Here is a 57,671-nt window from a genome sequence, read left to right on the forward strand (position 1 = left end):
GGCGTTACGATCCCCGCACGGGCGCTGATCGTTTTCGATCCCAACAACTACGTTCAGAATGTGCTGACCGCCGCGCGGGAGCTCCAGCAGATCAACAACCAGATCACCTCGTTGCAGAACGAGGCGCGGATGCTGATCAATCAGGCAAAGAATCTGGCAAACCTGCCGTATTCGTCGCTGCAGCAACTGCAATCGTCGATCCAGCGGACCCAGCAATTGCTGGCCCAGGCCCAACGCATCGCCTACGACGTGCAGCAGATTGATCGCGCGTTCTCGACTAGCTACGCGCCAGCTACCGGTAGCCAGTCGAGCCAGTTGCTGATCTTCAACGCCCAAACGCGTTGGCAGAATTCCTTTGCCGCGACGCAAGACGCGCTTCGCATCCAGGCCGGCATCGTTGGCAATCTCGACACCAATCGCATCCAGACGTCCGCGCTCGTAACGTCTAGCCAAGGCGCAAGCGGCGCTCTGCAGGCGACGCAAGCTGGCAATCAGATTCTCGCGCTGAACGCGCAGCAACTCGCCGACCTCACCGCTGTTGTGGCAGCGCAGGGCAGGGCGCAGAGCCTCGAAGCGGCTCAGCGCGCCTCGGCCCAGGATCAGGGACGAGAGCAACTCAGGCGATTCCTGACGCCAGGACAGGGCTATCAATCCTCCAATGTGCAGATGTTCCACTGATGACCGACGTAAAGGCATTCAAGGCGTTGTCGCTGCTTACGACAATCGGCCTAGTGGCCGTCGCCGCCTGCACGATTCAACTGCGTGGCGGAGACGATTCTTCGCCGGCACCGAAGGCGGAGCAAACGAACGATGCAACCAACTCCGACCTCGCACGCTGCCGCGGCGTTACACCGGAGGAAGCAGGGGATTATCAGCATTGCCATAAGATTTGGGCCGAAAACCGGCGTCGCTTCTTTGGCAAGAAAGATGGTGCCGCAGCTCTCGGCCACGATGACTCAGCCAGCCCGATACCCGCCCCAAAGGGCCAAAACCGGATCCCGCAGGGATATCCGAACCTGCCTATGCCCGAGGCGAGCAAGCCATGACGGGTACGGGGATCATTGACCAGTTTCTGGAGACCTTCACTCGTTATATCGATAACGGCTTCGGGCTGCTGGGTAGCGAGGTCGGATATCTGGCGACGACCCTTGCCGCGATCGACATCACGCTTGCTGCGTTGTTCTGGAGTTGGGGAACTGACGAGGACGTGATAGCGCGCCTCGTCAAGAAGACGCTTTTCGTGGGGGTCTTTGCCTACCTCATCGGCAACTGGAACAGCCTGGCGCGCATCGTCTTCGAGAGCTTTGCCGGTCTTGGACTGAAAGCGTCAGGCACAAGCCTCTCTGCGGCAGATTTCCTGCGACCGGGAAAGATCGCCCAAGTTGGACTCGATGCCGGCCGACCGCTACTCGATTCGATCTCGAACCTGATGGGCTACATCAGCTTCTTCGAAAACTTCGTGCAGATCGTTGTTCTCCTGTTTTCATGGGTCGTGGTGCTACTCGCCTTCTTCATTTTGGCGATCCAACTCTTTGTCACCCTGATCGAGTTCAAGCTCACAACGCTGACCGGCTTCGTGCTCATTCCCTTTGGGTTGTTTGGCAAGACAGCCTTTGCGGCGGAGCGGGTGTTGGGCAACGTTATATCGTCAGGGATCAAAGTTCTGGTCCTTGCCGTCATCGTTGGCATCGGCTCGACCCTGTTCTCGCAATTCACCACCGGCTTCGGCGGCGCACAGCCGACCATTGAAGACGCAATGACGCTGGTGCTCGCGGCTCTCTCCTTACTAGGTCTCGGTATATTCGGGCCGGGTATTGCCAACGGCCTGGTGTCCGGTGGACCGCAACTCGGCGCCGGCGCCGCAATTGGAACTGGCCTTGCTGCTGGCGGCATTGTTGCGGCGGGCGCGGGTCTTGCCGCCGGCGGAGGTGGCCTCGCTGGCGGCGCGATTGTGGGCGCCGCGCGTAGTGGCGGCGCTGTCATCAGCGGAGTATCAGCCGCTTACAGGAGCGGCGGCCTTGCCGGCGTCGCGGAGGCCGGCGCTTCAGCTGCTATGAGCCCGTTGCGTCGTGCAGCGGCAGCGCTCGGCGGAGGTGGGGAAGCCGGCGCGCAGTCCGCGAGCACTTCGGCGGAAGGGCAGCCCGATTGGGCGCGGCGCATGAAGCGTGCCGAGACTATTCGGCACGGCGCGTCAGCAGCCGGCCACGCGGTTCGCTCCGGCGATCACGGTGGTAGCGGCTCGTCAGTCAATTTGTCCGAAGGGGAGCGCTGACACGTAGCCACTGCGCTTTCGCCATCCGCTGCGCGGGCGACGACTCAAACGCGGACACCGCACGACTCGAAACTTATCACTTGATCTCAGGGGCAACTATCGATGTTCAAACGACCTTCCGTACACTACGGGCGCATGCCCGAGCCGATCACGCCTTATCAGAAGGCAGCGCAGGTTTGGGACGAACGCATTGGATCGGCGCGCGTGCAAGCCAAGAACTGGCGCCTGATGGCGTTCGGCTGCTTGATGTTATCAGCCAGTCTCGCAGGTAGCCTTGCTTGGCAATCGAGCCAAGGCTCGATCACGCCCTGGGTGGTCGAAGTCGACCACCTTGGCCAGGCACAAAGAGTTGCGCCGGCCAACATCGACTATCAACCCACTGATGCGCAGATCGCCTACCATATGGCGCGCTTTATCGAGGATGTCAGAGGTCTGCCGGCCGACGGCATCGTTCTGCGCCAAAATTGGCTCCGGGCCTATGATTTTACGACCGATCGCGGCGCCGCCGCGCTCAACGACTACGCGCGCAGCAATGACCCATTTGCCAAGCTGGGTAAGGCGCAAATCTCTGTCGAAGTCTCGAGTGTCATTCGTGCGTCGTCGGAAAGCTTTCGGGTCGCGTGGACCCAGCACGTCTACGACAACGGCTCGTTGAGTTCGACCGAACGCTGGACTGCAATTCTCTCGATCGTGATCGAGACGCCCCGCGATGCCGAACGCCTGCGCAAAAACCCCCTTGGCGTCTATGTCCGCGCCATCAACTGGTCAAAGGAGTTGGGTCAGTGACCAAGACGCCGCATGACGTTCATTCGAACCGCCCCATCCCGCACAATTCGGCACTGCTGGAATTCGTGGCCGCGAAGCGAACAATTCTGTTGGCTCTCCTGGTCGGTTCCTCGGCGCTCGGTGGGTGCGCGACCTACATTCCGCCGGAGATCAGCTATGACGCGGAAGTGCCTCCGTTGCCAGCGGCTCCCGCGCCTTTCGACGACAGATTGCGACCGCTTCACATTCCACCGCTCTGGAAGCCGGTTCTCGGCGGCAAGTCGGGAGGGAAAGAAGACGCAGAACCGGTGAGCCGGGTTGAGACGGCAAATAGCGCAGCCCGCGTCGAACCGCGCAAGCGGGGGTATTTCAACGCGGCGCAAATCTACGCCTACAGTCCCGGGGCACTCTATCAGATTTATGCTGCACCGGGGCAGATCACAGATATCGCGCTCGAGGAGGGAGAACAGTTGACGGGATCGGGGCCGATCGCGGCCGGAGATACTGTACGCTGGGTCGTGGGCGATACCGAGAGCGGGAGCGGCGACACACGGCGCGTCCATATCCTGGTCAAGCCGACCCGAACTTCGATCGAGACCAACCTGGTGGTCAATACTGACCGACGCACCTACCTGATCGAGCTCCGCTCCCGCGAACGGCCATACATGCCGTCTGTTGCCTGGTACTATCCGGAAACTGCGCGGGATCGATCGCGTTCGGTCGCCCTGAAGCCCGTTCTTCCGGACCCGGCGCAGCGCATCTCCCGCTATGCCATCGAAGGGGACAGTCCTCCCTGGCGGCCGCTGGTCGCCTATGACGATGGCCGCAAGGTCTATATCGAATTCCCGCAAGGCATTGTGCAGGGCGAGATGCCCCCGCTCTTCGTCATCGGTCCAGACGGCAAGACCGAACTCGTCAACTACCGCACCTACGGCAACCTATTGATCGTCGATAGGCTGTTTGCTGCCGCCGAACTGCGGCTTGGCGGCGAGCACCAGCAGAGGGTCCGTATTGTGAGGACCGACGGGAGGCCGTCATCATGAACACTCGGAATGTAAACGATCACGAGCAAGCAGTTCCGCCGGAGACACAAGGGGAGCAGTCCGAAAGCTTCCGCTTGAGAGCAGAGCATCCACGCGTGACGCGGTTGTCGCGGAAGGTCTTGGCCGGCGCAAGCGCGGTTGCCCTGCTTGTCATCGGTGGAGCGGTGCTGTGGTCGCTGCAGCACAATCGCTCCCGTAATCAGGCGGCCAATGAGCTTTACAGTACCGACCACCACAATGTTGCCGACGGTATTACGACGCTGCCGAAGGACTATGCTGGCCTTCCGCGCCAGCCCATCCCGCAACTCGGTCCGCCGCTCCCCGGGGACCTCGGTCGACCGATCCTTGCCGCTCAAGGCCAGTTGCCGACGAGCGGCGCTGATCCGGACCAGCAACGCCGGGATCAAGAGACCGAGGCAGCCCGCATCAGCCATTTGTTCGCTGCGACCAATGGACGAGAAGTCCGTCCGCCCGCCGCGGCGGTTGGAAGTGACCGCGTCGTGCCAGCGAGCGCAACGAGCACCGGCGATGACGGATCTGCGCAGAACGGCCAGGACCGCAAGCTTGCCTTCGTGAACGCCTCTGCGGACCGTCGTACGGTCAGCCCTGACCGCATCACCAAGCCAGCTTCACCGTATATCGTGCAGGCTGGGACGGTCATTCCGGGAGCTCTGATCACAGGGATTAGATCGGATCTCCCAGGCCAAATTACCGCGCAGGTGACCGAAAACGTCTTTGATACGCCGACCGGCCGCTTTCTGCTTGTGCCTCAGGGAGCGCGTCTGATCGGCGTCTACGATAGCCAGGTCACTTTCGGTCAGTCCCGCGTCCTACTCGTCTGGACCCGCCTGATCATGCCGAATGGACGTTCCATCGTTCTCGAGCGGCAACCCGGCGCTGACGCTGCCGGATACGCAGGCCTCGAAGATCAGGTTGATAATCACTGGGGTGAGCTGTTCAAGGCTGCGGCACTATCGACGTTTTTGGCGGTCGGGACCGAACTGGGGGCGGGTTCGGACACCAACAGCAACGACAGCGCAATTATCCAGGCATTGCGACACGGCGCCTCGGATTCACTGAACCAGACCGGGCAGCAGGTAGTTCGGCGCAGCCTCAACATCCAGCCCACTCTCACCGTGCGACCTGGCTTTCCGGTTCGCGTCATCGTCAATCGAGATCTCATACTTGTGCCATACGGAGTGTAACGGCATGCCCAAGCTTAAAATAGCAGCACTGCCGGACGACAAGCCGGTCAAGGTCGCCGCAGAACTTCCGGCATCAGTGCATCGGGATCTCGTCGCCTATGCAGAGGCCTTGGCAAGCGAAAGTGGGCAGCGCATCGATCCGGCGAAATTGATCGCACCGATGCTAGCTCGCTTTATGGCCACAGACCGCGGATTTGCAAAGGCGAGACGAGCCGGTCACCCCTCGAGAGCCGGCGGAAGCGAGGGATAGCGCTCTGCCAACAGATTGAGGAAACGGTTTAGAGCCGGATTTTCATTGTCGTCGCGCCAATGCGCAAAGAAGTCTACCCGGCTAGGTCCTGTCCCGTCGTGCAATTCCCGGTACACAAGCCCAGCGAAACTTGCGCCGATATCCGATTCCATCACCAGACTGAGCCCCATGCCCATACTCGTCAGATTTTTGATAATGCCGCGGCTTACGTCGTGGCGCTCTACTGCGGGCCGGTCGTCAGGTGAGGCGAGCTTCGAAATCAGGAGATCCTCGAGTTCGCGTCCAGGATCAATCTTGCTTAGAAGTATCTTTTCGTTGCGCAAATCGGCCCAATAGATGATCTCGCGTGCCGCTAGGTGGTGATCCTGAGGCAACGAGATCAAGATGCGCTCGCTCCACAGCAGTAGTGATTTGACGTCCAGACAAGCCAGACGTCCAGGGCTAACGACGACGTCGACGGTCCCGTTACGCAGCGCGGTCATCAGATGAAAGCGAGAGCGCTCCATCGTTGCCAATTCGATCTGCGGGAGCAGCTTCTTAAATTCACCTATCGTCGCTCGCAAATTGCCGGTGGACACGGACGTGTAGAAGCCAATAACAAGATGGCCAGTATCGCCGCGACCACCGGACCTCCCGGTTTCGACGAGTATGTCGACCTGTTCCAGGATCAGCCGCGCAATTCGCAAAACCGCTTGGCCAGCGATAGTGGGCTTGATTCCTCCGCTGGAGCGCTCGAATAGTGAAGTCCCAACCAGATATTCAAGCTGACCGATGGATCGGCTCAGGACAGTGTGCTTGATCGAAAGGACATCAGCAGCTCGTCGAAAGCTCCCGTAGTCGCTGGCAACCACAGCGAATCGAAGCTGTTGCAGGTCAATCGCGCTCGCTGTGCCACGTCGATTGTTTCTAATCTCAATTCCCGTCATGTTCATCGCCAGTGGGCATACCGCAAGACACGGTGTCCCGCTTAGGGCGAAGACACGCATATTGCTTCTTGGCATGGATCGTTCTAGGCGGCTGCGGAGATTACTGGTGTCCAAAGGACCGGCGCCGAGAGGCCGCCGGCCTTACGAAGGCTGGCTAGAGTATCGCGAGAAATATCGAGGTAACCGGCCACGGCCAAAGTATTGCCAATCGTGGAAGGATTGCAAATACGTCGCAGGGGCCAGCCAGATCGTCGGAGGATTCTCTCCATTCTGACATCCGTAACGGTAAGAATATCCGTGAGCTGCCGTGAAAGCCCGAACTCGACCATTCCAGCAAATAGCTCGTAGGTCGCGAGGGCTATGCCGCAAGCCCCTTTCGGAGCATCGTTAGGGACGTCAGTTGCGAATCGACTACTTTCCCAAACGAGAGGAGTCGATGGCGCGGGTCGGCCTTCAAGGAGCGCTGGAAAGGTGTCGCGAAGCATGGTCGGGCCAAGAGTTGGAAGCAGGCGAACGGAACCATGCACTTGGCCGCTTTCATCTACCTGGATTAGATAGTCAGGATGCAGCGCGTCGAATTCGTCGATCTCCATGTCGCTGCTGGTTTCAACTTCCCATGCCATGCGCAGTTTGAAGACACGATGCCGCAACCGATGCATCTCAACGAGGGTGTCGGAAAGCTCTCCGTACGAAGGTGGTGTGATCAACTGGATCATAATCCCTCCAGTAGTGTTGAATAGCCTTCGTTGAAGCGCGATTATCGCCTCAAATCATCACCTGTAGTTGTAGGGGGGAGGCACCCTAATTTTGCTTTTTTCTATTTGCAGCCGCCAAGTGTGTTACCGCCTGCGCGATTGTGCGAACGCCGAGCTTTTCCTTCGCATTCTCTAAGTAATACGCAACTGTGTTGCGCGAGATACCGAGAATGCAGCCGGTTTCCCAAGAGCTCTTTCCTCGAGCCGCCCACTCCAAACATTCTACTTCGCGGCGCGATAGCCGAATTCCGTCAAGACCACGTTCGTTTCCGAGCTTGCGACGAACGTGAGCATGAAAATACATCGCCATGAGTTGAAGGACACGCGTGTGCGAATCAATGCATTTCTCGAATTGTGGCCGGCTCTCGTCAGTAGCGAAAGTCAATGCGGAGATTGGTCCATGCCCATCGTGGATCGGCACCGTGAAGCCGAACCGGATTCCGCATTGCGCGGCTTCATCGAATAGACGCCGCTGCTCTTTTGAACTGGTTTGTGATCGAAAATCGATTCCCCATCGAAAAGGCTCCGGGCTCTGAAGGGCTTCTCGAATGACGGGATCAATGACTTGGTATTTCTTATCTAGATAATGGGTCGTCCATCGCGTTGGATATGTTGAGATAAGTCGGGGCTTCCTGTCTTCTTCGCTCTGGAGAGCGAGATAAGCGAAACACGATAGGTCCAAAGCCGATGCTGTTTCCGCCAGAGCGTTGGAGAAGCCTTCGGCATCTTCGGCGCTGACTATTGCATCAATGAATTGTTGGAAGACCCGATGCATATGGCTTTCCCTTAGACCGGTATGCGCAGAAGCCTTGTAGGCGACTCACCGTAGCGTCGTCGCGGTGCTGCGCTTGAGGATACCTGGCCCGCCGGACCTAAGGGAAAGCCTGCTAACATCAAGCACCACACGCCTCCGTAGCTAGCGCCGAAGGAAATTAGGCAAAACCTGGCCTGTGCGGGACGCGCCTCACAGTGCGATCTCTCATGTGCAGCCATAGCTAATGCGTGGGATTCTGCGGCCGCGAGGACCGTCTGATCGATAGGGTTTGCGCCGGCAGGACAGGTGTAGATCAGAGGTCGCCGCGGCCGAGCAGCGCGTGCAGCGCGGCCTGCCGCATAGTGGAGAAGATCGACTCCTCGTCGAGGCCCTTCCTAAGCGTCGCAGCGGTGTTGAGCATGGAGAACACGGCCTGGGTCAGCAGTCGTGCCTCGGGTTCGGACAGGTCGGGCCGCAGCGGGATTATCACGGAAATCCATTCTTCGGCGTACAACGCCATCTCGCGCCGGATCCGTCTGTGGTCGTGTTCAGGAAGAGCGTGCTCGTTCTTGGTGAAGATCAGCGTGCTTGGTGGTCCTTTAAGGATCAACCGGATGTGCGACTCGACCATCGCTATCATGGCGGCCTTTGGGTCCTTCGTCGTCTCCGCGATCCGTTTCGCAACCTCGTGCACGATCTGCGTCGGTTCCTCCAGAACCGCGATCAGGACTGCCTGCTTGTTCTGGAAGTGGCGATACAATCCAGGACCAGTGATGCCGGCGCGCGCAGCGATCATTTCAACTGTGACCGCGTCGTATGAGTGCTGCAGGAAGAGCTCAGCAGCGACCGCGATCAACTGCTCGCGCCGCCCGCTGCTGTATGCCCGCTTGATCGGTAATGGCTGAATATTCATTGAGGCGCACCGTACCACGTGGCGGCCGCGAAGCACCGTGTCATCCCGCGCGCCAGCATCGTCTGTCCCGGGCTCAATGAATGGATCATGTGAACATCTCATTTCATCCTCATGTAAATATGTATTCACTTTTCTGGGCCGTCGCCAGATCGCTAGGCGAGGGGCTGAATATTTTCCATCGCGCGCTTATCAGGAATTATGCGGGTTTTGAAGCAAATACCGCAAAGAACGGTTCTAGATGGTCGACGCCGAAAGGTTGTTGACAGGACGCAATTGCTGATCATAAAGTTAGTGTAGATTAACATTGAAGGTGCGGAGGAGGCACAACGCATGCGGTTCATCTTCTTCAGCGAGGGAGAGACCCAGCCGGGACACACCCACGCGCACCGCTATCGCGAGCTCATCGACGAAGTGATTCTGGCAGAGAAAGTCGGATTCGACGCGTTCGGGTGCTCCGAACAGCATTTCGCGATCGGCACGGCCTCGACCTCCGCTCCCGAGGTGATCTACCCGTACATGATGGCGCTAACCAGTCGGATCCAGTTCATCCACCTGATCACGCCGCTTCCCAAGAAGATCAATCACGCGCTGCGCGTTGCGGAGCGGCTGGCGACCGAGGATATCCTATCGAACGGCCGCGTCGGGCTTGCCGTCGGCCGCGGCAACACCACCCTCGCGCTGCGCGCCTTCGAGGTCGACCCCGAGGAGACCAAGGCGCAGCAGATAGAGGGCATTGAGGTCATCCGCCGGGCCCTATCGAACGACATCTTCTCTTTCGTCGGCGAGCATTACAAGATTCCGCCGCGCAGCCTGACGCCCAAGCACGTGACGCTGCCCTATCCGCCAATCATGATGGCGACTTCGAGCCCGCAATCGATCACCGCCGCCGCGCACATGGGCATCGGCGCCATGATGGGCGGCGGCTATAGCGGATTCGCCTCCGTGCAGAGGTCGGCCGAGCTCTATGACAAGGAGCTGGCGAGCGCCGAGCACGTATACCCCGTGCAGGCGCAGAAGGTGGCGGTGATATCCGGCGGAATGCATTGCGCCGATACAAACGAGGAGGCGGAGCGGTGGGCGGCCACGCTGGCCCATAGCGTCTCCTTGTCCATCGACGCTTATGAGCGGCTGTCGAAGCTGTCCGCCGACTACGGATCGCTCGGCAAGATCAAGAACATCGACTTCAAAAACGAGCGCTATCTGTTCGACGAGTCGGGCAGCTTCATCGTCGGCGACGTCGAGACCTGCACCAAGCAGGTCCAGCGGTTCGTCGACATGGGCATCGACGCGCTCGCGCTGCGCATCGATGGCATGCCGCACAAGGAGCTGATGAAGTCGATCGAGCTGTTCGGCAAGTACGTCATCCCGAGGTTCAAAAACCACCGGTCGGTCGTGCGCACGTCCGACGCGATCCTTGCAGACATCCGCGCCGCCCGCCCCGCCCATTATGCCGAGCGCGAGGCCTTCGAGAACGCCAAGGCGGCCGCCGGGACCGTCGATGGCGCAGTCCGTAATCCTGCTGCTTCGGCCTGACGCCCATTTGAAGAACTGGAGACTGAAGATGAAAGACAAAAAATATGAAGGCTTGCTCGTAGAGATACGTCCGAGCGGTGTGGCCGTCATAACCATGAACCGGCCTGAAATCCTCAACGCCATCAATTGGCCTATGCATACCGCGTTGGAGGAGGTGTTCGTAGACCTCGATAGGGCCCCCGCGGTGAAGGCCATAGTGCTCACTGGCGCTGGTCGAGGCTTCTGCTCAGGGGGTGATCAGAACGCGCTTGATACCGGTGGGCATCCGATATCGCCCACGCGCTCGGGTCGACATCTCATCAGGAACATCCTCGAAGTCGAGTCCCCCGTCATCGCTGCCGTGAACGGCGTGGCGGTCGGGTTGGGCGCCACGCTCGCCCTGTTTTGCGACGTTATCTTTGCCCAGCCAAGCGCGCGCTTCGCCGATACGCATGTTACGGCCGGTGTCGTCGCCGGAGATGGGGGCGCTGTAATTTGGCCGCTTCTCCTGGGTCCGGCACGGGCCAAACACTTCTTGATGACCGGTGACTTCATTTCGGCGGAAGACGCGGCGGCTGCGGGGATGATCAACAAGGTCGTGCCGGAAGGTACTGTTCTTGATCATGCGATCGGATACGCCGAACTGCTCGCGAGTGGACCCCGCAACGCAATCGTCTGGACAAAATATAGCGTCAACAAGCTGATCAAGGAGCAGGTGCATCTCAATCTAGATACCGCGATGGCGCTCGAGGCGCTGACCTTCAAGAGTCCTGATCGCAAAGAAGCCGTCGCGGCCTTTCGAGAGAAACGCAAGCGCTTCGCGGAAGCCAAAAAGCCGACGTGAGCCTGGCGCGATGAAGCGGTGCCAGACTTCGATGCATAACGATAGCCCGCTACATCGAGGCTTGGCAGGCGTTCCGCGAGAAGCAGTCGCCGCGCCCTCCCTCGACTCAGAGCGAGGGCGGCTTCGCCACCCACCGCAGCAATCAGACACGAGAGACATCCGATGACGGCTTTATCCGCGCGGCACGAAAGCGATGCGGCTGCCGGGCTGTGGACGGCCGGCTACGACGGCGTCGTGGTCGCGACGCTCGACAGGCCTCCGGCCAACGCTCTGAACCGTGCGTTGTTGCTCGCCATGACGGCGCTGTTCCGGGATCGTGGCCAGGGCGACCCGGCGCCGATAGTGATCACCGGTGCCGGGGCGCGGTTCTTCTGCGCCGGCGGTGACATCAAGGAAGCCGACGGAGCCGCCGCTGACCCGGTCGAAGACCGAATGCGGGGTTTCCATAACCTCCTTGTCGCGATGGAACGATACCCGGCTCCGGTCATCGCCGCTGTCAACGGCGACTGCGTCGGCGGCGGCGTGGAGTACGCGCTATTCGCGGATGTGGTGCTCGCGGCGCCTCACGCCCGGTTCGGATTCCCCGAGATCAGACACGGCCTTCTGCCCGCGGACAAGGGAATCCAGCGCCTCGTCCGCCTGATCGGAACACGGCCCGCACGTGACTTGCTGCTGAACGGTGAACTCGTCGGCGCCGAGCAGGCGGCACGGTGGGGCCTTGTCGACGCGATTATCGAGCCCGATCGACTGGTGGAGGAGGCGCTCGGCCGGGCCCGGGAGGCCGGCCGTCGAGCTCCTGTGCTCTATGCGGCGCTTAAGCAGGCCGTGAACGATTACGACGACGCTGTTGATCAACGCCGGGCCGAACTGACGCTCGCCAAGGCTGCCTCCTGGTTCAACGACCCTGTGGCGCGAGGCCTCCGCGAAGGCTGGAGACAGGCGCGGGCGTCGTCGCAGCCTTCAGACGAGGGGGCACGAGCCCCAAACTCCACCCCGCACTCAGGCCGGTAGGTCTGTACAAATCGGAGCGATGACCATGGCCACAAATCCCGTCCCCCCAGCCACTGCCCGTGCACGGCAGGTGCCGGTACTGAGCGGCGTCACCGACATCGGCGTCGCCAACTTCCAAGCCGTCGAGCGAACCTTCGCCCAGATGGTACACGAACGAGCCGAGGTTGAGCCCGATGACGTCGCGTTTTGCCAGTGGGACGGCATGCGCGCGATTCCGACCACGTGGGCGCAGTACGCATCGACTGTACGCGAGGTTGCGCTCGGGCTGGCAGCCGTCGGTGTCGCGCCCGGCGACAGAGTCGCCATCATGGCGCCGGGCCGGGGCGAGTGGGTGATTGCGGCGCTTGGCATCCTCTCGGCCGGAGCGATTCCTGTCGGTGTCTACCCCATGAGTTCCGCTGCTGAAGTGAGGCAACTGGTCGGACACAGCGAAGCCGTTGCCATGGTTGTTGGCGACGACAATGACGTGGCAAAGGTCGCTTCAGTTGCCACGGGGCTTCCAGCACTACGAGCCGTGATCAGCTTCGATGGCTCCCCATCAGGACTTCCAGGAACGGTTGTCGGCAAGACATGGGCCGCACTGCGCGAGACCGGTCGAGCCCACGATGCGGCCAACCCGGCGCTTTTCGACGAGCGCCTCGTCGGGGGGCACATCGACCAGCCAGCAGCTTTGTTCTACACGTCCGGATCCACCGGAGCTCCCAAAGGTGTCATCCATACCCACCGCACCTTGCAGTACTCTGTCCTTGGATCCGCCGTACTCAACCCGGACGTGACCACAACCCGCCGAGACTCGCTCAGCTTCCTGGGCCTCTCCCATGTTTCTCCGGCCATGTCCGGCGTCTACGTGCCGATCATGACCCGGGCGGTGGTGACCTTCTGCCGCCTGGACCAGCTTTCGGAGGCCCTCCGCGGAGTACGTCCGACTGGGATCGTCTGGCCGCCGCGGCTGCATGAGAAGCTGCTCAGCGTAGCGCTGGCCGGGATCAAGGGGGCGCCGGCATCTTTCCAGAAATCTTACGAGGACGCGATGGCGGTGGCCCGCGAGGTCGCCGCCGCGCGCCGACGCGGCGAATGCGTGCCTGCCAAGTTGCAAACGCGCTACGACCAAATCCAGGAACAGGTATTCCTGCCTCTACGCGCAAAGTTAGGCGTGGACCGGGTCAACATCGCTTGGACCGCGTCGGGAGCGATGACCCCCGAGGTGCATGCCTTGTGGCAGCTGTGGGGCGTGGACTTGCGCGAGATGTACGGCACGACCGAGACCTGCGGCTGGGTCCTCGCGCAGTGGGATCGCGCCTTTCCGTCCCCTGGGACCGTGGGCAAGGCCATGCCCGACCCGCGATTTGGGATCAAGGTCAGTAGCGAGGGCGAACTGCTGGTGAAGGGGCCTCTGCTGTTCCGCGGCTACTGGAACGACGCGGAGGCGACCGCGGACGTGATGGAGGGGGAGTGGTACCGCACCGGCGACCTCGTTGAAATCGACGCATCCGGCGAGGTCAAGCTCATCGGACGAGCCAAGGACATCATCGTCACCAGCGGCGGCAAGACCATCAATCCGCAGCCTACTGAAGTGCGCCTCAAGGCCAGTTCTCTCATCGAGGAGGCCGTGGTCGTCGGCGACGGCCGCAAATACCTCACCGTCATCATCTGGCCGACTGAGAACGGCAGCAAGCTCGACAGGGACGGGCTGCACGAGGGCTTGCGAAAGCAGATTGAGGATCTCAACGCTGAGCTTGCGCGTCCCCTTCAGCTCAAGGACTTCCGTATCGCGCCACGTGCGCTCTCGCCAGGAGCGGGAGAGCTTACTGCCAAGGGCACAATCCGTCGGGCTGCGGTGCTCACCTCGTTCAGCGCACTCGTGGACGAGATGTACGACTCAGCGGAGCACAACGAGTTCGCTGACCAAGCGCGGCTCCAAGGTTGAAGGAGCGAGAAGTGATGCGTTCCGAGCAACCGCGTGAGCTGCGGATCGAACACCTGACCAGCTCTGAGATCGCCGAGGCGATCGCGGCCGGCGCCCGCACAGCGATCCTTCCGCTGGGCGCGATAGAGCAGCATGGACCTCACCTTCCGCTGTCAATGGACAGCGATCATGCCGACGCGCTGGCGCTCCGCATCGCCCGCAAGCTTGGTGCTGCACTGGTGCTGCCAACGGTCAGGGTTGGGTACTCGCCCCACCACCTCGGCTTCTGCGGCTCGCTGTCGGTGCGTCCCTCTACGCTAGAAGCGATCTGCCTGGACTACTGCAGCAGCCTGGCTGCGCACGGGTTCGCCCGCGTGGTCCTCTTCTCCGGGCACATCGGCAATTACCCGATCATGCGCGACTTCGAGCCGCGGCTGGCCGCAGCGCTCGCTCCGGCGCTTCAGGTCATCATCTATAGAGACAGTGCCGCGATCCTCGACGCTTGGCGGAAGTCCGCGCAGTCGGTCGCTGGTCTGGGAAGCCGCGTCGGTGGTCACGCAGACGTGGCGGAGACCTCGGTGATGCTCGTTTTGCATCCTGACAGGGTTCGGGCCGACCGGATGGCAGCGGGGTACCTGGGCAAGGTCGACGAGAAATTTCTGAACAGAGCATTCGTCGACGGTATCGACGCAGTCTCGCCTAACGGTGTTCTCGGCGACCCCGCCGGGAGTTCGAAGGCAATCGGCCACGCTGCATTGGACGCCGTCACCGATCTCGTCGTCGCGTACGCCACTATGCACGGAGCGTGATCGTATGCCATCCATGAGTGAACAGATGGACAGCAGGACGCTGCGCGAGGCCTTCGGCGCGTTCCCGACGGGCGTAGTATCCGTGGCGGCTCAGGTCGACGGGAGGCTGGTCGGTCTCGCGGCCTCTTCGTTCACCTCGGTCTCTCTCGAACCTCCACTCGTGTCGTTCTCCGTCGCGAAAGGTTCGACCACGTGGCCCGAGCTACGCCGAGCCGAGCACCTCGGAGTCACCGTGCTCGCTGAGGACCACGGCGCATTGTGCCGCCAGCTCGCCGGTCCGGCCCAGGAGCGGTTCACCGGCGTCGCCTTCGAGATCACCAACAACGGTGCGGTGATGCTTGCCGAGGGGATCGCCCAGTATGACTGCACTGTCCGCGAGGAGTTGGAGGCGGGAGATCACGTCATAGTGCTGCTGAAACTCCATGCCGTCGTCGTTCATAGCCGCAGGCAGCCTCTCATCTTTCACCGCAGCGGGTTCGGAAGGATCGCCTCGCTTGCATAGCGAGAGCACATATGATGAGCCCTTGTCTCGCGCTCGCCCGCGACGCCGTCGCGCAGCTTGAGGGAAGCGCCCGCCGCAATGTGAAGCTCTGCTTGACACCCCGTTCAAACAAACAAGTTGCGAAGGAAATTACGAATGAGGAAGCGAATCTTGCATCTGGCCGCGGCAATGGCGTTAACCCTCGCGCTGTCGATCTCTGCGGCCAATGCTCAGAAGAAATACGACCCAGGCGCCAGCGACACCGAGATCAAGATCGGCCAGACCGTGCCATTCTCGGGACCGGCGTCGGCCTATGCCTCGATCGGAAAGACCGAGGCCGCCTACTTCAGGATGATCAACGACCAGGGCGGCATTAACGGCCGCAAGATCAACCTGATCCAGTATGACGACGCCTATTCGCCGCCGAAGGCGGTGGAGCAGGTGCGCAAGCTCATCGAGAGCGACGAGGTGCTCCTGACCTTCCAGATCGTCGGTACACCTTCGAACGCAGCCGTGCAGAAGTATCTCAATTCCAGGAAAGTGCCGCAGCTGTTCGCAGCCGCCAGCGCCTTGAGGTTCTCCGATCCGAAGAACTTTCCATGGACTATGGGCTATGATCCAAACAACTTCGTCGAGGGGCGCATCTACGGCCAATACATTCTGAAGGAGCATCCGAACGCCAAGATCGGCGTGCTTTATCAGAATGACGATTTTGGCAGGGACTATCTGAACGGCATCAAGGTGGGGCTCGGCGACCGGGCCGCCACGATGATAGTCGCGGAGACGTCCTACGAAGTGTCCGATCCGACCGTCGATTCCCATGTTCTCAGGATCAAGGATGCGGGCGCCGACCTGTTTTTCATCGCCGCCACGCCGAAGCAGGCCGCGCAGGCGATCAAGAAGACCGCCGAGATGGGCTGGCATCCGGTGCGGATCGTCGACATGAAAGCGACCTCCGTCGGAAGCGTCCTGAAACCATCCGGGCCTGAAAACGCCAAGGGTCTCATCAGTACCAACTATGGCAAGGAGCCGCTCGATCCGCAATGGAAAGACGATCCGGGCGTGAAGCGCTACCTTGCTTTCATGGAGAAGTATTATCCGGATGGAGACAAGAGCTCGAACTTCAATACCTATGGCTATGGCGCGGCACAGCTCCTTGTCCACGTGCTGCAGCAGTGCGGCGACGATCTAACGCGCGAGAACGTCATGAAGCAGGCGGCGTCGCTCAAGGATGTGACAGGCGACCTCGCGCTGCCCGGAATCAAGATCAACACCTCGCCAACCGACTACCGTCTCCATAAACGGTTGCAGATGATGCGCTTCAACGGCGAGCGCTGGGATGTGTTCGGCCCGATCCTTGAGGATGCCGGTCCGGCGGGTTAGTTGCTGAACTCTGATCCGATCGACGGCCTGTCGGCCGCAGACGTTGTCTTCCGCTCCTCCCCTGGCCCGGCGGACTATCGCCGGGCCCTTTTTCTTAAGTGGATGGGTGCATACGACAGCTTATCGTACCGTCAAGCCTCTCTTGTCTCTCACCGGCGGATAACCTTCTTCAGTAACTCCGCAAGCATTCGGAACTCTTGCTGGCCTAGCGGGGAATAAATATCTGATGAATTCGGTTCGCAACGGTGCAGTTGTTGATTTCACCGGGTCGAACGCGGGAAAGGGCATCAGCATCGTCGGCGACGGCTGGAACGTCCAATATACTGGGACGTGGTCGGCATCTTCGGGCAGCACGGTGTTTCTGCTTGGCGGCAGTATTCCGCGAACCGCTGACCTTATCCAGATTTCGGGGGCTCGGACGTTCGGAACGATCGGGATGCGTTCCGAGATTTCGTCGTTACGACTACTTCCGGTATCTATGCCGGCGCGGTGGGGCGTCACGCGATATTCTTCGATGGGTCTCTCGGACCATTTCTTTGTCGAGAACGTCATCATCGACAATCTGTTCATCGACAAAATGGCGACCGGCTACTCCATCCACGCGAGTGCCGCCCCCACCCGCACAAACGGCATCTTGTTGGTGTCGACAATAAGTCGTAGCTTCTTGATGAGTGTAAGGCAGGTCAACTCTGCCGATGCTATCACCATCGAGAATAATACCTTTGGGCAGAATGCAATCAACGACAGCCGCAATCAGGGCGTCTGCATTCCGGCGGTGAGTGGAGCAACAACCGATCGCATCATCAACAACTACTTCTTGAACTTCAACGGAATGGTTGTGATCGACGGTGGTCCCGACACGATCATCCAAACAACGTATTCGAGCAATCGGCGGTAGCTAACGCCTACGGCGCGATGGTTGACCTGAATGGTGCGGGCAACCCGTTGACGAGTGTTAATGTCAGCGGCAATCGCTTTTCACAATTGATCGCCGGGTCAATTGCTGCACCGCTGCGCATCAATGCAGCCACCAACACAAACGTTGCCGGGAACTGGTTCTACATCGCGGGGGTCTACCCCTTCATCACTGTGACAGTCAACGCGGTCAGCACCGTCATCGGTGATAACTACTACCAAGACACTGGGGCTACAAAGTAAACGGCGGCATATCTGATGCGGGTATTGCCACCAAATGCGATACGCCGCTGTACGTTTGGCGCGCGGCGACCGTCGTGCCTGGCATCCCCGCGGTCGGTAGGATCTTCTCGTGGTATGACGCCACCGACACGCGTTTCCATGACATCGATTATTCTGGAGTGATCGGAACGACGGTTGTTCCGTCAGTCGCCCCGGCGCACAAATTCGCAACCGGAATTGGGAGCAACGGCGCCGTCACCTACACGCAACCCGCTATTGCCGACCTTGCCGGCGGCGCATGGACGGCTTACACCCCAGTCGTCACGGCGCAGACTGGAGCGCCAACGACCGTATTAGCGACGGGCAGATATCTGCAAATAGGTAAGACTGTTTTCGTTGAGATGGACATTACTCTCACCAAAGTCGGGACAGCGGCAAATTCATTGCTTGCGAGCCTTCCTTTTGCCGCGGCGGCCTTTCGGTACCCTGCGACGGCCTGCGAATACACTGTCGGGAAAGGCGGCGCGGGTATCATTGCCCCTGGCGGCACTACCCTGTCCACAAGAGATGCATCGGGAGCGTCATGGTTTGTAAATGGATACTCGCTTGTCTGCGCGGCCGTCTACGAGGTGCCATAGCGCAGGGGCGGGCGATCACGCGACATTGGGCCGGCAAAGAATCTTTGGCGGCTCGAGTGGCCTCGGGCCGGCCGGCGAGCTCGTCCGCTCGATCAGGTCCTGACAAGCGATAGCGCGGCGTGACCCTTCAGGCCGGTTTCCTCCATATACCCGATTCCTAATATGGTGCTGGGCTCTGTCTTTCGAGGACTTACTGAAGGTCGAGTCCGGTTGTCCAAAAGCCATAAGCGAAGCAACTTGTCAGGTCGCCCTTCTTAGCCAGCCTCGCTGGATCCACCAATTTGGGCCAGTTCACAGCTACGACAGCGCATTCCTCGGCTGGGCTGGCGCTAACGATCTTGTAGCCTTCGCCGTTGGACCAGTAAAGATATTGGGGTTGTCCGGGAAGTCCGGCAGGTCCGGCTGGATCGACCGGCAATGATGAAAGGTAGCGAGGCACAAGACCGTCAATATAATCGGGCGAGCGCTTACCCCAATCGCTGGCGATGCCATCGTAGCCAACGGACTTCGGATAAGCTCCATTGTCTCGCTTGTAAGCTTCTAAAGCATCGCGAATTTGTGTCAGATCGCGTAGCCGTTGTTGGAAGGGTAGATTGCCAAGTCCATAGTCCTCGCGCTGCTTCTCTAGGCGCGCTTCCACCAGCTTAACCATCTGATCCGGATCAATAGCCCGTGTTTCTGTATCGGCGCCTCGGATAGTTTCATCGAGACATTCTGCCATGCCTTGCGAATAGATTGTGGCACCAGTCGCATTCGGATGCCATACGGTGTCATAGCGATAGATGCTGGCGAGAACGGCGGCGAGAGGATCGCAATGGATCGGAGTGCCGTTGGCCTTCAGTGCGGCGCGACGGGCTTCCAGGTCAGCCCAGAATTCAGATGTCAGGAACGAGCCGTGACGATTTTGCAGGATTGCCGGGTTGGTTAGGAAGAAGCGTGCTCCGAGCTTTTCGAAACGGGTTTTCCATGTTGCCAGAATTTCCTTCTCGATCGGACTCACTACGCCGGGGCGCGGATCTTCCGTCGCCATCCAGCTTGTGTGGGTCATAGTAAGTTTCGGGTTTAGGTCTCCATCCTTGTCGAGCGAGAAGAAGGCATAGCGGAAGGGGCCGGTGTATTTTTCTCGCTCCGATTCCATCTCCTCCGTCGATTTCAAATCCCACAACCTGACTGCACCAGCAGGGGCATAAATGTACGCCTCGAGCCCAGACCACCAGCGCTTCAATGTAACGGACGTCCAAAGCACGTAGGCTGAGTACCAGGGCAGCGAAACCGACTTCCTGTAGTGGACGAAGTAGTTGTCGATATCGAAGACGTTCCCGAGGGAACGACGATCAATCCACTCCAAGGGGGCAACGACAATATCGCCAGGCTTCACTTTGGTTGTAATCTGAGAAAACAGAAGATCGGGGTGCAGGCCGACGTGAAGCCCGTAATTGTTCACGTTGTAACCGGTGGACTTAGTGATCTCCTCGGAGGCAATTGAGAACAGGCTATTTGAGCCGGCAATCACAAAGATCGTATGCTTCGACGGGTCGTTGTGTTGAGCATAGATGTAATTCCGCAGTTTATCGACATCAGAGATCCATGGCTCGACGAGGACGCCTTCCGGCTTGAGGCCGCTAGGAAGCGCGAAGGAGTCGATGAAAAACGTCACCGCCAAGCCCGTAGCGATGGCCGCTCCCAAGTGAATTCGCCAACTAGAACTGAAAATAGATAAATGCATTTGTTGTGTCGGGGTTTGCGAACGCCATCGATAGGATGAGGATCAAGAGAGCAAGCACGGGAATCTCGGCACTGCGGAGGATGTGGACCTTGCGAGAACTGAGCCTCAGGGCGATCCTCTGCGAGTTTTGAAGCCGGAAGCATATGAACCCAGCAACGAGCATGGCCGCGATATCGCGAATTTGGTTCGGTTTGACATCGGCGGCAGAGAGAGGGTCGTCACCCAACGGGACAAACAGGTATAGAAGTCTACGAATCTCGGCTCCGATGCCAAGGTCTCCGAAGTTGAAGAGAGCTTGGTAGTGCGCAATGGCGCCGGCCAGCGTCTCCGAACGGAAGAGGACCCAAGTCAGCGCCACGAAGACAAAGAGGACAGGAGTCTTTGCCGCGGCGGGCAGTTTAATATGCGAGTACCTGTGAATGATCAGCGCAGCGCCATGCACGAAGCCCCAGACGATGAACGCCCATCCTGCGCCGTGCCAAAGACCGCCCAACGTCATCGTGAGCATGAGGGCCAGCATTGTCCGGCGCGTGCCATGCCGACTGCCGCCGAGGGGGATGTAAAGGAAGTCGCGAAGCCAGTTGGACAGGGTGATGTGCCAACGGTGCCAAAACTCGGCCACGGATCTCGACTTGTACGGCGAGTTGAAATTGTAAGGCATGCTGACGCCGAACACGCGAGCGGTTCCGACCGCCATGTCGCAGTACCCGGAGAAGTCGAAATAGATCTGGAAGGTAAAGGCCATCATGCCAGCCCAAGCGCCATACATGTCTAAGGCGGACTGGTTGGCAAAGCAGGTGTTGGCAATCGGAGCGAAGAAGTCAGCGATCAGCTTCTTCAGGATGCCGATCATGAATATGAGCAGCCCAAACCGGATAGAGCGAGCATTGAACGTGGGCCAGCGCTCGTAGCTGTCGAAAACGCGACGATAGTTGACGATCGGCCCCGCGATGTAATGCGGGAAAAACAGGATGAACATCGCGTAGTTCTTCAGGCTGAAGAATCCGATGCGCTTATGATAGACGTCCGACAGGAAAGCGATTTGCTGGAACGTGAAGAAGCTCAGACCGAGCGGTAGAGCCCACATCCAGGTTCCAGACAGGCTGAACCCAAGCAAGGTATGCTTGATAAAGATCGAGTACTTGAAATAGCCGAGAATCGCTAGATTCGCGACGATCGCGCCAACGTAAACTCGGCGGTTCTTGTCCAGTTGGAGGTACCGCCCGACTGAGAAGTTAAGGACAATCGAGGCGATGACGAGCGCCAGCGTCAGGTTGCCGTTCGCGTATAGGAAGGCGATCGAGAACGCGATTCCGAGTGGCAAAAGGTCGCGGCGCACGCCGCTGACGCGTAGAGTGGCCGTCAGAAGGATCAAAGGCCCGAATATGAAGGCCAAAAAGTCAGTTTTGAAAAAGAGCACAATGTCCCCGTAGTGGGCATCAGAGCGTCGAATTCGCTCCTTGTACAGGCCAGGGTCTCCGATGTCCCCCCGGCACCGCTACCAAGGATGCAATAGGCGAACCGAGGCGTTCGGTCTAGTAGGCCAATGCCTTCGGCCAGGTTCCTCCGACGAAACCCGGATGAGCAATTGGCTCCACTCGAACGTTGCAATTTCAATGTGATGTCGGTCGGAGAGGGAGCAATCTGACGATAGGTATGCTTGTTGTTTCGTGCTTTTGATCACGACAGGCGGCTCCTTGTCGGCCTACCAGCTGGGCTACCGCGCGGATGTGAGTAGGCACGCCGGCAACGCGTGGGCACGATTCGCCGACGCCGGCCACTGAACCCTCGCTGTCCGCTACATCGGCGTGAAACGGACCCCAATGGGTAGGCCGGGCTATTCTCTGTCTTGGCTCGTGCGGTCCGTGGACGGCAAGCGCGGCAGCGATGCCATTTTCGGCCGGGGATGCACAACGACTTGATCGCTTTCGTCGCTTGCCGCTTCCGGTCGCTTATGTCGACGCCGGGCGAGGAGGCCGAGGAGCACGAGCGCGGCCCCAATACCAATCATGATAGCCGGAAGTACTTGCTCCCAATTCGGGAGCAACGTTCTCAATGGTCAGTACCAGCGTTGACCGCGTGGCCTGGCGCGGCTCGTTGCTGTTGGTCGTTTCCGCACTTGGCTTCGATCAAGTCGAACAGGTCGTCGCCCGCGATATTCATGAAGTTGTGGCCCACTGCCCGGGCAGCGACAGTTATCGATGTGGTTTGGCCGACGTCAAAGGTCGTCGGGGCTCCTACATACCACGTGCCATCCGGTCGCTTTGAGAACGCCGAACAGTCGATCGTGTTGGGCTGCGCGGAAGCCGCAGCGACGAGGCCGAACAATCCGATAAGGATGCAAAGGACATTCTTCAGCATGGGTAGGCTCGAAATGGAGGGTCAAAATAGGCACGTAGGTTTAGGCAAGCGCCCCGGACTTACAAGCTACGGAGTCCCCGTAAAATTGCGGGGAGGCGGCTGCTCGGGTGAAACGTTTACGGAAGTAGTGTAACAGAGCTCTATTAAGATCTTGTGCCAGGGGACGGACCAAGGTGTATTTTATTGCGTTAGTGGTGTTCGGTGGCGTCTGCTTTTTCGCAGGTTGGCGCCTGGGCCACGCCAAAGGATACGATCGGGGACAGCATTCCGCTGCCTGCTTGTTCGCGAACAGGGCCGTCCGAGCGGGTATTGCCGAATAGCTGACAAAGCAGGCGACTGTCACGTTCGACGGTAGTAGGAGGCTCAGCTTGGGAACCTCGACGCGAGCCTGTTATCTACAAACCCCATTTTCCATGACTTGATGATGATGAGCGAAAATTCGGAAGGCTGGACGCGCGAGCAGGACGAGCTCTTCTGGCATTTGGTCATGAAGAGAACGCCGGAAAAGGACATCGCAGCGGCCCTGAACAAAACTTGTGAGGATCTTCGACGACGCGGCTACATGCTGGGTCTGCCGGCTAAATGGTTCAAATCGGCAAAGAGGACGACCGCAAGTCTGCCCGTCGGGTCGGTGCAGGAGGGCAAGGCAGACGGCCTGCCGAGTTTAGTCGCGGAATTGCCCGGGGCCGCTCGTGCGGCTGGTCCGATCCGGTTTTTGCGTGCCAATGATGCAATGACCGCGGGCGCGCACGTGATCGTGGGCCACTCGGCTGGTCCACGGTTAAAGGGGAAACGCGGCGTTATTGTCGGTGTTGGCGCGACCAGGACAAAGGTCCGCGTGCTTTTGGACGGCAACAGGCACCCGATCACATTCCACGTCTCCTTTTTGGAGGTGGAGGAGGCGCCGGGCGACTAGCCGTGAAGTTGCAAGTGACACGTTGGATCGTCTTGCCCGAAGCGCTGGACTGCGCGGAACGCTTGCTATCGTCTCCTTGCCGCCGACGCCGGAGCATCTTTGCCGGGATCGCCTTGGTCGCCTTTGTCGCCCTTATCACCCTTAGGGCCGGGGTCTCCTTTTTCACCCTTCTCCCCCTGCGCACCTTGAGCACCCTTTTCGCCTTGGGGACCTGCAGGACCCGGGGCGCCCGGAGGGCCTTCGAAGCAGCCGGCCAGCGTCAGGACAGCGGCACCAACGATCATCATCAAGGGCAGTCGCATTATGCACTCCAGTTCGCCTCGAATGGCCTATAGGAATAATGCCTCGTCGCATGTCGCGAGATCATAGCAGCCGGAAGCATCGGAGCAGAGGCGCGTTCGATAAAATCAGCGGTCTGCCGTTTACGAACTGAAAAGCGGTTGCCACTTATGTTCGATGCGCTGCGGGCCAGCTCAAGGCTGAGCGCTGCCCTGTCCAAGGACGGAGATATGGTTCAATTCCATAGGCCCGCTCTACTAGGCCGAGCCTACGCGGCGGCGTCCACAGTCGCGATCACAGTCCGCATGTCCGTCGCCAATTCGCGATAGCGGGCGGCCAGCCGCCGATATAGTTCGCGGTTGCTCCTATCCAGCGCTCGGTCAGCGATCGTCTCGCATTCGGCAGCAAAAGTCTCAAACCGTTCCAACTTTGCTTGGAGTGCAGACATGGGCGCGTCCCTGAACTGTTACTGAGGGAGGACACACACGCTACTCCATTGATTGCGTCTGGTGGAACATTATTATCGGGTAGAATGGACTCGTTCGCGGCCAGGGTGTTGAATTCGTCAGGCGGCTGCGAACGATCGCCGTGCTTTTTTGGGTCTTCGCGGCCTTGCTGGTCTTTGCGCCAGCAGGCAGCGGCTTCGTCCGTACGGTCAACCTTCTTCGTTAACCGGCAGACGTCCCGGCGGCTGGTTTCGCCATGGTTCGGCAACGCCGTGCGGCTGTCCGACGGCCTCTGCGGCCCCGAGATCCGGCCGACCATCGTGCGGCCCGAGAAGTTCGATGCGCGGCCGCAGGCCACCACGGGCTTTCAGCTAGAAGCCTGCCGCTGTGGCAGCGGCGCACCCAGAGCTGGATGCGCCGCTGCCCTAACCAATTCGTGGTAATGCGGTTGACCTATTCAATTTGTTTCCGCGAGTGTCATTGTAAGGACAGCTGAGCGTCGTCGGTGATCTTTGTCGACTCCGTCTGCTGGTTTGGCATTGAGTTATCCAACTGCCAGCAAGCGCGATTTAGGCCGCGAGAGGGGTTAGTCAAGCGCAGGAGCAGCAGGCGATGAATATTACCGTTATCTTTGATCCTAGCGTGACCAACGCAGGAGGTCCTCCCTTAGCTTTCCAAAATGACGTTAATGCGGTCGTTGCGTACTTCGAAAGCCAATATACAGACAATATTACTTTCAACCTCCACGTTGGATATGGAGAGCGAGACGGCACGGCACTTGGGGCGAATTCGCTAGGCGAGAGTTTTACTTTCTTTCATAGCTATAGTTACTCCTCGATCGTCAGTGCTCTCAAGAGCCACTCTTCGACAACAGACGACTCCGCGGCTTATGCCACATTGCCCAACACAGATCCTGTGACTGGCGGTCACACCTATTGGGTTGCCAATCCCGAGGCCGAGGCTTTGGGGCTTCTCACTAACACGACGGTCGACGAATACGTTGGCTTTGCTGACGCAAACCATTTCACGTTTGATTATGATCGCAGTAATGGAATTTCGAGCGGTCAATTCGATTTCATCGGCACCGTTGCCCATGAACTCACTGAGGTTATGGGGCGGGAGCTGGGTGTTGAGCAAAACCTTATCAACAATGCTCCGACCGACTATATTTCGGACCTCTTCCATTATCAGGCACCGAACATCCGCGACTTCTCGCGCGGAGGCTATTTTTCTTTTGACAATGGGAATACTAACCTCGGCAACTTTAATAACTCGGACCCAAACGGCGATGCAGGTGATTGGGCCGCGAGCGTCGGAAATGACTCGTTCTTGGATCAGAGCAACTCAGGGGTGTACAACGAGATTTCGCAAAACGATCTCCGGTTAATGGACGTGATTGGGTACCATCGTGTTACCGACGATTACGGTGCGGATACGAATTTTGCTGGCGAAGTCGCTGTAAACGGCTCGACAGCCGCGACTCTCGAGTCTGCCTCAGACAGTGACTGGTTCCGCGTACATCTGACCGCAGGGGTGCACTACACCGCCCGGGTCGCCGGAGTTGATGCTGGTAGCGGGACACTCGCGCACCCGTTCGTCGCAATCTATAACAGCTCGTCTTCACAATTGACATCCAGTCAGGAGAGCAGCTCAACGTTTGATGCTCGTGTTGAGTTTACACCATCCAGCTCGGGCTACTACTACGTCGACGCCTCAAGCTTCTTCGGAGCGTTCACCGGCACCTACAATGTGAGCGTTACCGTGGACGATTACCTAGCAGATGCGTCGACCGCGGGCTCGGTCAGCTCCGCGGGTGGGTTCGTGACAGGTAGTATCGAGACGCCCTATGATCAGGATTGGCTCGGAACAGGTTTGAGTGCCAGTCACGCCTATACGATACGCGAGAGTGGGACTGCGACAGGAACGGGAACACTCTCGGACCCCCTTCTGCACCTCTACGATTCGGCAGGAAATTTACTGGCCACCGACGACGATAGCGGTCCGGGGCTCAATTCTCGCGTTATTTTTGAGCCCACCGCAAGCGCGACCTATTATGTCGACGCTGGTGCATTCAGCTCTAATACTGGTAGCTATGGAATCTTCGTCGAGCCAACTCAGTTCCACGATCAAGGAAGCTGGACACCGGCTGGCAATGATGGAAAGTGGTACGTCGGCGACTTCAACGGCGACGGTAAGGACGATATATTCACTTATGCCGCCGGAACGTCGGGCGCTTTAGTTTCTCTGAACAACAACAACTCTGCGGCGCAAGCATTCGGTGCTCCCACGAACTGGACCCCTGCTGGCAACGGATCGGAGGGGTGGTTCGTCGGCGATTTCAATGGTGACGGCAAGAGCGATATTCTGCGCTACGATCCGGGCGTTTCCGGTGCCGAAGTTCTGCTCTCTAACGGCTCGGCTTTCACGGCTCCTACAAGCTGGACCCCGGCTGGCAATGATGGAAAGTGGTACGTCGGCGACTTCAACGGCGACGGTAAGGACGATATATTCACCTATGCCGCTGGAATGTCGGGCGCTCTGGTCTCCCTTTCAAACGGAACAACATTCAATGCTCCCAGCAGCTGGACCCCTGCTGGCAACGGAACCGAGGGCTGGTTCGTCGGCGATTTCGATGGTGACGGCAAGAGCGATATTCTGCGCTACGAACCGGGTGTAACTGGCGCTCATGTTTTTTTATCAAATGGCACGTCATTTACTGATACTGGAAATTGGACGCCAGCTGGCAATGATGGAAAATGGTACGTCGGCGATTTCAACGGCGACGGTAAGGCAGATCTGATGACGGTTATCACCGGTGTCGGAGATCATGTTTTCCTTTCGACGGGCTCTTCATTTGTTGATGGCGGGGTCTGGGGGGGGGCGAATGCCGGCAGTCAGGGCTTTTACGTCGGCAATTTTGATCAAGAGCCAGGCGGCGATATATTCCGCTATATGCCAGGACTATCCGGGGCGGACATGTTTCACGTTTGAGCGGTCGACGCTCAATTAGACCAACTGCCGGCGAAACTGCCACGGCCCGAACAGGGCGATTGGGCGGAGGGGTTTCACGCTCCCGCATACCGTCGCGCTGGCCTTGGTCTGCTCGGTCACACGCAGTCAGGGGATGCGCGCCTAGCGCAGTGTCGCGACGCCGGCTAGTCAGTCGGCCACGTGCCTATTGCCTCGCTTCGCATCTACCAGCCACGCTGCAGGTTGCGCCGCTATCGTAGCGCCTCTGATGGGGACCACGGCGCAAATTCTGCCGGCCGAAACGGACCCGGCTTTATTTCGAACACCAGAGGCCCGAGGGTATTTCCATCACTCGGGTGCGGCCTTGGGCAATCTCTAATCTCTTCGTGACGGCGCCAGCTTCCGATGACAAATAAGCGGCCAACGTGCCCTATAGAGGCACGACTAGCTCCCATTGCTCGGTGTGTCTGTGCGGCCGGGCGTACGAGCCCCTCTGAAGGCCAATGAGGATTCGTTGCACCGGATCAGCGTGGTTCTCGTGCAAAGGCATGCGTTCGAAGCCGCGTCGCAGACTTCGCGCCCTCGAGTAGTTCGTCGCCTGCGCTACCTCCAACGAGTTGGATTGGGTCCTACAGTCTACGGCCAGCTGGAAAACATGATGTGAGGGCCCCTTCAGCACTTCAGCACGTGGTCGTTTGGAAAGAACGTAATCGCGAGGCTCGTTGTCGATACAGTCGTGAAATCCTCCGGCCGACGACAAATCGGCGGCCCTCGGAGTCCCGACAAGTTCAGGCGAACGCAGCGCGGCTTCCGTCGTCCCGTGACGCTCGCGCAACAGTGGTGGTTGACTGAAGAAGCCAGCCCATCATCTCAAGCCTCCGCTGCGAGCCGCGGTGCGATGCGACTTAACTTCCATTGCGCCGCTTTGGTCGCAATCGTGGCGGCGGATCTACTAATGAGTCCCACGATCGCGGTCCTGACGGACAAAGGTAAGCTCCGATCTCGGGGCTTCGCTTGTGTGGGATAGCTATGTGGGATGAACGCCAGAAGCGATCGAAGCTACTGATTTTATTGGCGCACCCGACACGGTTCGACCGTGTGACCTTTGCCGTCGGAGGGCAACGCTACGCGACAGACGGAAATAACAATTTGAGATGGTTGCAGTCCCCGATTTGAACCTACTCGGCGACCATTTTAACCGGCGACGGATTTCGCACGAACGGCGGTTTTTGGCGGACTGTCAGGCCCAACGTTCCGAACTAGGCTGCTCTCCGGTAAGAAAACAGGGCTTCGGAAATAGTGGGTTTCGCGATGTAGCGGGCCAGTGACTCGAACCCCCGACAACTGAACCGCCGGTGTTACTACGCCATGCGTAGAACATTGCGCAGCGCCATGGCTGCCCGCGAGGGTATGAATTAGGAGACGGTGTCTAACCCGCGTTGGCCTTCAGGCCGGCAGCCTCGATGCCGGCCACGGCGCAGAGCTCGTCATTGTCCGAGGTGTCGCCGCTGACGCCGACGGCCCCGATCAGGGTCGCGCCGTCCATGATCAGGACGCCGCCGGGCACCGGCACCATCCGCCCCTGCGCCAATGTGTTCACGGCGTCGACGAAATAGGCCTGCTCCTGCGCGCGCTGAAACAGCGCCCGCGATCCCATCCCGAGCGCCAGCGCGCCATAGGCCTTGCCATGGGCGATCTCGGCCCGCATCAGGCTGGTGCCGTCCTGTGCCACCGTCACCTTCACCGCGCCGCGGGCGTCGAGGATGGTGACGACCAGCGGCTTGAACTTCTTCTCGACCCCCTTGGCCAGCGCGGCATCCAGAATCTTGCGGGCAGTTTCGAGAGTGAGCTCAGCCATGGGCCTCTTCCTTTGTCGGTAACAATGTGTCGGAATTCGATTTCGCACGTTTCAGGCTCATCGCCAATACGCTGGCGACATGCAGCGGCGTCCGCCCGCTGCCGTCCTTGATCTGGTGCCGGCATGAGGTCCCGTCAGCCACGATCAGCGTGTCCTGATCGGCGCCTCTGACAGCCGGCAGCAGCGACAGTTCAGCCATCTCGATCGAGGCCTGATAGGTGTCGGCACCATAGCCGAACGCGCCGGCCATGCCGCAGCAGCTCGACTCGATGGTCTTGACGTCGAGGCCGGGCACCAGCCGCAGCACCTTCTCCACCGGCTTGAACGCGCCAAAGGACTTTTGGTGACAATGGCCGTGCACGACGGCCTTGCCCGCGACAGCGCCGAGCGGTAACGCCAGTCGTCCGGCTTCCGCTTCGCGCACCAGAAACTCCTCGAACAGCAGCGCGTGCGCGCTGACGGTCTTGGCGGCCTCATCCGAACGCAGCGACAGCAGCTCGTCGCGCAGGGTCAGCAGGCAGCTTGGCTCGAGACCAATGATCGGCACGCCGCGGGCCGCGAACGGGACATAGGTCGCAACCAGCCGGTCAAGCTCGCCGCGAGCCTGCTCAACCAGTCCGGCCGACAGGAACGTTCGCCCGCAGCACGGCGGCCGTCCCCCGTCCGATGGCCTCGGCAGATGTACGCGATAGCCGCCGGCGACAAGCACCTCGATCGCCGCGTCGAGATTCTCCCGCTCATAGCCGCGGTTGAACGTATCGGCGAACAGCACCACTTCGCGGCCATCCGTCGGACCCAGCGCCCTGGCGTCGGGCCGGAACGTGTCGCGGCGAAATTCCGGCAGCGCGCGCTTGGCGCTGATCCCGGCGAGTTTCTCGAACAGCGCGCGCAGCAGCGGGCTGCGGTTGCGCCAGTTCGCGATCGGCGCAAGGCGCGAGGCGAGATCGACATAGCGCGGCAGATAGCCGACCAGCCGGTCGCGCAGCGACAGACCGTGCGTTGCCGCGCGCGCGGCCAGCACCTCGATCTTCATCTTGGCCATGTCGACGCCGGTCGGACATTCATGGCGGCACGCCTTGCAGGAGACGCAGAGTTTTAGCGTCTCCATCATCTCGTCGGAGGCGAGCGCGTCCGCACCCAACTGGCCCGAGATCGCCAGCCGCAGCGTATTGGCGCGGCCGCGGGTAACGTCCTTCTCGTTGCGCATGGCACGATAGGACGGGCACATCACGCCGCCTTCGAGCTTCCGGCAGGCGCCGTTGTTGTTGCACATCTCGACGGCGCCCTGGAAACCGCCGCCGGCGCCGGGATAGGCCGACCAGTCGAGCATCGTCTTCAGTTCGCCGACGCGATAATCTGGCGCGAAGCGAAACAGCGAACGGTCGTCCATGGCAGGCGGATCGACGATCTTGCCCGGGTTGAGCGTGTTGGTCGGATCGAAGCGCTGCTTGACCTCGCGGAAATCGGCCACGATGCGCTGCCCGAACATCGCCTCGTGGAATTCCGAGCGCACCAGTCCGTCGCCGTGCTCGCCGGAATGCGAGCCCTTGTATTCGCGCACCATCGCGAAGGCTTCCTCGGCAATGGCGCGCATTGCCTTGACATCCTTCTCGAGCTTGAGATTGAGCACCGGGCGCACATGCAGGCAGCCTTCGGAGGCATGCGCATACATCGTGCCGCGGGTGCCGTGCCTCGCGAACACGGCATTGAGCCGCTCGGTGTAGTCGGCGAGATGCGGCAGCGGCACCGCGCAATCCTCGACGAAGGAGACCGGCTTGCCCTCCTGCTTCATCGACATCATGACGTTGAGGCCGGCCGCGCGGAAATCGGCGATGCCGGTTTGCAGCGCGGGCTCGACGATCTCGACCACGCCGCCCCATTTGCGCTGCGGCTTGTCCCAGCCGAAGCCGAGGTCGGCCATCAGCTCGCCGAGCTGCTTGAGGCGGGCGAGATTGTCGGCCTGGTCCTCTTCGGCGAACTCGACCACCAGGATGGCGTCCGGATCGTCGCGCACCGCTGCCGAGATGATCGGCTGGAACATCGCGATCTCGCGGCCGAGCGCGATCATGGTGCGGTCGACCAGCTCGACTGCGATCGGCCGCAGCTTGACCAGATGCTGGGCCGCGTCCATCGCCTCGTAGAAGCTGCCGAAATGGCAGACGCCGAGCGCCTTGTTGCGGATGACGGGCCATAGTTTGAGCTCGACCTGCGTCGTAAAGGCGAGGGTGCCCTCCGAGCCGACCAGAAGATGCGCCAGATTGTTCGGCGCGTTGCGCGGCACCAGCGCGTCGAGGTTATAGCCGCCGACGCGGCGCTGGACCTTGGGGAATTTGTCCGCGATCTCGAGCGCCTCGCGCTCGCCGAGATCGAGCATGTCGCGAAACAGCTTCAGTCCGCTGTCGGACGAATTGACCCGCGTCAGGTCGCGCGGCACCTCGCCGAAATGCAGCAGCGTGCCGTCGGCGAGCGCTGCGTCCATCGACAGCGTATTGTCGCGCATGGTGCCGTAGCGCAGCGAGCGGCCGCCGCAGGAATTGTTGCCGGCCATGCCGCCGATCGTGGCGCGCGATGCGGTCGAGACGTCGACCGGAAACCACAGCCCATGCTTCTTCAGTTGCCGGTTGAGATCGTCGAGCACGATGCCGGGCTCGACCACGCAGGTCCGATTCTCGACGTCGAGCGAGAGGATCCGGTTCAGGTGCTTGGACAGGTCGACGACGATGCCGTCATTGACGGTCTGGCCGCATTGCGAGGTGCCGCCGCCGCGCGGGGTGACGATCCGCCCGGCGTCGCGGACGATCGCAAGCGCCCGCAGCGCCTCGTCGACGGTTCGCGGCACCACCACGCCGGCCGGCATGATCTGGTAGAACGAGGCGTCGGTCGCGTAGCGGCCGCGGTTGAAGGCGTCGAAGAAGATGTCGCCGGTCAGTTCGGACCGCAGGCACTGTTCGAGCGAGGAGGCGTTCTTCATCCCAGATCCGATGTGATCCATGACGCGACCGTGGCTGCTCATGGATTATGCATTATCTCGACGTGAGAATTACATTATGAATTCATAATGGGCAAGGATAGCTGCCCTCCAGCCATCCTTGTGCCGCCCCCTTTAGTCGCTCTGGGGCGTCGTCTCCAGGCCGCTGTCCGGTCCCTCTGCGAGGTGATCGATGGCGGCGGCCCGCTTGTTGCGCAGGTGCTGGAACAGGATGTCGCTGAGCTCGCTTGCCGCGCGCCGGCGCAGCGCATCGAGGATCGCCTCGTGCTCGCGCATTGCCTCGGCCCAACGCTGCCGCTTGCGGGCGAAATTGGCCGAATAGCGGACACGGCGGATGCGGCCGGCGAAGTTGGCGTAGGTGGCCTTCAGCGTCTCGTTGCGCGCAGCCGCAACGATGCTTTCGTGGATTTGCTGGTTGGTCTGGAAATAGCCATGCATATCGCGGTGCAGATAATGGCCGTACATCTCGTAGTGCAGCCGCTCGATCGCGACGATTTCCTCGTCGGTGATGATCTCGCACGCCAGCCGTCCGGCCAGGCTCTCGAGTCCGGCCATGACGTCGAACAGCTCCTCGAGGTCGCGTGGGCTGAGCCGGCGCACTCGCGCGCCGCGGTTGGGCAAGAGCTCGATCAGGCCCTCGGCGGCCAGCACCTTGAGCGCCTCGCGCAGCGGCGTCCTGGAAATGCCCAGCATCTCGCAGAGTTGCCGCTCTGGAACGCGGGCGCCGTCGGGAATGTTGCCTTCCACCACATAGTCGCGGAGCCGCAGCAGGATCTCGCCGTGAAGCGAGGCCTCCTGGCGGTCGCTGCCATTGCCGGCGGCGGGCGGGCTGATCGGAACCCCGGCTTCGGGAATCGCGGATTTCATATTCTGAACAATAATTTGCCGGCGCGGTCACGTCGATGCTCTCGATCGAATACCAAAATTGGATTGAAAAGACAAAAAATGAGTGCAAAATAGCTCACCGAGGAGCCGAAATCCGGCGATTGGGAGGTTCTCATGCATCAAGGGCGCCATTTTCTGCAGATTCCCGGGCCGAGCCCGGTCCCGGATCGCATTCTTCGCGCGATGGATATGCCGGTCATCGACCACCGCAGCGCCGAATTCGCCGCGCTCGGCTGTGCCGTGCTCGAGGGCAGCCAGAAGGTGTTTCAGACCAGGGGGCCGGTGGTGATCTTCCCGTCGTCCGGGACCGGCGCCTGGGAGGCCGCGATCGTCAACACGCTGTCGCCGGGCGAGAAGGTCCTGATGGTCGAGACCGGCCACTTCGCTACCCTGTGGAGGCAAATGGCCGGCCGTTTCGGCATCGAGGTGGATTTCATGCCCGGCGACTGGCGCCGCGGCGCCGACCCCGCCCAGATTGAAGCAAGGCTCGCCGCCGACACCGCGCACAGCATCAAGGCGGTGATGGTCGTCCACAACGAGACCTCGACCGGCGCGACCAGCCGGATCGCCGACATCCGTGCCGCGATCGACCGCGCCGCGCATCCGGCGCTCCTGATGGTCGACACCATTTCTTCGCTCGGCTCGGTCGATTACCGGCACGACGAGTGGAAGGTCGACGTCAGCGTCAGCTGCTCGCAGAAGGGCTTCATGCTGCCGCCCGGCCTCGGCTTCAACGCCATCTCGGAGAAGGCGCGCGCCGCGTCGCGCACCAATAAGCTGCCGCGCTCCTATTTCGACTGGGAGGAAATGCTGAAGCCGAACGCCAAGGGCTTCTTCCCCTATACGCCGGCGACGAACCTGCTCTACGGGCTGCGCGAGGCCATCGCGATGCTGTTGGAGGAGGGGCTCGACAACGTGTTCGCCCGCCATCAGCGACTGGCCGCCGCCACGCGCGCCGCCGTCAATCAGTGGGGGCTCGAGGTGCTGTGCCAGGAGCCCTCGGAATTCTCGCCGGTGCTGACCGCGGTGATGATGCCGCCCGGCCATGATGCCGATCAGTTCCGCAAGGTCGTGCTCGACAATTTCAACATGTCGCTCGGTGCCGGCCTGTCGAAGGTCGCGGGCAAGGTGTTTCGCATCGGTCATCTCGGCGAGTGCAACGAACTGACGCTGCTTGGCGCGCTGACCGGCGTCGAGATGGGGCTGTCGGTCGCCGGCGTCCCGCATCGCCCGGGCGGCGTCGAGGCCGCGATGCGGCTTCTCGAGCAGCGCGACCAGCGCAACGCGTCGTCGCATCTGAAGGTGGTCAGCACTTAGAGCGTTTTCGAGCAAAGTGGACGCCGGTTCGCGTAAAGAAAACGCGTCAACAAAAATCTAGAGCTTCGGTTCTGATCTAATCAGAGCCGAAGCTCTAGCAGCCACGGCATCCGCAGCACAACGAACTCACAACAATCGCGGATCGGGGGAGGGGATGATATGAGGCTTCGGTTCAAGGCCACCCATGTCGTTTTGGCCATGCTCTGCGTGATGTACTTCATCACCTATGTGGACCGGGTGAACATCGGCACCGCGGCCGGCGAGATCCAGAAGGAGCTCGGCCTGTCCAACACAGAGGTCGGTCTGGTGTTCTCGGCCTTCGCCTATCCGTACCTGCTGTTCCAGGTGATCGGCGGCTGGGTCGGCGATCGCTTCGGGCCGCGCCAGACCTTGTTCTGGTGCGGCATGATCTGGGCCGCCGCGACCATCATGACCGGCTTTGTCCATGGTCTTGCCGCGCTGTTCGTCGCGCGTTTCGCGCTGGGGTTCGGCGAAGGCGCGACGTTTCCGACCGCGACGCGCGCGATGCAGTACTGGACGCCGGCGAACCGCCGCGGCTTCGCGCAAGGCCTGACGCATTCATTCGCGCGGCTCGGCAATGCCATCACCCCGCCGGTGGTCGCGCTCCTGATCCTCTGGCTGACCTGGCGCGGCGCGTTCGTCGTGCTCGGCGTTGTCAGCCTGATCTGGGGCGTCGCGTGGGTCTGGTACTTCCGCAACGAGCCGAGGGACCATGGCTCGATCACCGCGGCCGAGCTTGCGACATTGCCGCCGCGTCCCCAGGGCGAGCGGCCAAAGGTGCCGTGGGGACCGCTGATGCAGCGGATGTGGCCGGTGACGCTGACCTATTTCTGCTACGGCTGGTGCCTGTGGCTCTATCTCAACTGGCTGCCGCTGTTCTTCAAGAACAACTACAGCCTCGATCTGAAGAACTCGGCGCTCTTCGCATCCGGCGTGTTCTTTGCCGGCGTCGTCGGCGACAGCATCGGCGGCGTCATCTCCGACCGCATCCTCGAGCGCACCGGCAATGTGCGGCTGGCGCGGCTCAGCGTGACGGTCGTGGGCTTCGCCGGCGCGCTGCTGTCGCTGATGCCGATCCTGTTCGTTCACGACATCACGGTGGTGGCGCTCTGCCTGTCGGCCGGCTTCTTCTGTGCCGAGCTCGTGATCGGGCCGATGTGGTCGATCCCGATGGACATCGCGGCGAAATATTCCGGCACCGCCGCGGGGATCATGAACACCGGCTCGGCTTTCGCGGCCATCGTCTCGCCGCTGGTCGCCGGCTTCGTCATCGACGCCACCGGAAACTGGTACCTGCCGTTCCTGATGTCGATGGGCCTCCTGCTGGTCGGTGGCTTCTCGGCGTTCCTGATGCACCCCGAGCGGCCGTTCGAGGAGACCGGCGAACTGGTGGCGCCGGGCAAGGTGGTGGCCGCCGAATAAGGCGCTGCCGGCCCGGCGGAGCGCCGTCAGATATGCATGACGGACCCCCGCCGGGCCTAGGACAAACCCGGCGAATAGTGATATGCGAGCGGCTCACCACGACCAAGACGAGACCGGGAAAGACGCTCATGACCGTGCATACTGGAAGGCATTTTCTGCAGATTCCGGGACCGACCAACGTGCCGGACCGGGTGCTGCGGGCCATGGATATGCCGACCATGGACCATCGCGGTCCCGAGTTTGCCGAGATCGGTTTTGCCGTGCTTTCTGCGATGCAGCGTGTATTCCGGACCAAGCAGCCCGTGATCGTCTACCCGTCGTCGGGGACCGGCGCCTGGGAGGCCGCGATCGTCAACACGCTGCAGCCCGGCGACAAGGTTCTGATGTGCGAGACCGGTCAGTTCGCCGTGCTGTGGCATGGCATTGCCGACAAGTTCAAGCTCGACGTTGATTTCATCGCGGGCGACTGGCGCCACGGCGCCGACCTCGAGCAGATCGAGGCCAGGCTGTCCGCCGACAAGGCGCACAAGATCAAGGCGGTCTGCGTCGTCCATAACGAGACCTCGACCGCCTGCGTCACCTATCCGCGCGACGTCCGCAAGATCCTCGACACGCTGAAGCATCCGGCGCTCTTGATGGTCGACACCATCTCCGGCCTCGGCTCGCTGGAATATGAGCATGATGCCTGGGGCATCGATGTCTCCATCGCCGGCTCCCAGAAGGGGCTGATGCTGCCGCCCGGCCTCGGCTTTAACGCCGTGTCCGAGAAGGCGCTCGCCGTGGCCAAGGCCAATCCGGGCATGCGCTCCTATTGGGATTGGCAGGAAGTCATCAACATCAACAAGGCCGGCACCTGGCCCTATACGCCGGCGACCAACCTCCTGTTCGGCCTGCGTGAGGCCGTGAAGATGCTGGAGGAGGAGGGCATGGAGAACGTCTTCGCCCGCCACAAGCGCCACAGCGAAGCGACTCGCGCGGCGATCAAGGTCTGGGGCCTCGAGACGCAGTGCCAGGAGCAGGGCGCGCACTCGCCGGCGCTGACCGCGGTGCGGGTACCTGACGGCCACGACGCCGACCACTTCCGCAAGGTCGTGCTGGAGAATTTCGACATGTCGCTCGGCACCGGCCTCAACAAGGTCAAGGGCAAGGTGTTCCGGATCGGCCACATCGGGCACTTCAACGACCTGATGCTGATGGGCGCGCTGTCCGGCGTCGAGATGGGCCTTGATCTGGCCAAGGTGCCGCATCGCAGCGGCGGCGTGCTGGCGGCGATGGAGGTCCTGAAGGGCCGCGACGCCGCGCAGTCGAAGGCTGTCGCTTAAAAAGGCTGTCGCCTGAAATCGAATCGCAAACAACAGAAAGAGCGAGACATGAACGCGCCCGTCAGTTCGACCGAAGACCTGATCTACTCCGTCGAGGACGGGATCGCGCGCATCACGTTCAACCGGCCGCAGGCGCGCAATGCGCTGACCTTTGCAATGTACGAGCAGATGGCGGCGATCTGCGAGAACATCAATCAGGATCGCTCCATCAAGGCGGTGATCATGACCGGCGCCGGCGACAAGGCGTTCGCCTCGGGCACCGACATCTCGCAGTTCCGCGCGTTCAAGACGGCGCAGGATGCGCTCGACTATGAGGCGCGGATCGACCGCGTGCTGGGTACGCTCGAGCAGTGCCGTGTGCCCGTGATCGCGGCCATCGCCGGCGCCTGCACCGGCGGCGGCGCTGGCATCGCCGCCTGCTGCGATATCCGGATCGGTACCGAGGCGACGCGGATCGGCTTCCCGATTGCGCGCACGCTCGGCAACTGCCTCTCGATGTCCAACATCTCGCGGCTGGTGTCGCTGATCGGTCCGGCGCGGACCAAGGATCTGATCTTCAAGGCGCGCCTCGTCGAGGCGCCGGAAGCGCTGGCGCTCGGGCTGTTGAACGAAGTCGTCCCCGATGTGGAAACGTTGCAGCGCCGCGCAACCGAGACGGCGAAGCTCGTCGCCGGCCACGCGCCGATCACGCTCGAAGTGACCAAGGAGGCGGTGCGCCGCATCCGCCGCACGCTGTCGCGCGAGGAGGGCGAGGATTTGATCCTGCGCGCCTATATGAGCGAAGATTTCCGCGAGGGCATGGACGCCTTCCTCAACAAGCGCGCGCCCAACTTCAAGGGCAAGTAACGGTCGTCCTGGAATCCTGGCGGAAAGCGCGCTTTTCGCATTGATCCCCGTTGTCAGAAGGCGTGGGCCCGAGACGGACTCCGCGCTGTTTTGATTGTTGGTCCTGAGCGTCCCCACCTCATTCCAAAGTCATAGGCCATGCGGCAGTTCGCGGCTTGAACTCACCTTCATTCTCGGCACAATGACGCGAGCCCGCCACCTCGCAGGTTTTACCAAGCCGAACAAATAGATAGGGAAGAAACACGTGGGACAGATTGTAAAAACCACGGCTGCAATCGCGGCCCTCTTGCTGAGCACGCCGGCCTTTGCCGGCTGGGAGCCGAGCAAGCCGGTCGAAATCGTGGTCGCGGCCGGTGCCGGCGGCGCGTCAGACCAGATGGCGCGCATGATGCAGGCGGCGATCCAGAAGAACAATCTGATGAAGCAGCCGATGGTGGTGTCGCTGAAGGGCGGCGCGTCGGGTGCGGAAGCGCTGATGTACATGAAGTCCAGCGAGGGTGATCCCAACAAGGTGCTGATCGCCTATTCGCTGATCTACATGCTGCCGCTGTCGGCCAAGATTCCGTTCAACTGGCGCGACCTCACCCCGGTGTCGGTGATCGCGCTCGACCAGTTCGTGTTGTGGGACAACGCCTCCGGTCCGAAGACCGTGAAGGAGTTCATCGCTGCCGCGAAGGCGGCGAGCGCGCCGTTCAAGATGGGCGGCACGGGCTCCAAGCGCGAGGATCACGTGCTGACCGTCTTCATGGAGCAGAAGACCGGCGCAAAGTTCTCCTACCTGCCGTACAAGTCCGGCGGCGAGGCCGCGACCCAGCTGGTCGGCGGCCACACCGAGTCCAACGTCAACAATCCCAGCGAGAACCTCGAAGTCTGGCGCGCCGGACAGGTTCGCGCGCTCTGCGTGTTCGACAAGGAGCGCATCTCCTACAAGAGCAAGGTCACCGACACGCAATCCTGGAACGACGTCCCGACCTGCAAGGAAGAGGGGCTCGACGTGCAGTATCTGATGCTGCGCGCGATGTTCCTGCCGGGCAAGGTCACGCAGGAGCAGCAGGCGTTCTATGTCGACCTGTTTCAGAAGGTGACGCAGACGGCTGAATACAAGGACTACATGGAGAAGCAGGCGCTGAAGCCGATCTTCCTCACCGGCAAGGACATGGTCGAGTTCCTCGAGGATGACGACAAGCAGAATGCCTCGCTGATGAATGCGGCAGGGTTCGTCGCAAAATAGCGGATTCGCCGTCATTCCGGGGCGATGCGAAGCAGCGAACCCGGAATCTCGGGATTCTGGGTTCACCCTTCGGGTGCCTGGGCCGGCTGCTTTCCTGTTAGCTTGGAATTGCCTTGCAAGTGGCAGCCGCGCAGTGATTACTGCGCCGCAGTATGGCCGAACGTCCGGCGAGCCCGATCGGGCTGGGTCACCCCTCCGGCGCCGTTGCGGGACCGTGTGGAGCGATCATGACCAAAGCCGTGTTGGGGATCATCGGTGGATCCGGGATCTACGATCTGCCGGGCCTGGAAAACGTCCGCGAGGAGGCGATCACAAGCCCCTGGGGCGAGCCGTCGGCGCCGCTCCGACGCGGCGAGATGGCGGGGCTGCCGATCGTGTTCCTGCCGCGCCACGGCCATGGACACGCCCTGTCGCCGTCCGACATCAACTATCGCGCCAACGTCGATGTGCTGAAGCGGGCAGGGGTCACCGACCTCGTCGCGCTTTCCGCGTGCGGCTCGTTCAAGGAAGAGCTGCCGCCGGGCACGTTTGTATTGGTCGACCAGTTCGTCGATCGCACCCACAAGCGCGAGAGCTCGTTCTTCGGCAAGGGCTGCGTCGCGCATGTCTCGATGGCGCATCCGGTGTCGCCGTTGCTGGCGAGGCATCTGGCGGCTGCTGCCGAGGCCGAAGACATCGCGTTCGCCCGCGGCGGCACCTACCTCTGCATGGAGGGGCCGCAGTTCTCCTCGCTCGCCGAAAGCCTGACCTACAAAGCGCAGGGCTATTCGGTGATCGGCATGACCAACATGCCGGAAGCCAAGCTCGCCCGCGAGGCCGAGGTCTGCTACGCCAGCGTGGCAATGGTCACCGATTTCGATTGCTGGCATCCGGCGCATGATGCCGTGACGGTGCAGGATATCATCCGTGTGCTGAATTCGAACGCCGAGAAAGCAAAGGCGCTGGTCGCGCGGCTGGCGCGGGATTTCCCTCGCGAGCACGAGCCGTGCCCGGTCGGTTCGGATCGGGCACTTGATACCGCGCTGATCACGGCGCCCGCGGCCCGCGATCCGCAGCTGCTGGCCAAGCTCGATGCCGTCGCCGGACGGGTGTTACGGTCGTGAGCAAGTCCTCTAGCGAGCGCGCGACGCGAAGGGCGTAGGACATGAAAGTCGATGGACGACATTTTCGCAGCATCTGGCTCGAGCCCGACGGCTGGTCGGTCGGCGCGATCGATCAGCGCCGGCTGCCGCATGAGTTCATCGTCGCCAAACTCACCACCGCGGACGAGGCCGGCGAGGCGATCCGCTCGATGCTGGTCCGCGGCGCGCCGCTGATCGGCGCCACCGCCGCTTATGGCGTGGCGCTCGCGATGCGCGCCGATGCCTCCGACGCGGCGCTCGAGCGCGCCGGCAGGATGTTGCTGGCGACCCGGCCGACCGCGGTCAATCTGAAATGGGCCGTCGACGAGATGCAGCGCGCGCTGGCGCCGCTCGCGGCTTCGGCCCGCGCCGAGGCGGCCTATGCCCGCGCGCGCGAGATCGCCGATGAGGATGTCGAGATCAACCGCGAGATCGGCCGTCACGGGCTCGGCCTGATCGAGACGATCGCCGCGACCAAGAAGCCGGGCGAGGTGGTGAACGTCCTGACGCATTGCAACGCCGGCTGGCTTGCAACCGTGGATTGGGGAACGGCGACATCGCCGATCTACCAGGCGCATGATCGCGGCATTCCAGTCCATGTCTGGGTCGACGAGACGCGGCCGCGCAATCAGGGCGCTTCGCTCACCGCCTGGGAACTCGGGCACCACGGCGTGCCGCACACCGTGATCCCCGACAACACCGGCGGGCATCTGATGCAGCATCGCATGGTCGATCTCGCGATCGTCGGGACCGATCGCGTCGCCGCCAATGGCGACGTCTGCAACAAGATCGGGACCTATCTGAAAGCGCTCGCGGCCCACGACAACAGCGTGCCGTTCTATGTTGCGCTGCCGTCGCCAACCATCGACTTTAGTATTGATGACGGCGTCAGGCAGATTCCGATCGAGCAGCGCGCGGCCGCCGAGGTGACGCACCTCACGGGACGCACGGCGGATGGCCGGATCGAGACCGTGCGCGTGGTTCCGGACGGCTCGTCGGTTGCCAATTTCGGCTTCGACGTGACGCCGGCGCGGCTTGTGACCGGATTGATCACCGAGCGCGGCGTTCTCAAGCCGGAGCGTGCTGCACTTGCGAGCGCCTTTCCCGAACGTTCCACCGTTTAACTGAAGGCTGCATTGACGGTGGTTGCATCAGCACGCTATCCCAATCGTTGCCCTCGCAACCCAGACCGTCTCATCCATGTCCAATACCGAACTTGAGATCGTCGTCGACGATCCGACCGCACCTGAAGATAACTCGCCGGCGATCGTCAGTACCGGCGTCGTCGACGTCGTCGTGTCGCTGCTGTTGCTTGCGCTCGCCGTGGTGCTCGGCTGGGACAATTGGCGCACCGGCGCGTCGTGGGACTCGACCGGTCCGCAGCCGGGCTATTTTCCGTTCTACCTCTCGGTCATCCTCGGCGGCGCCAGCCTCTATGGCCTGGGTGCGGCCTTCGTCTCGCGCCAGGAGGCTGCCGAGACCTTTGTCACCCGCGCCCAGCTTCGCCGGGTGATGGCGGTGTTCGTGCCGACATTGCTGTTCTGCCTCGCCACCCAATATCTCGGCCTCTATGTCGCGAGCTTTCTCTTGATCGCTGGCTTCATGCGCCTCGTCGGCAAGATCGCGCTGTGGAAGTCGCTGCTGACCGCCTTCGTCTTCACAGCCGCGATGTTCATAACGTTCGACGTCGCGTTCGACGTCATCATGCCAAAGGGGCCGCTCGAAGCGGCTCTCGGCCGCTAGCGAACCGAGTCGAACCATGGAAGCTTTCGGTCTCCTGCTGCACGGCTTTGCCGTCCTATTGACGTGGAAGACGCTGCTGTTGATGATGGTCGGCCTCGTGCTCGGCATCTTCGTCGGCGTGCTGCCCGGGCTCGGCGGCCCCAACGGCGTCGCGATCCTGCTGCCGCTGACCTTCACGATGGACCCGACATCGGCCATCGTGATGCTGTCGTGCATCTACTGGGGCGCGCTGTTCGGCGGCGCCATCACCTCGATCCTGTTCAATATTCCGGGCGAAGCCTGGTCGGTCGCGACCACGTTCGACGGCTATCCGATGGCGCAACAGGGCAGGGCGGCCGAAGCGCTCACCGCGGCGTTCACCTCCTCCTTCGTCGGTTCGCTGGTCGCGGTGCTGCTGATCACCTTCCTGGCGCCGATGATCTCGTCGTTTGCGCTGAGGTTCGGCCCGCCGGAATTCTTCGCCGTCTATCTCCTGACCTTCTGTTCCTTCGTTGGCCTCGGCCGCGAGGCCAAGCACAAGACGGTCATCTCGATGTCGCTCGGGCTGCTGCTCGCCGGCGTCGGCATGGATACGGTGTCCGGGCAATTGCGCATGACGTTCGGCTCCGCGGAGCTTCTGCGCGGCATCAACTTCCTCGTCGCTGTCATCGGCCTGTTCGGCATCAGCGAGATCCTGCTCACGATGGAGGAGCGCCTCGCGCTGCGCGGACACGCCGCCGGCATCAGCCTGCGCGCCGTGCTCTCGGTGTGGAAGGACCTGCCGAAATACTGGGTGACGCTGCTGCGCTCGTCGGTGATCGGCTGCTGGCTCGGCATCACGCCGGGCGGCGCGATCGCGGCCTCCTTCATGGGCTACAACCTCGCCAAGCGCTTCGCCAAGGATCAGGAGAGCTTTGGCAAAGGCCGGATCGAGGGCGTGTTCGCGCCGGAGACCGCCGCGCATGCCTCGGGCACCTCGGCGCTGTTGCCGATGCTGGCGCTCGGCATTCCCGGTTCGGGGACCGCTGCGATCCTGCTCGGCGGCCTGATGGTATGGGGCCTCAACCCGGGGCCGCTGCTGTTCGTCGAGCACAAGGATTTCGTCTGGGGCCTGATCGCCTCGATGTATCTCGGCAATGTCGTCGGCCTGGTGCTGGTGCTGACCACGGTGCCGATCTTCGCCTCGATCCTGCGCGTGCCGTTCGCGGCCGTAGCCCCGATGATCGTGGTGTCCTGCGCGATCGGCGCCTATGCGATCCAGAACGCGATGTTCGATATCTGGCTGATGCTGGGCTTCGGCGTCGTCGGCTACGTCTTCAAGAAGATCGGGATCCCGCTCGCGCCGTTCACCCTGGCATTGGTGCTCGGCAACCGCGCCGAGGATGCGTTCCGCCTCTCGATGATCGGCTCCGGCGGCGACATGAAGGTGTTCTGGTCGAACGGCCTGGTCGGCACCATCACGACGCTGGCGATTGTACTACTGTTCTGGCCTATAATTGATAGCGCGGTCGCTGCCGTGGCGCAGTTGCGGCTGCGACGGTTCCGGCGACCGTCTAGCTGAAGGCGAGAGTTGAGGCCTGGGTTTTCGCGAGATGTGGTCGGCTGCAGGATATCTCCCAAACCGGCGGCCTATCACCTGCTCTCCTGGACACTTGACCAAAAAATGAGTTGTAACGGGCCTGTTTCGTGTCCTAATTTTGTTGCCCTGTGGGACTGCCGACGTTACTAAGCCATGCATAGCGGATCGCGATCGCGCGTACGGCTGAATCTCTCAGCCGAGAGCTTGATGAGGATGTTAACCGGTGTTGGCCGCGCTTTTGGAAAAAATCAGATCACGAGACTCTATAGTCGGCATTGTTGGTCTGGGCTATGTGGGGCTACCACTCCTCCTTCGCTTCAGCGAAGTGGGATTTAGGGTAATTGGTTTCGATATCGACAAACTGAAGGTTGATGCTCTTAATGCTGGCCACAGTTACATTGAGCATATTCCTGCCGATCGTATCGCTCAGGTGCGCACAAGGGGTTTTGAGGCCACGACAGATTTTTCACGCGCAGGTGAGGCCGACGTACTGATCCTGTGCGTGCCGACGCCTCTCAACAAGTATCGTGAGCCAGATCTCAGCTTTGTGATTCAGACCACGGACACGCTCGTGCCGTACTTGCGGAAGGGCCAGCTGTTGTCACTTGAAAGCACGACCTATCCTGGAACGACTGATGAAGAGTTGGCGCCGCGAGTGCAGTCGTGTGGACTGACCATCGGGCAAGACGTCTTCCTAGTCTATTCACCCGAGCGCGAAGATCCAGGAAACGCGACGTTTTCAACCCAGACGATACCAAAGATATGCGGTGGCGTTACCAAGCATTGTCTAGACGTTGGGATGGCGCTGTACGGGCAGGTGATTGACCGTGTCGTTCCGGTTAGTTCGACGCGCGCGGCAGAACTAACGAAACTCCTCGAGAACATCCATCGTGCGGTCAACATCGGTCTCGTCAACGAGATGAAGATCGTCGCCGACAAGATGGGAATCGATATTCACGAAGTAATTCGTGCTGCCGCAACGAAACCATTTGGATTCGTGCCCTACTATCCGGGTCCGGGGCTAGGAGGACACTGTATTCCCATCGACCCATTTTACCTAACTTGGAAGGCGCGTGAATACGGTGTGAATACTCGCTTCATAGAGCTTGCGGGCGAGGTGAACGCGGCGATGCCGGACTATGTCATCACCAAGGTAGTGACAGCTCTCAATAAGGTCCGCAAATCTTTGAACGGCGCATCCGTACTGGTGTTGGGAATTGCTTACAAGAAAAATGTCGATGACATGCGGGAATCTCCCGCAGTGGTTTTGATGGAGAAGCTACAGGATTTGGGAGCTAAGGTTGCTTACAGCGATCCCCACGTGGCAGTTTTTCCGAGGCTTCGTCACCATACATATTTCGATTTATCGAGTGTGTCGCTAACGCCAGACACCATCGCATCATTTGATTGTATTGTGCTGGCCACTGACCACGATCGGTTTGACTATGCGATGATCAGAGATCACGCATCTATCATCGTCGACACGCGTGGCAAGTACCTCGATGCAGCGGACAATATTGTGAAGTCATGATGAAGAAACTTTCGCCAGTAGTCGATGGCAAGGTACGCTTTGCGCTAGTCGGATGCGGTCGTATCGCCCAAAATCACTTCGCTGCCATTCAGCAGCATGCCAACTCAGCAGAGATTGTCGACGTGTGCGACGTTGATCCCAATGCTCTCGAAGCGGCAGGCAAGCTAACAGGCGCACAAAAGTGGACGGATCTGGGTGCCATGCTCACGTCCACAACCGCGCACGCCGTGGTGCTGGCTACGCCGAGCGGCCTACACAGTCAGCAAGCAACGGCCATCGCCGCCACCGGCCGTCACGTTATCACCGAGAAACCGATGGCTACGCGTTGGCGCGATGGCCTTGCAATGGTAGAAGCGTGCGATAAGGCAGGTGTACACCTTTTCGTCGTGAAGCAAAATCGGCGCAATGCAACTCTGCAATTGCTAAAACGTTCGCTCGATCAGGGACGTTTCGGTCGAATCTATATGGTCAATATCAACGTATTCTGGACACGCCCGCAGGAATATTACGACAGCGCGAAATGGCGTGGGACCTGGGAGTTCGACGGTGGTGCCTTTATGAATCAGGCCAGTCACTATGTCGATCTCCTGGATTGGATGATCGGGCCTATTGAAAGCCTACAAGCTTATACCGCGACACTGGCGAGGTCTATCGAAGTGGAAGACAGTGGTGTCGTTTCAATTCGCTGGCGCTCCGGCGCTCTCGGCTCAATGAACGTCACCATGCTGACCTACCCTAAGAACCTTGAGGGTTCCATTACAATTCTCGGAGAGCGTGGGACTGTTCGTATCGGCGGCGTTGCCGTTAACCAGATCCTCCACTGGGAGTTTGCGCAGCAAAGCGATGACGACAAGGAGATCGCTAACGCAAGCTATCACACCACGTCCGTCTATGGATTCGGTCACCCTCTCTACTACGCGAATGTGGTCGACGTTCTGCGAGGAAAGGCAGACCCCGAGACGGATGGCCGGGAAGGTCTTCGTTCTCTTGAGGTCCTGACTGCGATTTATCGTTCAGCGCGCGATGGACGACGTGTTCATCTTCCGCTCGACGTTTAACGTGTTCTTGGACTAGAAACTGCGGCCCTCACGGGCAACGTCCGCCAGTCCGCTCGCTGCTTTACGAATTTAGGCAGACGCTTGGCGGCTTTGTGGATGCTGCTGCGATTGCAGCAAAAGAGCGGATAGGAGCAACTCAAGACGTCGGGCCGCTGACTCGCCTGTTGACCTGATACGCTGATGCAGGCATCAGGCTAGGACGATTCTGAGGTTGTGGCCGCGGACATGTTGAAGTCTTCGCTGAGCAGCAGTCCAAGATTGGCTTTTCGAGCAGCGTTTCGCCGCGAACTTCCAGGCCAAAGGCCGTTGTTTTGTGACAAACTATCTTATGCCCGCATTGGTCGGTTCAGTATCGGCACGCGCTTGTTTGAGGTCGCTTAGCTTGCTTAGGAATTGCCGCCACATGCTCGCTGTGAAGGTCGCGGTCAAATGGTGAGTATCTTGGTAGATTATTGATCCGCTATTTTCGGCTGAGCAGAAGTTCTCGTCACAAACTTGATTAGAAAAGTCTAAGGTGGAAATTTCATGTTGATGTGAAGTCAGCATCTTTTCGTCAACAGGCATTCCGTTCAGTGCATCGTGTCGGTTTCTTCCGCAGAGTCCATAAGATTGAAGACAATCGACATAGGAAGGCAGCATTTTCGGATTATCCCGTATGAGCAATAAATGAGATCCCGTCTTCAAAAGAGTTGTCATCATTACGTCGGTTGCGCGAACCCACTCTTTCCTTGCTGCGGGTCTATCTAAAACTTCGCCTGTGTTTGGGTCTCGTAGCCAACCATAGTAATGCGAATAATTGGCCAGGATAATCAGGTCGGGCCTTAACTGGGATATCTCCTCTGTCACGGCCGCGCGCCATTTGCTGCAGGCCGCGTAGGGGATCTTTCCTGGTGGATACCACATCGAAGCATCCGCGGAGGGGCAGCTTGTCTTTGTGCGTACTAAAACCTTCCATTTCGCTTGGGTCGCGGCCTTAACGAGAGGGGCGAACCACTGCGCGGCGTGGCTGTCGCCAAAAAGCACGACCGTCTGCGACGCGCCGCTCTCGCCATATACGCATGGGGGTTGTGTAGTGCTGTCAAAGTCCAAGTGGCAGTGATCCGTGTAGTTCTGTCCGAAGTCATTCTGCGCTGCCGCGATGCTAGTCGTTCTTGCGCCGGATGGAGATATTCGCAAGGTGACATCTATGAGATTGCCAAGCGAGATGATGAGAGCCAACGTTGCGACCGCTGTAATTAGTCGCAGAGCGGGCAACGGCATGCTCTCCGATCGATGGATTGGTTCTTCGACGAATTTGTATGCAACGACCGCGAGAATTGTGAACGCCGCAATGGCAGTGGTCTTGGCAACCCAAGAATCTGGCCAACATTCAGTTGCAATAGCTAGTAGAGGCCAATGCCAGAGATAGAGGCTGTACGATCGATCGCCGATTTCCACCATCCGTTTGTTAGATAGGAACGACTTCAGGTAGGAGGGTGAGGCCGAGCCGATCAATATCAAGGCAGCCGCGGTGGTCGGTAATATAGACCAGATACCGGGATAGGAGACGTCGTCGTTTAGGAGGAAACAGCAAAGCAAAAATGCGAGGGCTCCCGCGTATCCAATCGCGCTCCTCAATCTTTCACTGACCTTTCCGAAATGAGAAAAGTGAACGCCGATAAGGCCGCCCAAGACGAGTTGCCAAATTCGGGTCTCGGTATGAAAGAAGGCGAAGGGGCTCCCGTGTTTCTCGATAGCGTACAGGCCGAATGCAAATGAACTGACGCAGATCAAAGCTAGGGTGAGGGTGAGCCTACGTCTTGACCATCGCAAGAGCGGCGTGGCCGCTGACAGTACAATGGGCAGAGCGATGTAGAATTGCTCCTCGATCGATAGCGACCAGAAGTGAAGTACCGGGCTTGGAAGGTCGTTAGCTCTAAAATAATCGAACGCATTATTCGCGAAATGGTAATTCGACCAGAAACCTGCCGCCGAGATGACGTCAGGATAGATCGTTCGATATCGATAGGAGGGCAGCAGGAGTGCGCTACTCAAAAGTACAAATATCAAGACGAGTGCAGCATTCGGAATAAGTCTCTTGGCGCGTCTCCCCCAAAAACCCAAGATGTCGATTCGGTGCGTCGCCAAAATCTCATCAATCAATGTGCGAACAATCAGTGCGCCGGAGATGACGAAGAACAGGTCCACCCCAATGAAACCACCGGGTAGCCATGCATTGCTGCTGTGATAGATGATGACTGCAAGGATCGCGAGCGCGCGAAGTCCTTGGATTTCTGGACGCCTAGTCGACTGCGATGGTTCTGTCTCGGGGAGCAAGGCTTTAGCATCTTTATTGAGTTCACGGCGACCATACGCGGGGGACCTGGCCTGAGCAAGCGATGCGCAGAACGTCTTCAGTCGCACGCAATTCGTTCCACTACATCCTTGTTTCAGATCAACCATAAGTAGATCGCGTCAAAGGGACCTATCCAGCTTGATGCTGGGTAGATAGTCCGAAACCACGGGGCCACTAATGTCCCCCATTTCATGGGCGCGAAATCACGCGTGCAGTACTCATTGACAATTGACACACAGACTCGCGCCGGCTGTGGAGCATGGTCGCCTCAGGCTTGTATTTTCTGGCACTCGGCGCAATCGCCTTGCTAAGAATTGGAAGATTGCGGTTGCCGTTGGTTTTGTGCTGAACGCTGACGATGCGCATCGGCAGATCGACAAGAAGGCCTACTAACGGCACGTGGCGACTCGGCCGGCTGAAGCCTAGACCAGAACGATGCAGCCGACGTGCTCGCCTCGGCAGCATCGGGGAAGGCCAGCGGAATGGAGCCCGAGCTTTCCGACCACAAGGAACACGTCACGGCCGAGTAATTGAGTACAGCTTCCGCGAAAGAAGTTACGGCTGCCATCGGTTGGGTGGGGATCGACTGACAGTTTTTTCATTCAGTTCGTCCGAGAGCCGGATTAAGCCGGCTCGTATAATCGAGAAATGGTGGGCCTAGTTGCGCGACATGAAAACGCTGGCGGGCGTTGTACCTGTGCTCGGCGCAACAGGGCAGGGGCTAATTGAATTCTTGATCGCAAATAAGCTGAATTATCGTCTCTCGTCGTCTGCGCGGGCCGTGGACAACAAACGCGGCAGCGGTGCCATTTGTGGCCGGGGTTGTGCAACCACTTGATGGCCTTCGTCGCTCGCTTCTTCCGCTCGCCAATGGCGGCGTCGGGCGACGAGGCCGACGAGCACAAATGCGGCTCCAACACCGATCATAATAGCGGGAACTAATCGCTCCCAATCCTGCATTAATGTTGTCAATGGTCACTACCTGCGTGATCCGCCGTCGGTTGCCATCGCTCCTTCCCGCACTTGGCCTCGATCAAATCGAACAGATCGTCCCCAGCAATGTTCATGAAATTTCGGCCAACCGCGCGGACAGCGACAGTTATCGATGTGGTATTTCCGACGTCAAAAGTCGTCGGGGCTCCGACATACCACGTGCCGTCCGATCGCTTCGAAAACGCCGAACAGTCGATCGTGTTAGGCTGGGCGGCAGCCGTAGTCACGAGGCCGATTGATCCGATAAAGGTACAAAGGATATTCTTCAACATGGGTGGACTCAAAATTGAGGGACAAAATTGGCATGTAGGTTTTATGCAATGGTGCCAGGGGCTTACAAGCCATGAAATCCCCGTAGAATTGCGGGGGCAACGGCGCGCTGCGTTCCGTGTGCGGACCGCCAGCCAAAACCCTCGACCACGTTGACGGAAGCAGTATAGCAACGCTCCTATTACGACCTTGCGCCAGGGGACGGACCAAGATGTTCGTTATTGTGCTAGTGCTAATCAGTGGTGTCTGTTTTTTTGCAGGTTGGCGGTTAGGTTATGCCAAAGGATACGAACGGGGACAGCATTCCGCTGCCTGCTTGTTCGCGAACAAGGCTATCCGATCGAGTATAGCCGGATAGTCTGCGAAGTGGGCGACTGTTATCATTCGACGGGCAGTAGGGGGGGCCGGCTTGGCCGGCCGGATGTGGGCCATTTCGGCAACCCATTTTCTCAGCAATCCATTTTCAGTGACTTGATTGGTGATGAGCAGAAATTCTAAAGACTGGACGCGCGAACAGTGTGAGCTGTTCTGGCATTGGTCAGGGAAGAGAACAGCGGAGTGAGTAATTGTAGCGGCGCTGAACAAAACTTTCCAGGATCTCGCTGCGCACCCAATGTCTGGTCGGCGATCATGTCGCATTCAGCAGCGAGGAGAGCGGTTATGGCGGCATCGTTAAACTCTTGCGAGAGGGCCACCACGCCAGTCCATTGATTGCGTTTCGACCAACATTGTTATGCAGCAGAACTAAATTCGTTGGCGGCAAGGACCAAGACGCGGCGAATGCTTCGTCGATCGCCGCATCCAGTTAAGAAAGGCCGCCGTCGACGATCGTCGGATCGACGGTAGCTGAATTCGTCATCTAGAGGTGTTAAGATACCGCATTACGCGCCAATTCGTCAGACGACGGATGTCTCCCTGAAGCGGTGAGCGGGCCAGTGTCAGGTTGGTGGGTCCGTGTGACGCCGACGATACAGCTTTATGCACGCAACGATGTTAACCGACCTTCATCTAAAGACGGAGGTGCGTCGTGCCGGACTTTGATGAATGGAACGGAGCCTATGGACGTGATTCGGTCGATAAAGCTCCACGTCTGCGCGATTATGACGACAAGTTCGACAGCGCTTTCTCGCAATCGCCGCAGAGGAAAGCAGTAATCTTGGATCGATATAATCCACCCTTTCCTCGACCGAATCGACCTAGGGATGAGCCTTAACGATGCCAGCAAAGAGACGGTAGCGCCCCACAGCGATCGCGCAGCACAATGCTGAGCTACCATTGCGGGTAGCTGCAACAGTGAAGGATGAGGCGAGGAGGGTCTCGCTTTGGGGCAGTCAGCGAGCCGCGGGGATGTATTCAATTGTTCCGGTATCAAGTTAGAGGAACCGGAACAGTATTGGCGTTTAGTACACTTGGGGAGGCATGTTGGTATGGACCGCTATCGACATCCTTGGCTGCGAAGATTCACGATCGTCTTTGCCATCCTATTTGGATGGCTAGCCGTCAGTGTTTTGTTTTATCAAGAGGGCCCAGACGACAGGTCCCTGATCACTTCGCTGTTGAGCGGCAAGTTATAGCTCATCAAATAAGGTTGCCGCGCTTAGTTATCTGGATGCCCAGCCTGGATCCTGGATCGAGATATCGTTCGCGCTGTCTTGGTGTCCTGGTCGACGCCAGAAATGCTTCAAGATTGTGCCGGGTAACTTATTCGCTAATTGATCAGGGAAGAACTTCTAGTAGTCTGAACAATCGCGGACTTTCTGCATGCAGAGTCCTCGCCACTACAAATGGTGGATGAAAACCAGCGACGATCTCGATCTACGGCAGATCCGCCGGCAAGGCCCCACGGTTGCCGCGGCGCTTGACAGCGCGCATTCTAAGCCTAACGGTTCGAACCGAATCGCAGACTCGTAGTTCGTACGCATCCGACGGGCGCCGTCTTGCGTGACGCGAGGTAATTCGCGAAGCGTGTAGCCTTAAGTCTAGCTTTAAGGTCATCAGGCGATGCGGGTCGAGGTTTTGGGCGGACTGGAGCGGCGGCGGCGCTGGTCGCAGGACGACAAGGCGCGGATTGTCGAGGAGACGTTGGTGCCGGGCGCGAAGGTGACTGAGGTTGCGCGCCGCAATGGAGTCGCAGCCAGCCTGGTGTTTACCTGGCGTCGACAAGCACGGACATCAGAGCAGGTTGTACCATCTTTTGCGCCGGTGCAGATCGTCGCTACGGAGGTGGAGGAAGCTCCGAAGCTTTTGCCTGTGGGTGACGGCCGGGTGCGCTCCGTAGCGTCCGCGCGTACTGGATTGATCGAGATTGATCTTGGCAACCGGCGACGCATCCGGGTGGATGCGCACGTCGACCCGGAGGCGCTGGCGCGGGTCCTCGAGGTGCTTGAGCGCCGATGATCGCCATACCGGGTAATGTGCGGGTGTGGCTTGCGACCGGCCATACCGATATGCGCCGAGGCTTCCCGAGCCTTGCGCGTCTGGTTCAGGAGAGCTTGAAGCGGGATCCGCACGCTGGTGATCTTTACGTTTTTAGGGGCCGCCGCGGCGACCTGATCAAGATCATTTGGCATGATGGCCAGGGCGCATGTCTGTTCACGAAGCGGTTGGAGCGCGGCCGCTTTTTGTGGCCATCGCTGGCGGACGGCGTTGTGACGATCAGCGTTGCGCAACTATCCTATCTCCTGTCCGGAATTGACTGGCGGATGCCGCAGGCAACCTGGCGTCCGCAGGCTTCCGGTTAAGCTGTGGCTTATTGACTCACGAGGGAGATCGGTCGCGAATTTTGGCGGCGAATATGATTGAGTTGCCCTCGTGACAACGCCTTCCGATCCGCTTCCCGCCGACCTTGCCGCTGCGCACGCAATGATCCTTGCGCAGCGCGAACAACTGGCGCTGGCGAAGAGCGAAGTGACCGTCGGTCGACTGGAAATCGAGCGGCTGAAGCTGATGCTGGCCAAGGCACGGCGCGAACAGTTCGGGCAATCCTCCGAACGCGGCAAGCTGCTGGTCGAACAGCTCGAGCTTGCCATCGAGGATCTCGAAGAGACGCAGGCCGAACAGGAAACCAAGGCCGAACTCGCCGCGCCAGGGGCCGCCAAGGAGAAGTGCGCGCAAAATCCACGGCCGCCGCGACGTCCGTTGCCGGACAATCTGCCGGTCGAGCGCGTCGTCGAACCCGCGCCTTGCGCATGTGGTAAGTGCGGCAGCCAGCGGCTGCACAAGCTCGGCGAGGTGGTCTCGAAGACCCTGGAATGCGAGCCGCGGCGCTGGAAGATTATCGAGCATGTCCGCGAAAAGTTCTCCTGCCGGGATTGCGAGGCGATCACAGAAGCGCCGGCACCCTCCCATCCGATCCCACGAGGCTTTGCCGGGCCGAACCTGCTGGCGACGGTGCTGGTCAACAAGTTCCTGCTGCATCAGCCATTGAACCGGCAGAGCAAGACGTATGCCCGCGAAGGGGTCGAGATAGATGTCTCGACCCTGGCGGATCGGGTCGGCGCCTGCGTGGTGGCGCTCGATCCCATTATTGAGGCGATCCGGATCCATATCATGAGCGCGGAACGCATCCACGCCGACGATACGACGGTGCCGGTGCTGGCCAAGCTTAAGACGGTTACCGGCCGGATCTGGACCTATGTTCGTGATGACCGGCCGTTTGGCGGCACGGATCCGCCGGCGGCCCTGTTCTGCTACTCACGCAACCGGGCTGGAGAACATCCGCAAAGCCATCTTGCCGGCTATGTGGGCGTCATGCAGGCCGATGCCTTCGATGGATATAACCAGCTCTACAAGGCCCAAAGGAAGCCAGCTCCGATCCTTGAAGCGGCCTGTTGGAGCCACGGTCGCAGAAAGTTCTTCGACCTGGCGAAATCTGGAGAGGCGCCGATTGCCAGCGAGGCCGTGCGACGCATCGATATCCTGTTCGAGATCGAGCGCACCATCAACGGCAAAACGCCGGAACAGCGGCTTGCGGCACGTCGTGATAAGTCGAGGTCGATCGTCGCCGATCTCGAAATCTGGATGCGCCAGCAGCGAACCTTGCTCTCATCAGGCAACGATACTGCAAAGGCGATCAACTACCTGCTCAACCGCTGGGCGGCGTTCACCCGCTTCCTGGACGATGGCCGCATCTGCCTCTCGAACAACGCTGCCGAACGAGCGCTACGCGGTGTGGCTGTCGGAAGACGAAATTGGACCTTCGCCGGTTCAGAGTGAGCGTCACGAGAGGAGCACTGGTGCCCGGGCTTGACTTGCGCGGAATGCTCTGGATAGCCCGGTCGGGATGATTGACGCTGCCGGCGCGCGGTGATGGGGTGATCCCGGTTTGGAGCGGGTAACGGGGATCAGAATGACCAGCGAGTCGCAGCTGCGCGAGAAGCTTCGGAAGATCGAGGCGTTGTTCGCGGGTGCAGGAACTGCTGGTGAGCGCTTGGCAGCGGAAGCCGCGCTGCAGCGGGTGCGTGCCCGGGTCGAGGAGCTCGCTCGCCACGATCCACCGATCGAGCAACAATTATCACTTCCTGACCAATGGTCGCGGCAGCTGTTTCTGGCACTTTGCCGCCGATACGGGCTGCGGCCGTTTCGTTACCGCCGCCAGCGACGCAACACGGTGATGATCGGCGCGTCACGGGGCTTCGTTGACAAGGTTCTGCTGCCGGAGTTCACCGAGCTGGAGAGGGCGCTGCAAGTCTATCTGCACGAGGTGACGCTGCGCGTGATCCGCGAAGAGATTTATGACGACACCAGCGACGCGCAGGAAGTTCCCGACGCCCTCCCGTCAAATTGATCAGGCAGCGAGCTTTGTCTCCAGAGCATCGCGCTCGGCCTTCCATGTCCACGGCAGCAATGTGTGCAGCTGATTGATCTTGGTGCGTCCGGAGACGATGCGCTCGAGAACGTCGGTCAGATAATGCCGTGGGTCGATATCTTGCAGCTTTGCCGAGTTGATGAGCGACGCGAGAATGGCCCATGTCTCGGCGCCGCCTTCGCTGCCCGCGAACAAATGGTTCTTCTTTCCAAGCCCTATCGGCTTGATGGTGCGCTCGACCGTATTGTTGTCTATTTCAATGCGTCCGTCATCGATGAAGCGCGTCAGGCCTTCCCAATGGTTTAGGGTGTAGCGGATGGCCTTGCCAAGGCCAGACTTCTTCGAGACTTCCAGCAGCCGCGCCTCGAGCCAGGGCTTGAAGTCCTCGATCAGCGGTCTGGTGTCAGTTTGCCGAACCGCAGCCCGCTGCGCCGCCGGCAGACCACGGATGCGGTCTTCGACGGCATAGAACATCGCAATCCGTTGCAGCGCTTCCGCGGCAATCGGCGACTTCGTCGCGACGTGAACGTCCCAGAACTTCCGCCGCGCATGCGCAAAGCAGAATGCCAGTTGCACCAGATGGCCGCCGTTCCTGATCAGACCCTTGTAGGCGGCATAGCCGTCAACCTGCAGAATGCCCCGGTAGTCTCCGAACAGCTGTTTGGCGCGGATCGCCTTGCGATCCTCGGCGAACACGTAGACCACCGCCGGCGGTGCCGGGCCGCCCCACGGCCGGTCATCGGTGGCGATCGCCCAGAACTGGCAGATCCTGGTCCTGCCACGGCCGGGATCAAGAACCGGCAGCGGTGTCTCATCGGCAAACAGCCGCGGGAAGGAGATCACCGTGTCGCGCAACAGCGCGTGAAGCGGCCTCAGCCACCAGGCGACGCGGCCCATCCACGAAGCCAGCGTCTGACGGTCGAGCGCGATGCCCTGCGCGGCAAACATCTGTTCCTGGCGATATAACGGCAGCTGGTAACCGTATTTCATCACCGCGATGTGAGCCAGCAAGGCTTCCGTCACCATCCCGCCCTCGACCGCCTGGGCCGGCGCGGCCGCCTGCAGCACACCCTGGCGGCACCCCCGGCAGCCATAGCGTGGGCGCATGATGCGCTTGACCCGGTACTGCATCGGAACGACATCGAAGGCTTCCTTGACGGTCTCCCCGATCCTGTGCAGCCGTTCGCCACAACAAGGACAGATGTCAGTCTCGACGTCGATCACGACATCAATGCGCGGCAGATGCTCCGGAAGCCTTCCCCGGTTGCGTCGCGCCGGTTGCTTTCCACGAGCCTCGGATCTGTCGGGCAGCTTGGCCCCGGGCGCATCATCATTGCCGGCCGCAGAAGCCGCCTGCGCCGCAATGGTGAAGAGAGACTGCTGTCCGGAATCCAGTGTCTCGGAGCGGGGACCGAAGATCGTGCGCTTGTACTGCGACAGGATCACCAGGAGCTTGTCGTTCTCCTGGATCGCAGCATCGCGCTGGGCGATCGCCGCATCACGTTCGGTCGCCAGCGTGCTACATTCCGCCGACAACACCGCAAGCCGTGACGACAACGCCATCACGGTTTGCTGGAGCAATGCTGGATCAGAAGGCAAATCAATCATGCAGCGTGTTTCTACTACAGCTCTGCATGAATGACGAACTACTCTTGACGATGATCAACCAGCTCGTGTTGGTTGATCAACAACCCGCATCGGCACACGCTTCCAATCCGAACCGTCAAGCAGTACCGAGAGCTGAGCATGAGATAGCGGCATGACGCCTTCCTTGATCGGCGGCCAGGTGAACTGCCCCTCGATTCTCTTGTAGTAAAGGACAAGGCCGCTTCCGTCCCAGGTCAGAATCTTCACGCGATCTCGGCGCTTGGAGCGAAACACCCACAGCCCGCCGTCGAACGGATCGGCTCCAAACGCCTCGCTCACCAGCAGCGCCAGCGAGTCCATGCCGCGACGGAAATCGACCGGCTGCGTCGCGATCCAGATCGACAACCCAGGTCGGATCCCGATCATCGGCCAACCGTCCCGACTGCCGCCAGCACCTCGCAGAGTGCCCGCCGGTCGACCGTTCCCACGACACGGATGCGAACCGCGCCGACCTCGATCTCAATCGCCCCCTGCTCCTCGCATACCGGCAATTTGCCGCCGCAGCCAGTAATCGTGACCGGCACAAAGCCTGGTGCCACGCCTCCATCCCTGCGCGCCGCGACCTTTGCCCGCGTTGCCTGACGACGCCAAAGAAATAACAGGCCCGGGCTGATGTCGTACCGCCGCGCTACCCCGGAAGCGCTTGCACCCGGCGCGAAACTCTCCGCAACAATCGCCGCTTTCGCATCCGTCGACCAGCGCCGTCGGCGGCCAGTCCCCGTGATGATCTCGATGCGCTGCAACGTGTTAGAGCCGTCCTCAAGGATAGCCGTATGCCTATCCTTATCGCCATCCTTACAACTATCCTTTGACATGGTGACCTCGTGAAAAACCAATCCACGAGATCTTCCTAGCCGACCAGATCAGCCCTCAGGGCGTGGTCACCGGATGACGCTCACAGTTGAGCTTTTGTCACCCGCTTTCGTTCGATCGAGCGTCGATGAACACTCGCGGCGGCGACTCGGCAAGAAATAGCTCGTCACACGATCCAGAAGAGTCTGTCCGTCGCGCGCAGGACTGGCGCTATCGGTCCGAAGGACTGGAGCGTGTGGTGGTCGAACTGTATCCATTCGGCGTAGGCCGCAGGGTTACCGCCTGAGCAGTCCAAGGTTCATCGGCCGCGTCATGGCCGAATACAGCATGGACGAAACTATCTCAAGGGACGCGCCTCGGCGACGTATCAACGTCGTCCTTGCCGCTGCCAGCTACAACTGCGGCCTACTCGTGCGATGGCTAGCGGAGCTTTTTCGCGTCATCCGCACCCTCGTCGAAAGCGTACCGGCTCAAACATCGCGTGAGCCGGGCGTCGCACCGGTTCTTCGCGGAAGACTCGATAGTCGAGCAGGAGCATTTCCTCCATCATCGTCGTAAAACTCGTGCAAAATGGTTCTGTGCAGAGTTGCTCAGGAACCCTT

Annotated in this window: 48 protein-coding genes and 1 pseudogene (1 of these 49 running past the window's edge); 33 read left to right on the plus strand and 16 right to left on the minus strand. The window is 60.2% G+C overall.

Annotation, left to right across the window (positions count from 1 at the left end; all coding sequences use genetic code 11):
- From trbJ to AC1VNY_RS21295, 7 genes are all read left to right on the plus strand, one after another.
- The coding region (trbJ, locus tag AC1VNY_RS21265) for a P-type conjugative transfer protein TrbJ (protein ID WP_482406671.1) at nt 1–678 on the plus strand (678 nt) is incomplete at its 5' end.
- Nucleotides 678–1,046, plus strand: coding sequence for a putative entry exclusion protein TrbK-alt (trbK-alt, locus tag AC1VNY_RS21270; RefSeq protein ID WP_018272741.1), 369 nt, complete (start codon nt 678–680; stop codon nt 1,044–1,046). The genes trbJ and trbK-alt, both read left to right, overlap by 1 nt.
- A complete protein-coding gene (trbL, locus tag AC1VNY_RS21275; RefSeq protein ID WP_018272740.1) occupies nt 1,043–2,272 on the plus strand; it encodes a P-type conjugative transfer protein TrbL in 1,230 nt (409 codons plus the stop codon). The genes trbK-alt and trbL overlap by 4 nt, the downstream gene beginning before the upstream one ends.
- 102 nt (nt 2,273–2,374) lie before the next feature.
- The gene (trbF, locus tag AC1VNY_RS21280; protein WP_026193056.1) at nt 2,375–3,058 is read left to right on the plus strand and encodes a conjugal transfer protein TrbF; all 684 of its coding nucleotides are present in this window, start codon (nt 2,375–2,377) and stop codon (nt 3,056–3,058) included.
- Nucleotides 3,055–4,080 carry a P-type conjugative transfer protein TrbG gene (gene trbG / locus AC1VNY_RS21285; RefSeq protein ID WP_018272738.1) on the plus strand — a complete coding sequence of 342 codons (1,026 nt, stop codon included), beginning with the start codon at nt 3,055–3,057 and terminating at the stop codon, nt 4,078–4,080. Before trbF ends, trbG begins: the two co-directional genes overlap by 4 nt.
- The gene (locus tag AC1VNY_RS21290) at nt 4,077–5,285 is read left to right on the plus strand and encodes a TraB/TrbI/VirB10 family type IV secretion system protein (RefSeq protein ID WP_018272737.1); all 1,209 of its coding nucleotides are present in this window, start codon (nt 4,077–4,079) and stop codon (nt 5,283–5,285) included. Before trbG ends, AC1VNY_RS21290 begins: the two co-directional genes overlap by 4 nt.
- A gap of 4 nt (nt 5,286–5,289) precedes the next feature.
- Complete coding sequence (locus tag AC1VNY_RS21295; protein WP_080650397.1) at nt 5,290–5,535, plus strand: DUF2274 domain-containing protein; 246 nt, start codon at nt 5,290–5,292, stop codon at nt 5,533–5,535.
- On the opposite strand, the gene AC1VNY_RS21300 is transcribed toward AC1VNY_RS21295, so the two are convergent.
- From AC1VNY_RS21300 to AC1VNY_RS21315, 4 genes are all read right to left on the minus strand, one after another.
- Nucleotides 5,502–6,467 (minus strand): LysR family transcriptional regulator, encoded by a 966-nt coding sequence (locus AC1VNY_RS21300; RefSeq protein ID WP_018272736.1) that lies wholly within the window; start codon nt 6,465–6,467, stop codon nt 5,502–5,504. The genes AC1VNY_RS21295 and AC1VNY_RS21300 overlap by 34 nt on opposite strands.
- Before the next feature lie 77 nt (nt 6,468–6,544).
- Nucleotides 6,545–7,177, minus strand: a complete 633-nt coding sequence (locus AC1VNY_RS21305; protein WP_018272735.1) for an acyl-homoserine-lactone synthase — start codon at nt 7,175–7,177, stop codon at nt 6,545–6,547.
- Nucleotides 7,178–7,262: 85 nt separating this feature from the next.
- Nucleotides 7,263–7,991: a LuxR family transcriptional regulator gene (locus AC1VNY_RS21310; RefSeq protein WP_080650396.1), complete on the minus strand. Its 729-nt coding sequence runs from the start codon at nt 7,989–7,991 to the stop codon at nt 7,263–7,265.
- 292 nt (nt 7,992–8,283) lie between these two features.
- A complete protein-coding gene (locus AC1VNY_RS21315) occupies nt 8,284–8,883 on the minus strand; it encodes a TetR/AcrR family transcriptional regulator (RefSeq protein WP_018272733.1) in 600 nt (199 codons plus the stop codon).
- Between the two features lie 330 nt (nt 8,884–9,213).
- Here AC1VNY_RS21315 and AC1VNY_RS21320 point away from each other — a divergent pair, with 330 nt between their 5' ends.
- The 9 genes from AC1VNY_RS21320 (at nt 9,214) to AC1VNY_RS21360 (ending at nt 17,987) form a co-directional block, all read left to right on the plus strand.
- Nucleotides 9,214–10,416, plus strand: coding sequence for an LLM class flavin-dependent oxidoreductase (locus tag AC1VNY_RS21320; RefSeq protein WP_018272732.1), 1,203 nt, complete (start codon nt 9,214–9,216; stop codon nt 10,414–10,416).
- Nucleotides 10,417–10,444: 28 nt separating this feature from the next.
- Nucleotides 10,445–11,239 (plus strand): enoyl-CoA hydratase/isomerase family protein, encoded by a 795-nt coding sequence (locus tag AC1VNY_RS21325; protein ID WP_026193054.1) that lies wholly within the window; start codon nt 10,445–10,447, stop codon nt 11,237–11,239.
- A 162-nt stretch (nt 11,240–11,401) separates the two neighbouring features.
- Nucleotides 11,402–12,250: an enoyl-CoA hydratase/isomerase family protein gene (locus AC1VNY_RS21330; RefSeq protein ID WP_018272730.1), complete on the plus strand. Its 849-nt coding sequence runs from the start codon at nt 11,402–11,404 to the stop codon at nt 12,248–12,250.
- Nucleotides 12,251–12,275: 25 nt separating this feature from the next.
- Complete coding sequence (locus tag AC1VNY_RS21335) at nt 12,276–14,177, plus strand: AMP-dependent synthetase/ligase (RefSeq protein ID WP_482406672.1); 1,902 nt, start codon at nt 12,276–12,278, stop codon at nt 14,175–14,177.
- A 14-nt stretch (nt 14,178–14,191) separates the two neighbouring features.
- Nucleotides 14,192–14,965 (plus strand): creatininase family protein, encoded by a 774-nt coding sequence (locus tag AC1VNY_RS21340; protein ID WP_041482682.1) that lies wholly within the window; start codon nt 14,192–14,194, stop codon nt 14,963–14,965.
- A gap of 25 nt (nt 14,966–14,990) precedes the next feature.
- Complete coding sequence (locus tag AC1VNY_RS21345; RefSeq protein WP_198390639.1) at nt 14,991–15,467, plus strand: flavin reductase family protein; 477 nt, start codon at nt 14,991–14,993, stop codon at nt 15,465–15,467.
- A gap of 135 nt (nt 15,468–15,602) precedes the next feature.
- Nucleotides 15,603–16,829 (plus strand): ABC transporter substrate-binding protein, encoded by a 1,227-nt coding sequence (locus AC1VNY_RS21350; protein ID WP_026193052.1) that lies wholly within the window; start codon nt 15,603–15,605, stop codon nt 16,827–16,829.
- A gap of 226 nt (nt 16,830–17,055) precedes the next feature.
- Nucleotides 17,056–17,727, plus strand: coding sequence for a hypothetical protein (locus tag AC1VNY_RS21355; protein ID WP_129965159.1), 672 nt, complete (start codon nt 17,056–17,058; stop codon nt 17,725–17,727).
- A gap of 17 nt (nt 17,728–17,744) precedes the next feature.
- Nucleotides 17,745–17,987, plus strand: a complete 243-nt coding sequence (locus tag AC1VNY_RS21360; protein ID WP_018272724.1) for a hypothetical protein — start codon at nt 17,745–17,747, stop codon at nt 17,985–17,987.
- Nucleotides 17,988–18,794: 807 nt separating this feature from the next.
- Here AC1VNY_RS21360 and AC1VNY_RS21365 read toward each other — a convergent pair.
- The 3 genes from AC1VNY_RS21365 to AC1VNY_RS21375 form a co-directional block, all read right to left on the minus strand.
- A complete protein-coding gene (locus tag AC1VNY_RS21365) occupies nt 18,795–20,291 on the minus strand; it encodes a hypothetical protein (protein WP_018272720.1) in 1,497 nt (498 codons plus the stop codon).
- Between the two features lie 13 nt (nt 20,292–20,304).
- On the minus strand, nt 20,305–21,750 hold the full coding sequence (locus AC1VNY_RS21370; protein WP_018272719.1) for an MBOAT family O-acyltransferase: 1,446 nt from the start codon (nt 21,748–21,750) through the stop codon (nt 20,305–20,307).
- Nucleotides 21,751–22,382: 632 nt separating this feature from the next.
- Nucleotides 22,383–22,691 carry a hypothetical protein gene (locus tag AC1VNY_RS21375; protein ID WP_018272718.1) on the minus strand — a complete coding sequence of 103 codons (309 nt, stop codon included), beginning with the start codon at nt 22,689–22,691 and terminating at the stop codon, nt 22,383–22,385.
- Between the two features lie 421 nt (nt 22,692–23,112).
- Between AC1VNY_RS21375 and AC1VNY_RS21380 the strand changes: the two genes are divergently transcribed.
- Both AC1VNY_RS21380 and AC1VNY_RS21385 read left to right on the plus strand, forming a co-directional pair.
- Entirely contained in the window at nt 23,113–23,607 is a 495-nt protein-coding gene (locus AC1VNY_RS21380; RefSeq protein ID WP_018272717.1) for a hypothetical protein, read from the plus strand.
- A gap of 1,337 nt (nt 23,608–24,944) precedes the next feature.
- Nucleotides 24,945–27,323 (plus strand): NF038122 family metalloprotease, encoded by a 2,379-nt coding sequence (locus tag AC1VNY_RS21385; protein ID WP_482406673.1) that lies wholly within the window; start codon nt 24,945–24,947, stop codon nt 27,321–27,323.
- Nucleotides 27,324–27,732: 409 nt separating this feature from the next.
- Here the strand turns inward: AC1VNY_RS21385 and AC1VNY_RS21390 are convergent, their stop codons facing one another.
- The 4 genes from AC1VNY_RS21390 to AC1VNY_RS21405 all read right to left on the minus strand — a co-directional run bounded on the left by AC1VNY_RS21390 (nt 27,733) and on the right by AC1VNY_RS21405 (nt 33,016).
- Nucleotides 27,733–27,981: a WbuC family cupin fold metalloprotein gene (locus tag AC1VNY_RS21390; protein WP_482406694.1), complete on the minus strand. Its 249-nt coding sequence runs from the start codon at nt 27,979–27,981 to the stop codon at nt 27,733–27,735.
- A 750-nt stretch (nt 27,982–28,731) separates the two neighbouring features.
- The gene (locus AC1VNY_RS21395; protein WP_018272714.1) at nt 28,732–29,160 is read right to left on the minus strand and encodes a GlcG/HbpS family heme-binding protein; all 429 of its coding nucleotides are present in this window, start codon (nt 29,158–29,160) and stop codon (nt 28,732–28,734) included.
- Nucleotides 29,153–32,131: an FAD-binding and (Fe-S)-binding domain-containing protein gene (locus AC1VNY_RS21400; protein WP_482406674.1), complete on the minus strand. Its 2,979-nt coding sequence runs from the start codon at nt 32,129–32,131 to the stop codon at nt 29,153–29,155. The genes AC1VNY_RS21395 and AC1VNY_RS21400 overlap by 8 nt, the downstream gene beginning before the upstream one ends.
- A gap of 132 nt (nt 32,132–32,263) precedes the next feature.
- A complete protein-coding gene (locus AC1VNY_RS21405) occupies nt 32,264–33,016 on the minus strand; it encodes a GntR family transcriptional regulator (RefSeq protein ID WP_018272712.1) in 753 nt (250 codons plus the stop codon).
- Nucleotides 33,017–33,148: 132 nt separating this feature from the next.
- On the opposite strand from AC1VNY_RS21405, the gene AC1VNY_RS21410 reads away from it, so the two are divergent.
- The 11 genes from AC1VNY_RS21410 (at nt 33,149) to AC1VNY_RS21460 (ending at nt 46,204) form a co-directional block, all read left to right on the plus strand.
- Nucleotides 33,149–34,351, plus strand: a complete 1,203-nt coding sequence (locus tag AC1VNY_RS21410) for a pyridoxal-phosphate-dependent aminotransferase family protein (protein WP_018272711.1) — start codon at nt 33,149–33,151, stop codon at nt 34,349–34,351.
- A 159-nt stretch (nt 34,352–34,510) separates the two neighbouring features.
- Nucleotides 34,511–35,794, plus strand: a complete 1,284-nt coding sequence (locus AC1VNY_RS21415) for an MFS transporter (protein WP_018272710.1) — start codon at nt 34,511–34,513, stop codon at nt 35,792–35,794.
- 128 nt (nt 35,795–35,922) lie between these two features.
- Nucleotides 35,923–37,116 carry a pyridoxal-phosphate-dependent aminotransferase family protein gene (locus tag AC1VNY_RS21420; protein WP_026193049.1) on the plus strand — a complete coding sequence of 398 codons (1,194 nt, stop codon included), beginning with the start codon at nt 35,923–35,925 and terminating at the stop codon, nt 37,114–37,116.
- A gap of 48 nt (nt 37,117–37,164) precedes the next feature.
- The gene (locus AC1VNY_RS21425) at nt 37,165–37,962 is read left to right on the plus strand and encodes an enoyl-CoA hydratase/isomerase family protein (protein ID WP_018272708.1); all 798 of its coding nucleotides are present in this window, start codon (nt 37,165–37,167) and stop codon (nt 37,960–37,962) included.
- 253 nt (nt 37,963–38,215) lie between these two features.
- Nucleotides 38,216–39,193 (plus strand): Bug family tripartite tricarboxylate transporter substrate binding protein, encoded by a 978-nt coding sequence (locus AC1VNY_RS21430; protein ID WP_370187708.1) that lies wholly within the window; start codon nt 38,216–38,218, stop codon nt 39,191–39,193.
- Nucleotides 39,194–39,420: 227 nt separating this feature from the next.
- Nucleotides 39,421–40,296 carry an S-methyl-5'-thioadenosine phosphorylase gene (locus tag AC1VNY_RS21435; RefSeq protein ID WP_026193047.1) on the plus strand — a complete coding sequence of 292 codons (876 nt, stop codon included), beginning with the start codon at nt 39,421–39,423 and terminating at the stop codon, nt 40,294–40,296.
- 41 nt (nt 40,297–40,337) lie between these two features.
- Nucleotides 40,338–41,438 (plus strand): S-methyl-5-thioribose-1-phosphate isomerase, encoded by a 1,101-nt coding sequence (mtnA, locus tag AC1VNY_RS21440; protein WP_018272705.1) that lies wholly within the window; start codon nt 40,338–40,340, stop codon nt 41,436–41,438.
- A 76-nt stretch (nt 41,439–41,514) separates the two neighbouring features.
- Entirely contained in the window at nt 41,515–42,057 is a 543-nt protein-coding gene (locus AC1VNY_RS21445; protein WP_018272704.1) for a tripartite tricarboxylate transporter TctB family protein, read from the plus strand.
- Nucleotides 42,058–42,073: 16 nt separating this feature from the next.
- A complete protein-coding gene (locus tag AC1VNY_RS21450; protein ID WP_018272703.1) occupies nt 42,074–43,597 on the plus strand; it encodes a tripartite tricarboxylate transporter permease in 1,524 nt (507 codons plus the stop codon).
- A gap of 241 nt (nt 43,598–43,838) precedes the next feature.
- Nucleotides 43,839–45,146, plus strand: coding sequence for a nucleotide sugar dehydrogenase (locus tag AC1VNY_RS21455; protein WP_018272702.1), 1,308 nt, complete (start codon nt 43,839–43,841; stop codon nt 45,144–45,146).
- The gene (locus tag AC1VNY_RS21460; RefSeq protein WP_026193046.1) at nt 45,146–46,204 is read left to right on the plus strand and encodes a Gfo/Idh/MocA family protein; all 1,059 of its coding nucleotides are present in this window, start codon (nt 45,146–45,148) and stop codon (nt 46,202–46,204) included. The genes AC1VNY_RS21455 and AC1VNY_RS21460 overlap by 1 nt, the downstream gene beginning before the upstream one ends.
- A 321-nt stretch (nt 46,205–46,525) precedes the next feature.
- On the opposite strand, the gene AC1VNY_RS21465 is transcribed toward AC1VNY_RS21460, so the two are convergent.
- On the minus strand, nt 46,526–48,607 hold the full coding sequence (locus AC1VNY_RS21465; protein WP_179077629.1) for an acyltransferase family protein: 2,082 nt from the start codon (nt 48,605–48,607) through the stop codon (nt 46,526–46,528).
- A gap of 3,196 nt (nt 48,608–51,803) precedes the next feature.
- Between AC1VNY_RS21465 and tnpA (AC1VNY_RS21470) the strand changes: the two genes are divergently transcribed.
- The 4 genes and pseudogenes from tnpA (AC1VNY_RS21470) to AC1VNY_RS21485 all read left to right on the plus strand — a co-directional run bounded on the left by tnpA (AC1VNY_RS21470) (nt 51,804) and on the right by AC1VNY_RS21485 (nt 54,588).
- Nucleotides 51,804–52,199: an IS66-like element accessory protein TnpA gene (tnpA, locus tag AC1VNY_RS21470; protein ID WP_482406675.1), complete on the plus strand. Its 396-nt coding sequence runs from the start codon at nt 51,804–51,806 to the stop codon at nt 52,197–52,199.
- Nucleotides 52,196–52,543: an IS66 family insertion sequence element accessory protein TnpB gene (tnpB, locus tag AC1VNY_RS21475; protein ID WP_028344503.1), complete on the plus strand. Its 348-nt coding sequence runs from the start codon at nt 52,196–52,198 to the stop codon at nt 52,541–52,543. Before tnpA (AC1VNY_RS21470) ends, tnpB (AC1VNY_RS21475) begins: the two co-directional genes overlap by 4 nt.
- A gap of 70 nt (nt 52,544–52,613) precedes the next feature.
- Nucleotides 52,614–54,014: pseudogene (gene tnpC / locus AC1VNY_RS21480) on the plus strand (IS66 family transposase); the annotation flags it as partial.
- 136 nt (nt 54,015–54,150) lie between these two features.
- The gene (locus AC1VNY_RS21485; protein WP_482406676.1) at nt 54,151–54,588 is read left to right on the plus strand and encodes a hypothetical protein; all 438 of its coding nucleotides are present in this window, start codon (nt 54,151–54,153) and stop codon (nt 54,586–54,588) included.
- Here the strand turns inward: AC1VNY_RS21485 and tnpC (AC1VNY_RS21490) are convergent, their stop codons facing one another.
- The 4 genes from tnpC (AC1VNY_RS21490) to AC1VNY_RS21505 form a co-directional block, all read right to left on the minus strand.
- Nucleotides 54,589–56,172 carry an IS66 family transposase gene (gene tnpC, locus AC1VNY_RS21490; protein WP_482406695.1) on the minus strand — a complete coding sequence of 528 codons (1,584 nt, stop codon included), beginning with the start codon at nt 56,170–56,172 and terminating at the stop codon, nt 54,589–54,591.
- Between the two features lie 99 nt (nt 56,173–56,271).
- Entirely contained in the window at nt 56,272–56,622 is a 351-nt protein-coding gene (gene tnpB / locus AC1VNY_RS21495; protein ID WP_482406677.1) for an IS66 family insertion sequence element accessory protein TnpB, read from the minus strand.
- Nucleotides 56,619–57,071 carry an IS66-like element accessory protein TnpA gene (gene tnpA, locus AC1VNY_RS21500; RefSeq protein ID WP_370144276.1) on the minus strand — a complete coding sequence of 151 codons (453 nt, stop codon included), beginning with the start codon at nt 57,069–57,071 and terminating at the stop codon, nt 56,619–56,621. Before tnpA (AC1VNY_RS21500) ends, tnpB (AC1VNY_RS21495) begins: the two co-directional genes overlap by 4 nt.
- Before the next feature lie 544 nt (nt 57,072–57,615).
- On the minus strand, nt 57,616–57,671 hold the final stretch of the coding sequence (locus tag AC1VNY_RS21505; RefSeq protein ID WP_482406678.1) for an enoyl-CoA hydratase/isomerase family protein. The gene runs 697 nt beyond the window's last position; the window shows 56 of its 753 coding nt (coding positions 698–753); the start codon falls outside the window, past its right edge — the gene reads right to left on this strand; it ends in the stop codon at nt 57,616–57,618.

The sequence above is a fragment of the Bradyrhizobium ferriligni genome, assembly GCF_056837965.1.

Excerpts from the sequence above, each read along its gene's own strand:
- trbK-alt (WP_018272741.1), top strand. The coding sequence starts at position 678 with ATGACCGACGTAAAGGCATTCAAGGCGTTGTCGCTGCTTACGACAATC.
- trbL (WP_018272740.1), top strand. The coding sequence starts at position 1,043 with ATGACGGGTACGGGGATCATTGACCAGTTTCTGGAGACCTTCACTCGT.
- trbF (WP_026193056.1), top strand. The coding sequence starts at position 2,375 with ATGTTCAAACGACCTTCCGTACACTACGGGCGCATGCCCGAGCCGATC.
- AC1VNY_RS21290 (WP_018272737.1), top strand. The coding sequence starts at position 4,077 with ATGAACACTCGGAATGTAAACGATCACGAGCAAGCAGTTCCGCCGGAG.
- AC1VNY_RS21295 (WP_080650397.1), top strand. The coding sequence starts at position 5,290 with ATGCCCAAGCTTAAAATAGCAGCACTGCCGGACGACAAGCCGGTCAAG.
- AC1VNY_RS21300 (WP_018272736.1), bottom strand. The coding sequence starts at position 6,467 with ATGAACATGACGGGAATTGAGATTAGAAACAATCGACGTGGCACAGCG.
- AC1VNY_RS21305 (WP_018272735.1), bottom strand. The coding sequence starts at position 7,177 with ATGATCCAGTTGATCACACCACCTTCGTACGGAGAGCTTTCCGACACC.
- AC1VNY_RS21310 (WP_080650396.1), bottom strand. The coding sequence starts at position 7,991 with ATGCATCGGGTCTTCCAACAATTCATTGATGCAATAGTCAGCGCCGAA.
- AC1VNY_RS21315 (WP_018272733.1), bottom strand. The coding sequence starts at position 8,883 with ATGAATATTCAGCCATTACCGATCAAGCGGGCATACAGCAGCGGGCGG.
- AC1VNY_RS21320 (WP_018272732.1), top strand. The coding sequence starts at position 9,214 with ATGCGGTTCATCTTCTTCAGCGAGGGAGAGACCCAGCCGGGACACACC.
- AC1VNY_RS21325 (WP_026193054.1), top strand. The coding sequence starts at position 10,445 with ATGAAAGACAAAAAATATGAAGGCTTGCTCGTAGAGATACGTCCGAGC.
- AC1VNY_RS21330 (WP_018272730.1), top strand. The coding sequence starts at position 11,402 with ATGACGGCTTTATCCGCGCGGCACGAAAGCGATGCGGCTGCCGGGCTG.
- AC1VNY_RS21335 (WP_482406672.1), top strand. The coding sequence starts at position 12,276 with ATGGCCACAAATCCCGTCCCCCCAGCCACTGCCCGTGCACGGCAGGTG.
- AC1VNY_RS21340 (WP_041482682.1), top strand. The coding sequence starts at position 14,192 with ATGCGTTCCGAGCAACCGCGTGAGCTGCGGATCGAACACCTGACCAGC.
- AC1VNY_RS21345 (WP_198390639.1), top strand. The coding sequence starts at position 14,991 with ATGGACAGCAGGACGCTGCGCGAGGCCTTCGGCGCGTTCCCGACGGGC.
- AC1VNY_RS21350 (WP_026193052.1), top strand. The coding sequence starts at position 15,603 with ATGAGGAAGCGAATCTTGCATCTGGCCGCGGCAATGGCGTTAACCCTC.
- AC1VNY_RS21355 (WP_129965159.1), top strand. The coding sequence starts at position 17,056 with ATGAATTCGGTTCGCAACGGTGCAGTTGTTGATTTCACCGGGTCGAAC.
- AC1VNY_RS21360 (WP_018272724.1), top strand. The coding sequence starts at position 17,745 with ATGGTTGACCTGAATGGTGCGGGCAACCCGTTGACGAGTGTTAATGTC.
- AC1VNY_RS21375 (WP_018272718.1), bottom strand. The coding sequence starts at position 22,691 with ATGCTGAAGAATGTCCTTTGCATCCTTATCGGATTGTTCGGCCTCGTC.
- AC1VNY_RS21380 (WP_018272717.1), top strand. The coding sequence starts at position 23,113 with ATGATGATGAGCGAAAATTCGGAAGGCTGGACGCGCGAGCAGGACGAG.
- AC1VNY_RS21385 (WP_482406673.1), top strand. The coding sequence starts at position 24,945 with ATGAATATTACCGTTATCTTTGATCCTAGCGTGACCAACGCAGGAGGT.
- AC1VNY_RS21395 (WP_018272714.1), bottom strand. The coding sequence starts at position 29,160 with ATGGCTGAGCTCACTCTCGAAACTGCCCGCAAGATTCTGGATGCCGCG.
- AC1VNY_RS21400 (WP_482406674.1), bottom strand. The coding sequence starts at position 32,131 with ATGAAGAACGCCTCCTCGCTCGAACAGTGCCTGCGGTCCGAACTGACC.
- AC1VNY_RS21405 (WP_018272712.1), bottom strand. The coding sequence starts at position 33,016 with ATGAAATCCGCGATTCCCGAAGCCGGGGTTCCGATCAGCCCGCCCGCC.
- AC1VNY_RS21410 (WP_018272711.1), top strand. The coding sequence starts at position 33,149 with ATGCATCAAGGGCGCCATTTTCTGCAGATTCCCGGGCCGAGCCCGGTC.
- AC1VNY_RS21415 (WP_018272710.1), top strand. The coding sequence starts at position 34,511 with ATGAGGCTTCGGTTCAAGGCCACCCATGTCGTTTTGGCCATGCTCTGC.
- AC1VNY_RS21420 (WP_026193049.1), top strand. The coding sequence starts at position 35,923 with ATGACCGTGCATACTGGAAGGCATTTTCTGCAGATTCCGGGACCGACC.
- AC1VNY_RS21425 (WP_018272708.1), top strand. The coding sequence starts at position 37,165 with ATGAACGCGCCCGTCAGTTCGACCGAAGACCTGATCTACTCCGTCGAG.
- AC1VNY_RS21435 (WP_026193047.1), top strand. The coding sequence starts at position 39,421 with ATGACCAAAGCCGTGTTGGGGATCATCGGTGGATCCGGGATCTACGAT.
- mtnA (WP_018272705.1), top strand. The coding sequence starts at position 40,338 with ATGAAAGTCGATGGACGACATTTTCGCAGCATCTGGCTCGAGCCCGAC.
- AC1VNY_RS21445 (WP_018272704.1), top strand. The coding sequence starts at position 41,515 with ATGTCCAATACCGAACTTGAGATCGTCGTCGACGATCCGACCGCACCT.
- AC1VNY_RS21450 (WP_018272703.1), top strand. The coding sequence starts at position 42,074 with ATGGAAGCTTTCGGTCTCCTGCTGCACGGCTTTGCCGTCCTATTGACG.
- AC1VNY_RS21460 (WP_026193046.1), top strand. The coding sequence starts at position 45,146 with ATGAAGAAACTTTCGCCAGTAGTCGATGGCAAGGTACGCTTTGCGCTA.
- tnpA (WP_482406675.1), top strand. The coding sequence starts at position 51,804 with ATGCGGGTCGAGGTTTTGGGCGGACTGGAGCGGCGGCGGCGCTGGTCG.
- tnpB (WP_028344503.1), top strand. The coding sequence starts at position 52,196 with ATGATCGCCATACCGGGTAATGTGCGGGTGTGGCTTGCGACCGGCCAT.
- AC1VNY_RS21485 (WP_482406676.1), top strand. The coding sequence starts at position 54,151 with ATGACCAGCGAGTCGCAGCTGCGCGAGAAGCTTCGGAAGATCGAGGCG.
- tnpC (WP_482406695.1), bottom strand. The coding sequence starts at position 56,172 with ATGGCGTTGTCGTCACGGCTTGCGGTGTTGTCGGCGGAATGTAGCACG.
- tnpB (WP_482406677.1), bottom strand. The coding sequence starts at position 56,622 with ATGATCGGGATCCGACCTGGGTTGTCGATCTGGATCGCGACGCAGCCG.
- tnpA (WP_370144276.1), bottom strand. The coding sequence starts at position 57,071 with ATGTCAAAGGATAGTTGTAAGGATGGCGATAAGGATAGGCATACGGCT.